The sequence below is a fragment of the Nocardia sp. FBN12 genome (genome assembly GCF_050320175.1).
In the GTDB taxonomy this organism is placed as follows: domain Bacteria; phylum Actinomycetota; class Actinomycetes; order Mycobacteriales; family Mycobacteriaceae; genus Nocardia.
The window spans coordinates 169941-224485 of record NZ_CP190048.1 but is presented as its reverse complement, the minus strand read 5'-3'; the positions used below and the strand labels follow the sequence as shown (position 1 = coordinate 224485).

Here is a 54545-nt window from a genome sequence, read left to right as displayed (position 1 = left end):
CACCCATCCGCGCCGGGCCAGGCCGTTGAGGACGCGCCGGTCTGTCTCGTCGAGCACACCGTCGCCGTCAACCCTGGTGAGGGCGTTGAGCTGGGGCCTGGTCATCGTTGTTAGTTGACGTTTCATTGTCCTAGGCCGCCGCGAACACTTGCTCGCCCTGCACAGCGATCTGCATCGGCACCGTCTCGTGGGTCGAGGTGATCGCCGAGTCGACGGTGTCCAGGTCGATCGAGACCCGCAGTGTTCCTTGTTGATCGACATAGGCGAGAACCAGCACGCCGCCGACCTCCAGCGCCGCCGGATACCCATCCCCGGCGGGGTGTAGCTTCGCGGCCTCGTTCATGCGCCGGTACGCAGCTGCAGGGTCTGGCGTCCACCTGTCAGCTGCGATTCGCGCCTCGTAGAGCATGTAGTCCCGCTCCGCGTCGGTCATGTAGAAGCCCCAGACCGACTCAACCTCGACCTCGTCGGGGTCTTCAACGATCCACCCGCCGCATTCCCCGTCACGCCAGGCGTTGAAGATCGCCATATCGTTCGAGAGGTCCTCGGCGTCGCCTCGGGTGAAGAACAGCACCGACCCGCCGTCCCCGTCGACACGCAGGCCGTACACGACTTCCAGCCAGCGCACCACAATTCGGTAGTCCGTGCGGTGCAGGGCCTCTCGTACCTTCGTGGCGGTCACCGGGATCTCGTCGTCCTTGGACTCGTAGAGGTCATAGCGACCATGCCCGTGGTGGATGACCGCCGACATGTACATGTAGTCGCCGTTGTCGTACGGGGAATCGCAGCTGTCGTCGTGCTCGATATAGATCCGGGTGCCGTTCTCCCTGGTTTCGATCAGCTCTCGCATGGTTTCTGCTCCCGGATAACGTGGTCGGTCATAGATCTGTGCTCCTACTGCTGCTCGGCGCGCAGCTCGAATCGGACACCGTGCAGCACGGTGCTGTCGGGTCGAAGAATGTGGACCTGAGTACCTGCCGTGGAGGCCAACCCGTCAGGGCGGGCTGCCAGGGCTTGTAACCAGGTCAGGCAGTGTTGGGCGCTGCCGCGGATTCCGGTGCGCATCTCGCGCCCCGGTCTGGCCAACACGACACGGTGCTGCACGGGTACCTCCTGGAAATGGGCATAGAAAAGGCCCCCAGGTGCGTTCCTGGGGGCCTTGCCGTCCTGCGGCCGGTCATATTGTTGTTTGTTGCGGCGGTGCACCGTCGGGTGGGAATGCTTCGCGCAGTTCGTCTTCGACGAGCACCGTGCGGGTTGCGGCGATGCCGACCGACCAGCGCAGTACCGAGACGGCCTCGGCCACTGTGCGTTCGGCTGCAGCTGAGGCGACGGACCCGGTCGGTGCGTCGACGACGACCGGCACAACAGCGACGCTGGTGTTGGCGTTGTAGGTGATGGCGGTGTGGCCGAGCAGATCCGCCAACGCGATCAGCCCGTATTCGATTGCGTCCTCGCCGCCGGGCAGCGTCAGCTCCACCAGCTGCACGTCGACCAGCCACGCATTGTCGCTCATCTGCCCATGATGGCACGAAAGCCCATGTAGGAGTCTCATGGTGTCAGGCCTCGAACTCGAAACGCAGGACCTTGCCCGATTCCTTCTGCGGTCGGAGGTCAAGGCGAATCCCGGAGCTGTCGCGGGTCACTGCCAGCGAGACGAACGGCTGGGTGAAGGCGGTGAAGATGAGCAGGTCGATCAGGCCTTCCGGCGACATCAGCATCGGCATGTCGTCGAACCGAACCGACGCTGACTGCAATTGCGGGACGGGCGGGAACTCGTAGAAGGCCAGTCCGTCTGCCATCGGCGTCACCACGATCCAGCCGTTTACGGTCAGCCAGGCCCTTGCTTTGCTGGCGTCGGAATTGCCCTGCGGATAGGTGTTCTCGAGGTCCTCGACCAGATCCCGCAACGCCTGGCCGATGTCGAGTGGATCGGGATCGGCCAGGCCGTGCGTGCCGGTGTACTTCACGTTCACCGTGTTGTTCATGATCACTTCCGTTCACGAAAAGGCCCGGCCATCGGAGGTGACCGGGCGATGTCTATCTGATGGTCAAGCCGATGCCTGTTTGGCTTCGCGGGCCTCGGCGGCGCGCAGCATCGACTTGGCATGGTCGAGCTTGGGTTTGAGCGCGGTGTAGCGCTGGAGTCGGCTGTCCTCGCGGGCTTGGACTCGAGCTGTACGACGTGGGCCCAGCGCCACCCCGCCCGCTGCGGCACGGTCGGTGATGATCGGCTCGGCGAGTGCTTCCATCTGCTTGCTCAGCGCCTCACACCGTTCACGCCAGTACGACGCCGGGCGGTAGTAGCGCGGCTTGGGCTTGGGCCGCGGTGTGGTCTCAGGCAACTCCACGAGTTCCTCATCGCCGTCACGAATGAACCACGTGAGCAGTGGCTCGACCCAGGGCTTCGGCTTCACCCCCTCGCGAGGAGGATTCGCGGCCTGCCATTCAGCCGAACGTGCCGCGAGCAACTCCATGTACTCGTCCAGGCTCATCTTGCTCACGAGCGCTCACCCCGCAGGTCGATTCCCGCCGCACGCAGCGCCGCGAGGAATTCCGCCAACGCCTTCACACCCTCCGGTGTTTCGCCCAGCACCAGATACATTCCCTGCCGGTGCAAGACCCACCGGCCGTCCTTGCGTTGCAACACGGCGAACCCTTGTCGGGCCGCCGCGATGATCACATGATCCATCCAATCGGACATGGCATATTCCTCCAGAGACTTAGAGAGACAACAGAACTCGACAGTTCGGTACGGCCGCCAGGAGTACTCGCTCCTGGCAGCCGAGCCCAACGCTTAGATCCGTGCCAACCCGGCCGGGAGCAGCCAACTCGCCGCATGGGTCAGATTCACCGGCTCCTGATATGCCATGAGCCGAGATCCTTTGAAGACCAGCCCCTTCGGGCGCGGCACGCCCTGCACGGCCAGCCCGCCCCCGGCGTCGACCTGAACGATCGGCGTGCTGCGGAAGTAGCCAGAAACTGCACCGCCGAGCTGCCCGACGGCGGTGAACGTCACGCACATCGGGTCACCGTTGAACTGGTAGTCGGCCGGATTGAATCGGACGCCGAGCTGGTCACACGCACGGCGAAGCGTTGCGGCCTGGCGTGATGTCAATTTGCGGAACTCCACGAAACCCTCCTCATGGGCATGAAAAAGGGACCTGCCGAAAGACAGGTCCCACGAATGAGATTCAGTCGCAGACGCGACAGAGTCGGTGTCAGGTCATGGCTCCACGATCAGCCGGCGACGAAGATCGACGACCTCGCTGCGGCCATACCGAGACAACGTGACCACCACGCCGAGGCGGTCGGCGATCCAGTCGGCCACCTCGACGTCACCGAAGTTCGCCGCCGACGGATCACGTGGAAACTCGGGGTAGCCGTCGCGATGCCCGTAGTTCACCCACCCACCCCAGACAAGCTGGGTGAGGACGTTCTCCGCGTGGTCGGTGACCTCCCACACGCCGAGTCGATCACGCAATGCCCGCTTGGCATCGTCCAGCCCGTAGTCATCCCAGTGCTCACGCAAGGTCTGGTCTTCGGCCTGGCACCAGGCATCGCTGTCGAGGATGACCGAATCCTGTAGCGCCCGAACCACGTCGAGTAGATCCGCCGGTGCGACGTGATCCAGTTCGACCGCAATCTGGTCGAGCCAACCGTAGGACCGCGCCAATTCGCCCCACTGGTCCACCAGGTGCGCGTGGTTGCCACGGTCGATCGGGTCGACGAATCCATCTGCGTCGCGGTCGCCGGTATGGCTGAAAGCCAGGAACTCGCGTTCGTGCATCAGCCAATGCACCGCCCCGTCGTCGTCGACGACCTTGCGGTTCGGTGCCCACATCACCACCTCGCAGACATGCGGCAACGCACGCTGCCAGTCCATTCCGAATTCTTCGACCAGCACATCACGCACGGTCGGCTCGGCCTCAGTGGCCGCGACGACAGGTGCGTGGTCAACCAGCATCGTCATCTCGATCTCCTTGCACAAAAAGGGCGCCCAGGAATCCCTGGGCGCCATATGAACCCGCCAACCTGGCGGGTGAGTCTGTGTGAAATGAGGAAGGGGCACCGCCACTGTTCGGCGGTGCCCCTTCGGGGTTGTGTGTCTGACTACCGTCCGAGGTAGTCCGGCGGCACGCGGACCGTGCCGCCGTCGCGGGTGGTGACCGTCACCGACGGCACCTCACCCTCCTGCACCTGCACGGCCGCGATGACACGGCCCTCAGCGTCAGGAACTGCCTCGTGGGTGTCCTGGCTCGAGGTGACCTGTACTCCGATAGCATCGGCGGCGGTTACCGCTGAGATAACCCACCAATGCTGTTGGCCGGGAAGCGTGGCGCGCTTCCTGGTCAGCAGTTGTATCGGACTGTGCTCGGCGGTGCGGTCGGGTCGCACGATCGGGCGGCGGAAGGTGCCGACTGTTCCCACCGGTGCGCCGAAACCTGCGGCGTCCGTCGGAACGAGCACGATGATCTCGTGCTCGGCCGAGCCGAGCTGCACCACGACGGCCGATCCGCGATCGACGAGGCGTTCGGCGTGCATCGCCAGTTCAGACAGGGCTGCCTCGGCGGCGATGGCGGCAGGGTGCTCGATTGTGGTCACTGGGTGACTCCCTTCTCCTGCCATTGGTGTAGCAGACGGGACCGACATTCGTCAGCAGGCGAGCAGTACGTGGTCAGAGAACACCTGATCAGAGTCGGTGTTTCCATGCTCGGCCATGTGGTTGACCTCCGTCCAGAACTCATACAGGGTCTCGCCCGAGCACTCGGAGAAGAAGGTCTCCTCCATGACCGCGGTGGTCTCGTAGGTACGCCCGAACGCCTGGATCTCGTTGCGGCCGGTGCCGAGGTTCTTGCGGTGCAGCACATACTCGATATGCCGCGAGGTCGGCGCGGTGTTGCAGTTCACCTTGTACCCGAACGAGATCGGCGCGCGGGCAGACGGGCCGCTCTTGCCTGGACCGATTGCCATCGTGAAGCACACCACGTGGTGATCCTGCGTGAACTGCGGCTGTGCATCAGCGTGGCTCACGCCGGTCACAGTGAACAACGAACCGAACGCGATCACGCTCGCCACCTTGATCAGCTTGTTGGTCGACATAGAACAACCTCCTGGGTTGTGGATGGGAAATACTCCCGGCCGATTGACGCGGAAATAAGCGCAAGGAGTCGAAGGAGCACAGGGACTCGGGGCCGTGTGCTCGTGCCGATTGCTCGTGCTCGCAGAGCAGGTCAGAAGATGACGCCGACGACTTCGTTCGTGCCGCGACGTAGCCACACGTCGATACGGCTGCCCGGCTGGGCCACTGACATCACGGCATTGACCGCCGAGCCTTCGGGTGCCTCGTAGGCCACCATGTTCGGGCCGGTCGCCATAGTGATGCGACCGTCTCGGGTCGTCTCGCCAGATCCGCAGACCCACAAGCGCTTTCGGTCGGTGTCGACCAGCCAGCCGGTGCCGACGTAGTTCGGATCATCGGCGATTCCGACGATCTTCCCGTCTTGATTCAGCGCCAGCACAGTGGGTTTGCCCACCAGGTACATGGCGTGCAGCGCCATCGCAAGCCGCGAACGGTCGAATGCGTACGCTGTGCCGAACTGGTCCCACAGTCGAATTCCTCCGGCCGTCATCTGGACGTTGTTCACATCGACCGTGACGAACGATGCTGTACCCGCGACAGTTTCCAAAACCTTCATTGCAACTACTCCATTTCACGTCGAATGGACCGAATAAGTCCGATTGGCGGTCCGGCGCTCACACCACCGGCCGCCCTCGCACTCATCCGACAAGCGGATTACTCGGATACCTTCGCGACGCCGCTACCCGCTACGGCCGTACGTCGCGCTCACGCCCGGATTCCCTACGTGCCGGACAAGTCGACGGCACGCGAAACAGGGAAAGAATCCGGGCGGATAATTTCGCCCACACACTATTGAGTTCTCAAACAACATGCGCCTACAAGCCCGGCAGAATCGCCACCTCACAATCCGAACGGCGTGAACCGAAAGTGCGAGTGTGGGTTTTGATTCGGGATTTTCCGACCTCTCATCCGTCGGTAACCGATCACGTTCGGCCTGCCGCCCCCACGAATTGCGGAGGTTTGTCTTACTGGGTTGAGATTGGGTTTGCCCGATTGGGCGGAATGGCAGGTCACCCCATCACAGGGCCCGTACCGTGGGCGCGATTCGGTCGCACCGTTCGGAACCGACTTCACCTATTGAGCCGTAGCTCTGGCTAATGCCGGGCGGAATTAACGGGTAACTCCGGTGACGCACACTCACACGATGCGAGTGTGCGGCCCGCAATCGACCCCGTTAGGTCACTTGCGCTTAGGCTTGCCAGCGGCCCGCGCCGTATCCACGTCCGCTTGAGTCGCCGCGTGATCGACGACCGCGATTCGTTCGGCCTGCGAACGCTGGGCAATCACGGTGTCGAGCTGCTTACCCGCCTCCACACGGTTGGTCTCATGAATCGACACGATTTGCCATGCAAGGTTGTGCTTGCGATCGGCAATGTCGGTGTTGTCCTGCGCAACGAACCCCGACTTTGCGACGGCCAGTTTTTCGCGCTTATCCTTTGCAGACGCCGCCGCCCTTTCCGCCGCCGTGACCGCCCGCTTATAGCCGTTCTCGGCGACGGTCAACTCACGAGAGAACTTGTAAAAGCGGCGAGTGTGAACAGTGACCAGCGACAACGCGCGTTCCTTCGCGTTCTTGCCCTTGCCCTTTGCGATCATGCTGGCCGCCGCCGCTGCCATCTGCGCAGCAATCAACGCGTCGACAGCGAGCAAATCAGTTTCGTAGTCGGTCGCCATGCCCTCGACAGGAACAGCTAGCCACCGGTCGTTGAACTCGACAATCTGGCCCAGCAACTCACCGGCGCGGTTGACCTTGCGGAACGTCTCGGCGTACTCGACAAAGCATCCGCCGATCGTTTCGCCAAGTGGCGGCGTGTCCACCGCTTCGGTGGTTTCCGCAATGTCGACGGTTTCCACCTCGACAGTTTCGATGACGTCGGACTCGGCAACGGTCATGGTCTCGGACACTTCGGCCTACCTTCCGCCGGTCCCGTGACCGACTGGTGAGAGTTGCGGCGGGGGGAATGTCGCCCCCTGCCTGTCCGGCCTCGCTGGCCGAACAACGACAAAGCTACGCGACGTTTTGCTAACCTGTCAAATGCCCTGGTCGGATAGGGTTTTTGGGCCGAAACTACCCGACTAAACCCACCCTTAGTAAGGTCACCCTCAAAACATCCTGACCTGCATAAATGCCGAATATGTGATCAGCGCCACACTCGAGGCGCTGTCGCAGGCCGGTCGACCTGGGGAATTGGGGAAAAAATGGGCCCTGACCTGCACAAATACCCGACAATCGGACCGAAATCCCCCTGACCAGCAAGGATGCGGAAAACCCGCAGGTCAGAGCCCTGCGCCGAGGCTGTATCAATTATGCGCACACACGGGGGCACGGGCCACGCGGCGCGGCAGGCGCGACCGACCGACCGGCGCGACCGGCGCGGCAGGCGCGGCAGGCGCGACCGACCGACCGGCGCGGCAGGCGCGACCGGCGCGACCGACCGACCGGCGCGGCAGGCGCGACCGGCGCGACCGACCGACCGGCGCGGCAGGCGCGACCGGCGCGGCAGGGGGGCCGGGGGGCCTCCCCCGCAGGTCAACTAGGGCAGCGCAGTGCTCTGCTGTTCGCGGTGCATACGGGTTCCAAGGGGTCTATCGCATCCATTTCGGCCGGCGCGGGGGTTTTCGCGACGAGCCTCCCTATAAGTTCTGCATGAGCAATGAATTCGATAGCCAGCCCATCGTCGACATCCCGGAGTGGCTGCGCGAGGAGCTGGACGCGATGACCGGCGAGATCTACGAACGCACGCTCGTCGCGATGATCCGAGCACTGAGGGAGGGCGACCAGCAGAAGATCGAGCGAGTTCGACGCGCCCTTCGGCGCATAGAATCTCTCGCCCGTTCAAACCGTCACAGTGACAGCGGGTGCCCCGGCGGGCCGATCACCTGCCGGGGGCGCTTCCGCCGCCTAGAAGACCCAGTCTTCGTCCTCAGTCTCGACGGCCTTGCCGATGACGTAGCTGGAGCCCGACCCCGAGAAGAAGTCGTGGTTCTCGTCGGCATTCGGCGACAGGGCTGCCAGGATCGCAGGGTTGACGTCGCAGTCGTCCTTGGGGAACAGGGCGTCGTATCCGAGGTTCATCAGCGCCTTGTTGGCGTTGTAGCGCAGGAACTTCGCGACGTCATCGACCAGGCCGACCTCACCGTACAGCTCGCCGGCGTACTCCAGCTCGTTGTCGTAAAGCTCCAGGAGCAGCTCAATTACCCAGTCGCGCAAGATGTCTCGATCGGCCTGCGGCCAATTCTCTTGGCCGCGTTGGAATTTGTATCCGATGTAGTAGCCGTGGACAGCCTCGTCGCGGATGATAAGCCTGATCATGTCGGCGGTGTTGGTGAGTCGGCCGCGGGATGACCAGTGCATCGGCAGGTAGAAGCCGGAGTAGAACAAGAACGATTCAAGGATCGTTGAGGCCGCCTTGCGCTTCGCCGCGACGAACGTTCGGTCGTCCTGGAGCCACTCGTCACCGCGGCCGTAGTCAGTGCCGGCGCCGTAGTAGGACAGCACGATCTCTGCCTTGCGCTGGAGGTATCGGTTCTCCTCTGACCAGCGGAAAGCTTCGTCGATCTCCTTGGTGGAGCACAGGGTCGAGAAGATGGAGCTGTAGCTCTTGGCGTGTACGGACTCCATGAACGCGATGTTGGTGTACACCGCCTCCTCATGTGGGGTGGCCGCGTCCTGGATCAGGGAGACTGCGCCGACAGTGCCTTGGATGGTGTCAAGCAGCGTCAGGCCGGTGAAAACCCGCATGGTGAGCTGGCGTTCAGCGTCAGTGAGGGCGGTCCAGGATTGGATGTCGTTGGACACCGGGACCTTCTCGGGCAGCCAGAAGTTGCCGGTCAGCCGATCCCATACCTCGGCGTCCTTCTCGTCGAAGACGCGGTTCCAGTTGATGGCGCGAGCGATCGTGGTCATAGCTCCCACTCCCGCGGATCCGCGTCGGCACCTGTTAGCACCGAGGTCACCTTGGCCTGTTTGCCGTGGCGGTGGTCATCGAGTTGCCGGTCGGTGAGGTGTAGTCGGGGCGGGATGTCGCCGTAGCTGACGAGATGAATGTCTGTGATGTCGTCGGTGCTGTACCCGCAGCAGCCGCAGCCGCCGTCGGGGATCTCCACTTCGAGATCGCCGGAGGTCTCGCGGACCTTGTCGAGGTGGACGATCAGTTCGGTGATGTTCACGCGGCAATCTCCCGGCCGGAGCCTGTTGATCCGAATCCGTCTGCGCCGCGGATGGTCTCGTCGAGCTGGTCAACCTCGACGAGTTCAGGTAGTTCCACGGTCTGGACGAGCAGCTGCGCGATGCGGTTGCCGCGCTTAATCATGACCGTTTCCTCGCCGTGGTTGATCAGGCAGACCTTGATCTCGCCGCGGTAGCCCGAGTCGACGGTGCCCGGCGTATTGAGCACGGTGACGCCAGACTGTGCAGCCAGACCTGAACGTGGATGGATCAGGCCAACGGTGCCGAGTGGCAGTGCGATCGCGATGCCGGTGCCGATCAGCGCGCGGCCTCCTGGCGCCAGCAGGACATCGTCAACGCCGTGCAGGTCGATGCCCGCGTCGCCGGTGTGGGCGCGACGCGGGCGGGGCAGCTCGGGATCGAGCTGGATGTAGGGGATGCGGAGCGGGATGATCACCAAGCGAGGCTAAGTCACTGTTCGCGCCGGGGAACGGCAAGTGTAAACGGCACGGCCACTGCTCATCACGATGGTCGCGGCCGGATAGTTCCCAGATCCATCGCCGTGCGACGATCCAGCTGCGCCGCCGGCCTCACACCCCAGATGTACAGTGGCAGCGTGCATTACCTGCGACTGGCGGCGAGAATCATCTCCTCGTCTACAGCGTTCCAGATCGCCTACCTGGCTGTCACCTCATCCATGGCCGCACTCCTGCTCTTTCTGGGCTCGTTCCAGGCGGGCGTGGCTTTTCTGCTCATGGCTGGGCTGTGGTGGTGGTCGATGGTCATCCATGTCGAGCGCCGAAAGCTAGTCCTGCTGCTGGAGCGGCGCAACGAAAGTTGGGCCGCAGATGGGTTGAAGGAGGACATCCCGCTCGAGGAATTGGATCGGTCGCAGACATGGGCCCGGGTGTACCGCGATATCCTTTCGGTAAGTCTGCCGTTGCTGATACTTTTCGTGGCGTGCCTGGTTGGGGTCGTTCTTGGCCCGATTATCGGACTTTCGGCGATGTTCTTCGTGATCGGCGCCGCTGCATCCGTCGAGACGATGACGACCAAAGCACGTCGGAACTTCGTCGTCGCCCGCCTCACGCGCGGGTGCGTGCCTCGGTAAACAAGGTGGTCCAGGCCCGCGCTCAGTTCGGGCATTCGAGAGATGGGGATGGCAATGGCTGTGGCCAGCGTTGAGCGACACAAACTGATCGGTGATGTGCATTTGCTGCTCACTGACGAGCAGGGGCGGATCTTGTTCGGTCGGCGTGCCAACACCGGTTTCGCCGATGGCGCCTACCATCCGCCGTCCGGGCACCTGGAAGCCGATGAATCTGTGGTCGACGCGCTGGTGCGTGAAGCGGCCGAGGAGATCGGTGTCCAGATCGCGCCGGGTGATGTCGAATTCGTCCACGTCATGCACAACGCCTCATCCGGCGGGAGGGTGGCGTTCTTCTTCCGGGCGACTCAGTGGCAGGGCGTGCCGGAGAATCGTGAGCCGGACAAGTGTGACGCGTTGGAGTGGTTCGCGATGGACTCGTTGCCGATCGAGATGATCCCCTACTGCCGAGACGCGCTGGACCGTATCGCTTCCGGGGAAACCATCTCGATGTACGGCTGGTAGGGGGTGCCGACGGCGCCCCCTCTTACGGCCGCCTCGACGCCCCCGCTGGCCAGCTTCCGGTCGAGCCACTCAACTTCTTAGAATCACATACCGGCCGGGGATCTCCTGGAACTCGACGGCAGCCGCGATATCGCCATCACTGGGAATTTCACTTTCAGCTGGAATGACAATGAGCTTGTCATCGTCATCTCCGCTGCGGTGGATCACTGCCACACAGACCCCCGACGCGGCAGCAAGCGGTTCAGGTTCGCCGAGGAAGTAGCCGTCGAGTTCATCACCATCAGGCGCAGTCGTTCCAGGCACGAAGCCGTAGTTTGCTTCGTAGCGGAAGCCGTGGACCGGGTGCCGGCTACCGAGTGGCCGGTCGATCGTCAGTTCCACCGACCGCCCCAGGTAGCCTCGCGCCATTTTCAACGACACAGAGTCGTCGTCGCTGGTAGGCGGTGGTGCAGTGCTGCTCATTGCCCGATCTTAGCTGCGTCGATGGGTAGTGGTTTGCCGATCCACGTGCACAGGTAGTCCATGTGGACAAGCCTCTGGTCGGTGGGCAGGGTCGGGTTCTGTGGGAATACCTCGGTGGGGGCGATGTCGCGGGGGCAGTATGGATCGCGAGCGAACAGGGACCGTTGTCCGGTGGTGTGTGCGTTGTGCAGGTAGGAACGGCCGGCGCAGCCTCCCCGGCACGAGTGCAGTAGCGAGCAGCCTTCGCAGCCTGGAATGACTTCGGGGTGGGCGTTGCGGCGGCGGAAGGTTTTGAACTGGTCGGAGGCGATGATATCGGCGAGGTCGTCGACAACGAGGTCACCGACCTTGTAGTCATGCAGGTACACGCACGGTGAGACCGGTATCCGTCCGTCCGGGGTAATTGAATGGATGCGGAACGAGGTCCGTCCGCACGGGCACCCTTTCGCACCGGCGAATCCGGTCACCGCTGCGATCGGCGGCTCGCCGAGGTCGATGGGTGAGCATCGGGCGAGCAGGCGGGAGAATCCTGCGTAGTACTGGTCGGCGGGTAGCGCTGATTCCATGTGCGCCTTCTCTACCGGTTTGATCGGGTTGATTCGGATGTGGGCTTGGTGGGCTCGCGCGATCTCGACGAGGGCGTCGATGCGGTCGGGGGTGAAGTTCCAGCCCATCGCGCACATGATCACGCTGTGCGGAATCCCCTGTTCCACACAGAGATCCAATGCCGTGATGGCCTGCTTGTAGAGTTTGGCGCCGCGGTTTTTGTTGTGTTCGTCGGGGTAGGGCGAGTCCAGGCTGACGTCGACGTCGTTGAGCTTTTCGAACGCTGATCGGTGATCACGGGCGAGATGGATTAACGTGATTCCCGAGGTCGTGAGCCCGACGGGGATGCCCGCGTCGGTCAGACCGTGGATGATGCGGGGCAGTAGCGTGTCCTTCGGGTTGGGGCCGTTGGTGAACAGCGGCTCGTTCCCGCCCAAATTCACGGTCTCTACCCCGTTGATCGCCAGCTGCTCCACGATCCGGTCGATGATTTCCGGGGTGAAGTCCATGCCCTTGTCACGGGCGGTCATCGAGTAGCAGTGAGTGCACCGGTAGGGGCAGTCGTTTCCGAGTGTCCAGCCGATGTTGCGGATCGTGGTCGGGCATTCGTCGAGTTCGGGGTGTTCAATCGGCCCGACGTCGGTGCGTCGGAAGTGTTCGGTGGCGTCGATCACTGGCAACGCCGTTTGAGTGGGCCGCTCCCACGGGAACGTTTGCGGCACAGGGATTCCGAGGTCTGTCATGGTGTCCTCCTGGGGAGCTCAGCACAGGAACGGGTTGTCCTGGCCGTCGTAGATCAGGCCAGCTGCGCGGTAGGCAGTGGCGGTGCGTTGGGCGAGGCGCTGGTACCAGCCGCGGGTTTCCTCGACCCGGGCGGTGGTGAACTCGGCGGCGTCGGCTTCGCTGGCGCCGCCGGCCGCGAGGTCGAGCGCGGCGCGGAAGAATTCGAGATCTGTGCGGCGCAGCGCGATCGACAGCTCGCCGAAGATCTGCCGATGAATCGGGGCTATGGCCTTGGGTGCCGAGAGGGGGTCGATGGTTTCGTCGTAGACGCGCGAATGACTCTTCTGCCATTGCTTGAGCGCGACTCGCACGATGCGGGCCGCCGGATCTGCGACCTGGTAGGCGTGGTTTCCCAGCCCTGCGGTTCCCGGTGTCGCTGTGTCAGATGCGCCGAGCAAGCCTTGGCGGTCGAGGCGGCGGGTCAGGTTGGTGCCGGTCGCGGCGTACATTTCGGTGAACACGCCTTTGGAGATGGTCCAGTCGTGGGCGCGCATCCCGGCCCAGTTCTGCTCGAGTTCGTCGAGGGTGGTGGCGTGGTCGAACAGAATGTGTCCGGCCTGGACGTATATACCGAGCTGCCGGAATTCGGCGAGGGCGGCGAGGTTGGCGTCGAGGTCTGCGCGTTTTGCCATGCGCGCCAATGCGGTTGGCGCGAAGTTCTCGATCCCGCAGGAGAACGACCAGAACCCCGCGCGCGCGAGTCCGGCGAGCACAGCCGGGGTAGCGCGGTCGGCGCGGATCGACCCGCGCAGCCACATCGCTACTCCGCGGCGCTCGAGTTCGTCGGCGAGCTCCGCGCACCACGATGCGTCTCGTGGGGGTTCGATGAGGCTGTCGTCGATGACTTTCACGTGCCGGACACCGCGGCTGTGGAGTTGTTCGAGTTCGCTGGCGAACCCGGTGATGGAACGTTGCCGCCAGGTTGGCCCCCGTCCGGCGAGTCGCTCGAAAGCGACGATCGAACAGAAAGTGCACGACGCTTGGCATCCGCGTGAGGACTGTACGTGAACCAGGCTTCGCCGGGCAGTGGTCAGGTCGAGGGTGTCGCGCGAGGGGAACGGCAGGCTGTCGAGGTCGGCGATGGTGGGGCGGGCTCGATTATGTTGGGGGCCTTGGCTGGTCGTGAAGCTGATCCCGGCGATGTCTTTCAGATGCTGCTGCCCGTGGACGTAGTGGTCGGCGAGTTCGATGATTGTGTGTTCGCCTTCACCGCGGACGACGACGTCGAATCCTGCGGTCAGGAAATCTTCGGGGTGGAATGACGGCCCGAACCCTCCCGCGATGATCGGCACCTCGCCCAACTGATTGCGGACTTGGGTGGCGGTTTTCAAGGCCGACTCCATATTCGACCGGTAGCAAGCGAATCCCAGTATCGTCGGTCGTGCCTCGATGATCTGTTGAGCCAATTCCTCTGTGTCGAGCCCGGCTAGCCAGCCGTCAATGACCTCGACTCGGTAGCCGGCCTGTCGTAGTGCTGCGGCCAGGTAGCCCAGGCCGAGGTTCTCTTCGGCGGTCCGATGCGTCACTGGTGCCGGGGTCGCCAACACGACCGTCGTACACGCGTTTATGCGGTTAGCCGGGAGTTGGAAGGTGTGCGGCTTCATGGTCCCCCTGTCAGGTTCTATCGCAATTTCGGGCTGATTTCACGGTGCAAGTGGGTGGCAGATCTGAGCTGACCTGCCACCCACTTGCTTAGGCATTAGCCATTCAGCCCGAGGGGTGGCTGATTGGCGGGAGCCTATTCGCCGGAGTGGTTTGTCAATGCTCAGTTGAGAAGTATGAAAACGTGGCCGATGGTTCGTTGATTGGCTGATCTGGCGGAACATATGCCGCCATACCCTCCGCAATTCGACGAATGAACTCGATACTGAACTCAGGGCCCGCAGTTCCCGTTCGTTTTGGAACCTTCGTCGCGTTCGGAATACGTTTGGGTAGCACAGTTTTCTCCTGCTGTTCGGACTAATACTCGCCCATGTCAGAGGATTGATCGGCGACGCAGTGAACGTCGGTTTTTGGACTCGAGCAATTCGATAGCGGCGTTTTTCCTCGGGCACAGCCATGGTGGGCACATGGCGTGTAATTGCGATTCTCGGTGTGCCCGCTCAAGCGTCATCGGTTCCTCCGGTGCCGTGTGGTCGAGCAGGTCGAGCAGTTCGTAGTAATAGAACGGCTGGTGTCGTCGACGGGTCACGATCTTGGGCTCGAGGTCGCCGTAATCCGAAGGGGTGAGGCAAACGATCAACACGCCGATGGCAACGACAGATCCGAAAGCGGTGAGGAGTCCCAAGACCATGGTCATCCTCCTTCGATCAAATGCGGCGTGTCCGTGACGAGTCCCCAGTCGATGAGGTCTTGGATGCAGGTCTGCACCTCGTGGCAGAGTGCGAGGGCACGGTCCTCGTCGGTGCCGGTCTCGTCGGTCACGCTGGTCGCTTCCATCGCGGATGGTTGGTTCGTCAGGGGTTCAGGTGGGTTCACGTCGAGCTAGCTTCCGACGGCCACGTTCGCTTCGAGGTGATCGAGGTTCACGGTTCCCGGAATCGGTAGAACGCTCGGCGATTGTTCGAGCAGCCACCGCAGTGCGATCCGCGGGATGAGGGACTGATGGCCGGCGCCGAGCGGGGCGTAGGGCACGAATGCGATCTGGTTCTGTTCGCAGTAGGCCAGCACGTCGCGATCACCGCCGACAGCGAGGTTGAATCGGTTCTGCACTGCGGCGATCGGGGTGATCTTCTCAGCCGCTTGGATCTGGGGAACGGTCACCTTCGAGAGGCCGATGTGGCGGATCTTGCCCTGCTCACGCATCAGTTCAAGGGCCCCGATCTGGTCGTCGAATGGCACTTCCGGGTCGACGCGGTGCAGGTAGTACAGGTCCACGGCGTCGACGCCGAGTCGGCGCAAGCTCATCTCGAGGCACTGCCTCAGATACGGTGGCCGACCAACAGGTGACCATCGGTTCGGTCCCTGCCGGGTCAGCCCGCCCTTAGTCGCGATGACGAGTTCTCCGCGGTACGGATGGATCGCTTTGCGGATGATGGTCTCGACGGTTGCAGGCCCATAGGCGTCGGCGGTATCGAAGTGGTTGACACCGAGTTCGACTGCGCGCCGCAGTACCCGGATTGCGTTGTCGATGTCGGCTGGCTCTCCCCAGTGACCGGGGCCGGTGAGTTGCATAGTGCCGAAGCCGATCCGGTGGACCGGCAGGTCTCCGCCGATGCAGAACGTGCCGCTCGTCGCGGCGGGTAGGGTGCTGATAGTCATCTGGAACCTTCCGCGTCGTGTTCGACACCGTCGAGACGGCCCTTTATGAAGGCCAGGGTTTCGACAATCGCTCGGCTGTGCCCGTCGGCCGGCAAGGTGTCGTGCTCAATGCCGAGCCGTTCGTGTACCTTCGCGACGTGCCGGTCAGCGAGCGCACGGAACGCCAAGTCGGTGCCGCGGGGTTTGGTGAGATCGAGCGGGATCGTCGGGTCGAGGATTGTCCGCAGCACCAGGTCGTAATGGCGCGAGTGGTGGAGGACCATCTGTTCGAGTTGGTGCATGTTCGTCGGATCGGGCTGCTCACCGCGGAATTCGAGGGCCGCTTCGTAGTAGCCGAGGGCATCGGACACGGGCCGGTCGATCAGAACGACGTCGGCTTCGGCCCAGGCCTGGGCTTCCAGGGACATGCCGCGGGAGATGAACCACAGCGTGGATGCCGCGGTGTGCTTGTCGAGAATCGGCAACCCGAGCTCGACCGCTTCGGCACCGAGGTCCTGGACGAACGCGACTTCGATGCGGTCACGATGCAGCTGCTCAGCCAGCCGCTGCAAGGTCGTGCTCTTGCCGGTGGAGTGCGTGCCCGTCACTGCGACAGTGACGGGACGCCCGAAGTTTCCGGTCACCACAGCCGCCCTTCGGGCTCTCTCGGCGGAACGTATTCGGCGGGCGCCGCGGCCTCGACCAGCTCATCCCAACTGAACTTGCTTTCCTCGACCAGGCGCACGAGCAGCTGCCAGGCCGCCCAGGTATCCCATCCGGCGCGATGGTGCCCATGGTCGGCGATCGCGGTGTCGTCGAGTTCTGCGTGGGCAACCAGCTTTTCCAGCGAGTAGCCGCCGACCAGACCCGGCCAGACTGCCTTCGCCAGTCGCAGCGTGTCGAGCACCATCGGCGGTGTCCATTCAGGCAAGTGCTCAGCCAACACTCGACGCTCTACATTCGCGTTGTGGGCGACCAGAATCCGATCGTTCAAGGCCGTGCTGATCACGTCGGAGACGTCCTGCCATGTCGGGCAGTCTTTGACGTCGGCGTTGGTGATGCCGTGGACCTTGCGGGTGACGATGGGTGTGATCGGGCGGGCTGGTCGGATCAGCCACGAGCGCATTTCATCGACGACGACGGTCTCCCCTGACGCGGGAAGGATCGCGATTTCGATGATCTCTGGCGGTGTCTGGCCGTTCCCTTCGACATCGACCGCGGCGAAGTCTTTGCCACGCAGGGTGTTCGGGATGATCATCGCATTGCCTCCTGGGTGTCCGTCCAGCCGATGTCGGCGCGACCGTGCCGGCCGATGTGGTGTGGACGTCGGATGTCGTTGACCTGGTAGTGGAGATTGTGTTGCAGGAAGTTTCGTCTGCCCTCGGGCAAGCCCTTCACCAGGACTGCGCGATCGGTGACCGTCACCATCTCGCCGCCGAGGCGACCGACCCAGGCTGCGATCGTCGACTCGTCCGGGCGCTGCCAATCGTCGGCACACCGTTGGATCTGAGCGACAGGGCAGATGTCGCAGAGTTCGCGCACGCCGTAGTGGCCGTTGTAGTCGGCGACCCCGTGTGCGTATGTCACGCCGCATGAGGTCTTGCGAAATAGCGGGGAGCCGAAACCGGCGCGATTGGCCAGGATGCGCTGCTCGAGCAGTTCAGGGAAGATCTTGCGGCTTGGCCCGTCCTCGTAAAGTTCGGGCAAGCCATTCGCCTGGTAGTACTCACGGATTTCGTCTTTGAAGAACAGACCGGTGAATACCGTGGCATGGGCATGGTGGCTGAGTTCGCGAGCTCGCTCAAGGTGTTCGTCGGAGTCGTTGAGGCCTGGAACGATGGGCCGCCAGTACAGAATGGTCCGGTATTTTTCGGCGTGCTCGTAGGCGGTGCGCAGCGAAGCGGCAGCGATGCTGGATTTGACCGGCTCGATCCGGTTGTCGTCAATGCCAGAGTGGGTGACCAGGATCGTCAGTCGAATGTTGTTGAAGCTGTTGAATATCTCGCAGTCTTCGGGGTCGATCCTCCACCGCGTGATCACCAAGACGTGATTGTTGATTCCCTGCTCGTCGAGCAAGCGGAGCATGTTGAGCGTATGCGGCTTGACGATGGGCAACATCGGGTCGGTTGCCCTGTTGAGCAGCTGAATCGGGGTGACGAACGGACGAAAGTGCTTGTTCCTCAGCAGCATTCGCACGGCAGTTTCCTCGTCCATCAGCCGCTTGGGTACCTTCATCTCATAATTTCCGAAGGTATGGCGCACGCAATACGTGCAGTCGAGGGGGCATCCGACGATCCAGTTGAGCGACAATCCGCTCTTTCGGTAGTCGATGACTCGCTGCAACTTCGGATCGAGCTGCGCTTGTTCCTCTGGGGTCATGATTCGCAATGGCCCCCGGGGCTGCGCGACTTCCAGTGGGAGGACGAGCGAACTTCGGGAATTACTCACTGAGGCACCCTTCTTGCACGGTAGAGATCTCATAGCAGTGGTCCGGTTCGACGGTGAAAACAGACACCTTGGCCCGCAACCGAGGCAGCGCGCCTTGGGGAAGGTGCTCGATGCGAGGCAGGTAGACCCTGCTGGCCTTGTGCAGCGCACAGGCAGACAGGATCAAGTGGACTGGGTCTTCGACTGAGTTCGTCCAATCGACCACGGCCGGTACCGTCCAGCCATCCAGTTCAGCCCGCGTCGTCATCAGGAGCCGTTCCCACACCTGCCAGCTCGACACCCGATCGGTATTGAGCGCGCAGATCGCGCGCAGTGCTCGCTGTGTCATTTGGCAACGCCCCTCTCGATGCTGATCCCTTGATGTTGCGGACCACCGCTACGGTGGTTTGCGCTCGGGACCTGCTATCCGAGAACCAGAGGCTTTGTCCCGGGCGCATTTTCAGTCTGTGCTGGATGTACATGCCGGGGTAGCGTTCTGGGGGGTGGCAGAGGGTGGCATTTTCCATGAGGCAGGAGTGGCATGACTAGTGGCATCTCTCCCGCAGGAGCGACATCGGGGCAGGGTGAGGGTATGAAGACAGGCGAGCTCGTGCGCGAACTGCGGTTAGCCCGCGGATGGTCGCAAAACCGTTTGGCTTTCGAGCTGACCAAGGAATCTGGCACCAAGATCCGCCGTGAATACATCTCGCGCCGTTGGGAATCCGGCGAGGTGGAGCCGTCTCCTTTCTGGCTGCGCCACCTGAGTGCCGTTTTCGGTGTGCCACTAGCAGTGGGAGACCCGGACGTGAATCGTCGACAGCTGCTTGCCAGCCTGGCAGCGACAGCTATCACGTCTACTACGGCGAGCGACACGCTGTTAGGCGCGGCACCGGGGCCGGACGCACCGCTGACGAACGTCGACGAATTCTCTGCCAGCGTTCCTGACATCGAAACCGCGCTGTGGACGGCAGGCAACGTCGACGACGGCAGTCCCGTCCGCGAGGTCGCGGAGTTGGTCGTCCTCGCAAAACGCATCACCAAACTCCAAATGGACTGTGAGTACACAACACTCGGCCCGTTGTTGGCCCCGCTGATCACCGATTTGTATCGACAGGCGCTCAATGGGAGGCCGGCTGATCGAGGTGTTGCGTGGGACGCCCTGACGCAGGTCGCATCTGAAACCTCGGTTGCGATGCGTGGTCGTGGCCATCTCGCGGTTGCATGGTCGGCGGCTCAGGCCGCCGAGTCGGCCGCGAAGAAAATCGACAGCCGACAAGGGTTGGCTGCGGGAGCGTATGTGCGCAGCCAGGTGTTGTTGGCGCGCCCCGGTTCGTTGAAGGCGGCCCTGGATTCCGCGGTTCGCACCGCCATGCTTGTCGGGCCCGATGCCAGCACTGCGCCCGAGATCCAAACGGTCGGGATGCTTCATCTGCAAGCCTCGTTGGTGACTGCGACTATGGGAGGCAGCCCGCACGACCACCTGGGTCAAGCTGCCGAGTATGCGGCCCGTCTCGATCGAACGAGCGCTGAGGATCCGGGCACGCTCGTCGGGAACGTCTCGTTCGGTTCGGCGAACGTCGCGTTGTGGAATATGACTGTGGCAATGGAGGAGGCCGACCCGGAGAGGGTGCTCGACCTTGCGCGCGAACTCGATCCCAGGTCATTGCCCACCGTCGGCCGCGCCGCACAGTATTTCGTCGAGGTAGGACGCGCCGCCTCGGCCCGCGATGACCACACCACCTCGGTCGATGCGCTGTTGCGCGCCGAGGAGATTGCCCCCCACCTGGTGCGCAAAATGCCAACCGTGCAAGAGCTGGTGGGGCACATGATGGAGAAGGCACGGCGCGAGCTGACCACTGGCGATCTGGGAGACCTCGCCTCACGGGTCGGGGTTGTGGCTCCGTAGGCAAAGACGCGCCTGAGATTGCCTGCCATGATGGGCGTATGGAAGAGCGCACTAAGGTTCTGTACGCGATGGTGACGGGTGCCGGTGGCGCGGAGGACATCGGGAAGCTGGTGGCGTTGGCGCAGGCGGATGGTTGGATCGTGTGCGTGCTCGCGTCTCCCAATGGCACACGGTTCATCGACGCCGAGGCACTAGCGGCGCAGACCGGGTACCCCGTTCGCTCGACCTTCAAGGTACCGGGTGCCGTCGACCTGCTTCCGAAGCCTGATGCGGTGATTGTTGCGCCGCTGACAACCAACAGTTTGGCGAAATGGGCTGCGGGAATCGGCGATACGTTGCCGCTCTCGCTGCTAGTCGAAACAGTCGGCGCCGGACTGCCTGTGGTGGCGGTGCCCCACGCTCGGGAGACCCAATTCAAGTTTCCCGCAGTCGCTGCCGCGCTCACCAGCCTCAGCGAGTGGGGTGTGCGCTTCATTCGGATCGCCGAGGGTGATCCCGTCCCGTGGGCCGCTGCGCTGAAGGCGCTCGACTGATTGCGGGAGCAAGCTCTGCGATCGGGTCGCGCAGCCGGCGATATTGTCGAATCGCCCTCCGCCGCGCGCCGAACCGGCGTCGTCCATACGACGTCGGCGACCTGTCAACCCTTAGATGCGGTGGCGATTACCACGAGTGGCATGACCAGTGGCATCTCCTCCGCAGCTGCGACAACCGGGGCATGATGGGGGTATGAAGACAGGCGAGCTCATCCGCGAACTGCGGAATGCCCGTGGCTGGTCACAGGCCCGCTTGGCGGATGAGCTGACCAAGGTGTCTGGGGCGAACATCACCCGCGAATACATCTCGCGACGATGGGAATCCGGCAAGTGCAAGCCATCCGCTTTCTGGCTTCGCCACCTGGTCACCGTCCTGGATGTGCCGCTAGCAGTGTGGGAGTCAGAGGTGAACCGTCGACAGTTGCTTGCCAGTGTGGCCGCGACAACCATCGCGCCCGTTGTTGCAAACGATTTACTCGCCGAAGGCTTCGCAGCGCGCCTTGCCGGCCGGGGCCCGAGTGTCGACTCGTGGGAGAACCGGCTGGTCGGCTATGGCGCCGACTACATGTCAATGGGAGCTGCGGAAATCCAACGCCGATTGGCCGTTGACCTGGCGGTTATCCAACAGCAGTGCGACCAGCCGAGAATGTGGGCCGCCGCCGCCAAGCTGATGACCCTCTACGCCAAGACTTTCCCTGGCAGCGACGGCACAAAGGCAGTGACCTGGTACCAGATGGCTACCGACGCCGCTGACGCGTCCGGTGACGTCACGACCAGAGTGTGGGTTCGGGGCCGGGCTGCTATCGCGTTGGGCTATGAAGGTGCGGCGCTGCCAGTGGCGGACCGCTTCGCCGACGAGGCGCTGGCGATCAGCGAACGCCCCAGCCTGGGCCGATTGAACGCGATTTACGGCAAGGCCCACACCGCAGCACTGCGTGGAGACGTCAGCACAGCCCGCGCCCTTGACCTGGAAGGTCGGCGCATGTTCGACCAGGCAGGCTCTGACGAGCAGACCTCCGACTACGCAGTGCCGTGGTGGCGACTCGGGGTATTCAGGTCGCTGCTAGCAGCGCGTCTAGGCGATGAGGCGAGTGCTGTTGACGCCCAAGACTCTTCGCGACGTGAACTCCCCGCCACGTTGCCACGGTTTGCCACTCACCTCGAGATGCACCGCGGCTTGATGCTTGTCCGCGCCGGGGACCGCGATGGCGGCATCGCCTATGCCCAGGCCGCGCTCGACGCTCTCCCGCCGGAAAAGCATTCGTTGACTTTGCGGATGCTGATGCAGGAGATCACCGCATAGAGGGCCCGCCCCTAATCAATATCCGGCTCTTGGCTGTCGTCCCATTCGCCGAAGTCGTACTGGCTCGTGGCGGGGTAGACAACCGCGGCGACTTCGCCGGTGGTCAGTCCGAGCTTGCGCGCGATCCGCTTCACCGGTGAGGGGTCGCTGTCGTCGATGGCGTTCCACTCTGCCCAGATGATCTCTTCGACCGGGGTCATGCCGGTGCCGTCGTTAGGGTGACGTCGAGGCCGAACTTACGAGCGAACTCGATGAGCTTGTCGAGGCGGAAGTAATCGGTGTGCTGGTTCCGCAGCCTCGACACCGTCGGGATGATCACGCCGGTCGCTTCGACGAGGTCGTTCTGGGTGCCGTCAAACGCCGCAATCTTGCTCGCGATCGCGGCGATGAGTTCCTCGCGCATCGGGAAGACGATGGAGCCATCGGGTGTCGACTTACGGCCCTGGGCTTTGGGATTGGTGCGCGTGGCCGGCACGCCAGCGACTGCCATCGACACGTTGATCCCGATCTTGGCGCACACCTCGATGAGGTTGTCCACGGTCCAGGACTTGACGTTGCCGCTGGCGATCGCCCACAGGCTGTTCTGGGGGACGCCGATCTGCTCGGCGATGAACGGCACGCCCTCGCCGGATCGCTCGATCGCATCGGCGATGGCCGCGGCCAGCTGCTGGCGGTCGTCGATCGTTTCGCGGGGCATGAGGCCGAGGTTAGCAGAACGCCGAGCGATCGCCCCATAGGCGGGGTCAAAGTCGCGCCGAGGCCGCCGTCGCGTGCTACCTTCACTCATACACCGCGTAAAACCCGGTCTATCGCGGTCTATGACCGTCCTCTTCGCCCGTAGGTTCCACGGGTGGGCCGCCTCACCGAGCGGTGCCGTCGCGGGTCAGAGCCGCATCTGCAACCGTACCCATACGCCGCCCTGCGGCTACTGGTACGGATCCGAGAGGTCTGCGTCCACCCCGATTAATTGAAGGAACGCCCGGCGGGGGACAGCGTGGTTGTTGTAGCGGCGCGACCTCGTATCCCGGCCGTTGGGCAAGCGAGTAATACCCGCAGCCCGTTCTTACCTGAGCAACCATACGCATGACCGTCTGACCGGCGGAAGCGCTTGCGCTCGGGGCGATCTCGTACTTTCGCGGTACGGGGTACTCCCAGCCGCTGCCCGCCGCACCCCGCCGTTCCCAGCGGGATCAGGGATTGAGAGCCAAATCAATTCCGTATTCAACGCTGCGAATTGAATGTCATATCAGCGCCTTTCACTGATAGGTCGAGCCAATCAACCAGCTACCGGTGCGCGACATCCAGTTACCCCCGACGGAGATAGATGATCTGGAATACACCGATTGAGCTGGGATAATTCGGATAATGGCATGGGGAACGGGTGGCACGCGGCAAGTCAGCGCCGAATTCCGCCGCAATAGACCGATCGCCTTGGCCCGTGATGAATTCCGGTGCCAGCTGCGGTGGCGCGGCTGCACCACCACCGCGGTCGAGGTCGATCACCGGCGCAACTTCTCGCGTGGGGGCACTGATGACCTGGGCAACCTCCAGGCTGTGTGCAGCTCCTGCCACAAACGCAAGACCGCGTCGGAATCAGCTGCGGCGCGCGCTAAATTGCGCCGCGATGCACGCCATCCCGACTCGCTGAGAAAACACCCTGGATATGTGTGAGGTCAAAATGAATGCGGATGACATCGTGACAATTGGCGAAGCAGTCGCCACCATCGCTGGCGCTGTGCTCAAGATCCTCCCGATCCTGGTGGCACTCCTGGGATGATCTTGCACATCCACGTGGCCTGGATACCGTGGATGTGCATCGGCCCGCCGCTTTCGGGCGCGCGGGCTTCCATGGGGTGTAGCTCAATCCGGTAGAGCAACGGTCTCCAAAGCCGTGCGTCGCAGGTTCAAATCCTGTCGCCCCAGCTCCATTTATGCCCGGCAGGGGCGCGTCTGCCAGCCCGAGTGTGAAAACGGGTCAAATCAACGCGTAGTCACTTTCGATCATGAATTCAATTGCCCGACATGGGCACACGAATTTCCGATCGAGAAATACACCCGACATGGGAGACAACTGAATATGGCTGGACGCAGAAGCGGCCCGCCTCCGAAAAATCCCGAAGACAGGGCGCGGCGCAATGCCGACCCGTTGACCGGTGCGGATGGCTGGACCGAAATCGACCCGACGCCGCACGACGGCGAAATCCCTGAGATCCCCGACTGGATCACCGTGGGCGCGATCGGGCGCGCCGTCTACGCCGAGCTGGCCGCGCTCCCCCAGGCCCGCCTCTACGGCATGGGCACGTGGGTGCAGCTGTGGATGACGTTGCCGCTGGTCGAGCGCTATTTGTCGCGCCCCGGCAGCGAGAACTACAAGGCGATTACGTCCACGCTCGGTGCGGCGCTGCGCCTGACCGAAGACGACCTCCAGCGTGCCCGCGTGCGCATCAAGCCGGTCATCGACGAGCTGGACGACGAAGTCGAAACCACCAGCTCGCCGGTGGTCGACTTCGCCGAGGAACGCCGCGCCCGCCTGCTCAAGCCCGCGTAACCGCCTGTGCCACACGACATCATCACCCATCCCGACCACGATCGGGAACGGTCGTTGGGCTGGCTGGCGACCGCGTGGCTCGAATACATGGCCGTGCACGGTCCCGGCGATCTCGGTGGCGAGCCGATCGGGCAGATCATCGACGAGTACGTCGGGTTCCTGGTCGATACCTACGCCCTCGAGGAGAGCGGTCGGCGCATCTATGATCACGTCTTCTTGAGCCGCCCGAAGGGCTGCGCGAAGTCTGAGATCGCTGCGTTCATCGGCCTTTTCGAGGCACTCGGCCCGTGCCGGTTCGCTGGATATGCCCGCGGTGGCGAGGTCTTCACCGACGAGTGGGGCATCGGCTTCCGCTACGTCTACCGGCCCGGCGAACCCATGGGCCAGAGACTCAAGACGCCCTACATCCGTTGCGTGGCAACCGAAGAGGGCCAGGCAGGGCTGATCTACGACACGATTCACCTCAACGTCAGCGAGGGTCCGCTGCGGCATGCACTGCCGCGCCGCGACGACGCCGGCCTGACCCGGATCCTGATTCCTGGTGGCGGCGAGATCATTCCGTCGACGTCGAGCGCCGCATCCAAGGACGGCGGCAAGGACACCTTGGTCCTGTTCGACGAGACACATCTGTACAACAAAGCCGAACTGCGCGCGACGTACCGGACTCTCACCCGCAACCTGCGTAAACGTCGCCGCACCGCGCAGACCTTCGCAGTCGAGACAACCACGATGTACGCGCCCGGCGAGGACAGCATCGCCGAACAGACCTACAAGCTGATCCAGGACGTGCTCCAGGGCAAGCTCAAGACCCACCCGAGGCAGCTTTTCGACCACAGATTCGGCGCCATCACGCCGGAGGAACTCGACGACGAGGACAAGGTCCGCGCCGCGTTGGTCGATGCCTACGGCGACTGCACCTGGAATGACATCGACGGCTACGTCGAAGCCATCGCGGACCCTCGCAACGATGTGACCAGCTCGTTCAGGTACTGGTTCAATTCCCCGACCAGCGCCGAAAATGCCTGGCTGGCAGCGTATGAGTGGGATGGCATCGGTCCGGAGTACCACGACTCCGAGCCGCTGTCGCCCGGCGATTCGATCGTGCTCGGCTTCGACGGCAGCCGACGACGACGACGCGGTGTCACCGACGCGACCGCGCTGATCGCCTGCCGCCTCACGGATGGACTGATCTCTCCGATCAAGATCTGGGAACAACCACCTGGCGTGCACGCCGACGGTTGGGAAGTGCCCGAGCACGACGTCAATGCCACGATCGCCGGAGCGTTCAAGACCTATCGGGTGCTCGGGATGTTCGCCGACCCCGCCAGGTGGGAGGCGAACGTCGCGGCCTGGGAAGCCAGGTACGGGGCCCGATTGAAGCTGAAATCTACTGCGGCGCACCCGATTGAGTGGTGGATGACCGGCGATCGCGGATACAAGACCGTGCAGGCCCTGCGCGAGTTCGTCGACGCCGTTCTCGACCGCAAGCTGCGCCACGACGGTGACCTGACGCTGCGCGCCCACGTGCTCAATGCCAGGCGGTTCGAGACGACCAAGGGCGTGCAGATCCGCAAGGAAAATCCGGACTCTCCGAACAAGATCGACGCCGCGGTGGCCTCGGTACTGGCGTGGCAGGCCTACCTGGATGCGGTGTCGAAGGGCTTGGCGGTCAAGCCGCGCAAGCGGATCGTGCGCCGACTGCGATAGATGACGAGGACAACTGAATATGGCTGAACAGCAACCGACTCAGCAGCCGCCGGAGTGGTGGTTCGAGTTCCTGATGAAGCGCTTCGACGAGGACCTCGAACGGGAACCTCGGTCACAAACCGCGAACTCCCCGGCTACCCGACGTGAACGGCTCGACCTGTTGTGGAGCTACTACCTGGGCGACCCGCCACTGCCGAGCATCAATGAGCGGTATCGGGAGACGTTCCGGGAGATGCTGCGCAAGGCCCGCCCGAACTACGCAATTATGTCGATTGACTCGATGTGTGATCGTTCGGTGCTGCGCGGGATCTACACCGCGGCCGATGCCGATCTCGACGGCGACGATCTGGCCCGTCAGGTGCAGGAGATCTCCGGGTTCGCCGCGCTACAGCGCGACATGCAGACCTGGCTGTACACCCTCGGCGAGGCCTACGCGATGGTCGTTCCGCCGGTGCAGGGCGCGCCGGAGGGTTCGGTGCCGATGCTGCTCGCTGAGGATCCGCGGTTCTGTGTCGGCGAGCCTGACCCGCTGAACCCTCGCCGGTTGATCGCGTTCATCAAGGTCTTCGCTGATCGGATCGCGAACTGCCAGAAGGCGATTCTATTTCTGCCCGGCACACGGATCGAATGGGTCCGCGAGGAAGGGCAGTTCGATCCGGAGTTCAACCTCAAGCAGTGGACGGCGGGCCCGTCGACGGCGATGCCGGGGTTGGAGATGTTGGGCGGGATCCCGGTGGTGCGGTTCACCAACAAGATGGGACTCGGTGAGTTCGAGCCGCATATCGACCTGCTCGACCGGATCACCGACGGCATCTTGCATCGGATGGTCATCACCGCCTACCAGTCGTTTAGGCAGAGGGCTATCAAGGGCGATGTCGACGGTGGCGCGGACTTCTCTGATGGCGACACCGAGTCGCTCATCCGGCCGCTGGATGACGCCACGATCGCCGACGTTTTCGCCAATGACCCGGGCGTTCTCTGGGCGGTGCCGGAGGGGGTCGATTTCTGGGAGAGCCAGTCGACGGACCTCACGCCCCTGCTCGTCGCCACCCGCGACGACGTCAAGGAATTTGGGGTCTGCACGAGAATCCCGATGCACATGCTCACCCCCGACGGCGTCAATCAATCCGCGGAGGGTGCGACGACGATGCGCGAGGGGCTGATCGACAAGATCAGCGACCGGCAGGCCCGCCAGGAACCGCAATGGATCCTGTTGTGGCAGATGGCTTTCACCCTCGCGGGGAAGGCGAACTCCGTCACCGGGATCCGGTTGCAGTGGGGCAAGCCCGAGCGCACCAGCCTGAACTCCCGGGCGGATGCGGCGCAGAAGACGCGCGGGATCCTCTCGCGCAAGCGCCAGATCGTCGAGCTGCTCGAGATGGATCCGGTGATTGCGAAGCTCTCGGAGTCCGAGCTGCTCGAGGAGGCGATGGCCACCGAACAGAACAGCGGCGGCCTAGGCGGAATCACCGGTGCCGCGGCGGCCGTAGCTCCTGCGGCCGAGTCGAGTTCGGCGGCGGCCGGTGACGAGCTGCTGGCGGCCTGATGGTGATCGACATGCTGGCCAAGATCCTGTTGGCAAGGGCAGCTCGGCGTCAGTTGTTGCTGCTCAACGCCCAGGATCGAGTCCACGCGATGTTCCGTATGACCGACCCCGCTGACGGGCGCTCGGTCAACGAGTTCGCGGGCGCGGCTGCTGAGGTGTCGGCGGCGGCGCAGCGGCGCGCGGTGTCGCTGACGTTGGCCGCCCAGCGCCGCTATCTCGACGAGATGGGCACCGACATCAAGGATTTCGTCACCGAGGTCCCTGACGAGGTCAGGATGTTCGCCCGGGATCGCGAGTACCGGTATGCCACGGCCCGCAAGGTCAAAGCCGCCGGGGTAGTCACTGACCGGTTGCCAGTCGAGGAAGTCTTCAACCGGCCGGCGCGGATGTATCGGCGGCTTCTCGCTGAGGGCCGTGACCCTGGTGATGCTCTGGACGTGGCCGCTAATCGTGTGAAAATGGAGCTGGCCACCAATATTTCGCTGGCTGAGCGCGAAGCAGAATCGCAGGTCCTGGCACATGCTGGGATCGTCGATCTGGACGTGATCGGCTGGCGGCGGGTGGTTCGCCCGGAGCTGTCTGTGGGCGGAACGTGCGGGCTGTGTCTGGCTGCGTCGGACCGGAAGTATCACACCGGTGATCTGAAACCGATCCATGCGGGCTGCAAGTGCGAGGTCATGCCCATCAAGGCCGACGCCGACCCTGGCCGTCGTCTCAATGACGAGGACCTGGGCAAGCTCTACGACGACGCCGGCGGCACCGCCGGTCGACTGCTCAAGCGCACCCGCTACCGGGTCGACGAGCACGGCGAACTCCAGGCCGTGTTGGTGCCCGATCGCCGCGGCGAAGCCGTACCGCGCTACCGGGATCCATCGTCGACACCGCTGGTAGACCTGGACCAGAGCACCGAGGCGTTCGCTGCACGTCAGCTGCCGCTGATGCGGCAGATGCTCACCAAGTCCCGCTCCGAAGGACTCGGCGAGGACCACCCGAAGGTGGTGTGGCAGACCGCGCAGGTCGCGCGGTACGAGCGCCTGCTGTCCGTGAACTGATTCTTGCCCGACATGGGCTCCACCAAAATCCACTACCCGACAAGGGATCACAACTAAATATGCCTGCTGAGACGACTGCTGCCGCCACCGAGACCAACCCGGAAGGCGGCGATCCGGCCGTCATCGCCGAGACCTCCGAGACGACCGACAACGAACGCGTCGTCAACGACAACGGTTTCCCCGATGCCACTCCACTGGCCGAGATGAGCGTTGCCGAGCAGGCCGCTTACTGGAAGCACAAGGCCCGCCAGCACGAAGGCCGCGCGAAAGCCAAGAACACCGGCGGCCTCAGCGCTGAGGAGGCGCAGGCACTGCGCGATGAGATCGAGCAGTTGCGCACCGCCGCGATGAGCGACACCGAGCGCGCCCAGTCCGAAGCGATCACCTCGGCGACCGAGCAGGCGCGGGTCGAAGCCCGCAACGAGCTTCTGCCGCTTCTGCACGAGGCACAGGTCAGGGGCTATGCGAGCACGGTGATTTCGGGCGAGCGACTCGACGGCTGGGTCGATTCGGTCTCAGTCGACAAGTTCCTCGATGCCGAGGGCGGCGTCGACGGCGCGAAGGTCGTCGCACATCTGACCGCCCTATTCGGCGAGCCCGAGAAGTCTCCGGCCGCGCCGACCTCCACCTACCCCAATGTCGGGCAGGCCTCCTCGGGTGCGGGCTTCACCAAGGCGCCCGCGTTTCAGGCCGGTCTGGCCGAGGCCGCGCGCCGCTTCGGCGCCAAGGCCGAGAAGTAACCCAGGAAAGAGCACCTGATGAGCAATATCGCGATCCGTAAGACCGGCGTTTTCTACGGCGACAGCCGCACATTCGCGCTCGGCGACATCTCCGGCCAGCCCGGCCGTCTCTCGATCACCCTCGACATGACCAAGTTCGTCGCCGCGACCCATGCGCCGAAGGGCTATCTCCCGTCCGGCCTGATCCTGGGCAAGGTCACCGCCAGCGGCCTGTTCGGCATCCACGATTCGACCGCCAACGACGGCCGCGAGGTCGCTGCTGGGTTCCTCTGGGACGCCTTCGCACCGACCGACTGGGCAGGCAAGGAAGCCGCGCCGCTGTGGGTGGGTCCGGGTCTGGTCAAGGAGAACAAGCTGCCCCCGGCTTCCGGTGTGGGCACCAAGGCGAAGACAGACCTCGGCGCGTGGTTCAAGTTCGTCTGACGAACTGAATTTTCCAGCGCCACAACAACATACATAACTGAATAGCGGAGAGGCCTGTCATGGCTCTTGTTTTCGATGCGGCGGTCCACCCCGATGCCGCGACGGCGTTCGCGCGGGAGATCCCGAACCCGTCCGACCACATTCTGAATGCGTATCTGCCTGACCAGCTGGTGCAGGAACAGACGATCCGACTGCTGAACTCGACGCGAGTCAACCGCACCGCGCAGTTCCGAAGCTTCGATGGTTCGATCCCGCAGCTTGAGCGAGACTACGTGGAGACGCGCGAGGTCGACCTGCTGCCGATCTCCATCGCGGGCATGAAGGGCGAGCTTGAGCGGCTCCAGCTCGAGCGTGCGCGCCAGAACGGTGGCTCGCTGTCGGCGATCACCCAGGCGATCTACAACGACATCGAGATCGCGGTCAGGAGCATCCGAAATCGCATCGAGCTGGCACGCGGTGAGCTTTTGTCCACCGGCAAGATCCAGCTGACCGGCGAAAACGGTCTGACACTGACCGCGGACTTCGAGGTGCCCGTCGATCACTTCGTCACCGCGGGCACCGTGTGGTCCCAGACCGCTACGGCCACCGTGGTCGGCGATCTGTCGACCTGGACTGAAAAGTACATCGCCGACAACGGCTTCGCGCCGGCGGGCATGATCATCAGTCGCAAGACCGCATCGTTCCTCCAGCGCAACGCCGAGTTCCGGGCCTACACCTCGGCACTGGCGGGTGGCCCGGCGATCGTGTCGAAGTCGGTGGTCAACAACGTCTTGGACGACTTCAATCTTCCGCCGATCAGCGCGGTCTACGACACCAGCGTGAATGTCGGTGGTGTCGACACTCGTGTGATTCCGGAGAACAAGATCATCTTTGTCCCTCCGGCTGGTCGCCTGGGTGCGGTGAAGTGGGGCGTGACCGCTACTGCCCTGGAGCTGGTCGGTGCCGCGCAGTCCGACATGACTTTCCAGGATGCGCCGGGCTTGACCGGTGTGGTGGTCAAGTCGGGTCCTCCGTTCAAGGAGACCACGGTGGTCGACGGCCTGGTGCTGCCGGTCCTCGAGGATCCCAAGTCGCTGATGGTCGCGACCGTATTCTGATCGGGAGTTCCTGTGGCACAACTGAATACGTTCGTCGCTGTCCGTAACCCGGACAGCGGAATTGATCATTGGTTCGGTCCCGGCGTGGATCTGCCGGAGTGGGCGATCGCCAAGATCACCAACCCTGCGGCCTACGCCGTGGGCGGACCGGTGGATGTGGAACCGACCCGGGAACCGGCCGTCGAGCCGATCACCGAGGCGGAACCTGCGGAACCGGCCGAGAAGCCGGTGCGGCGCACCCGCAAGGCGGCGGGGGCCTGATCGGTGGGTGTGTTCGCTGGTCGTGATGACCTGATCGCTCGATTCGAGGGTGAGCTGACCGATCGTCAGCTCACCTTCGGCGAGGCGAAGATCGTCGACGCCGAAGCGCTGCTGATGAGTCTCGTGCCATCCCTGGCCGCCGGACCGTCTGGCGTGTCGGAGTTGGTGCGCGCCAATGCTGTTCGCGCTGTGTGCGCGGCGGTGCTGCGGGTAATCCGCAATCCTGCCGGTGTCAGCTATGAGGTCATCGGGTCCTACACCACTCGCTACGGCGACGGTGCGGCCCGCGGTGACCTGCATTTCACCGACGACGAGCTGGCCGCAGTGCGCACTCGTCCGCGCCGGGTCGGTGTGATCGGCCTGTCTGGTCCGAGGTGGGTGTCGTGAGCTACGCCTACGGGGCAACCATCACCATCCTGCGTCGACCGTCACGTGACAGGTTCGGTGACACCTCCTACGTCGCCCATCACGACATCGAAGGGGTCGCCATCGACGACACCGGCAGCGGCGAACCCAACCCGAACGGCGCACCGACACTGGACCGACCGATGGCACGATACGACTCAATCGTGTTCTGCCCCACCGGATCTGACGTGTTGGCCTCCGACATCGCCGAGCTTCCCGACGGGCTGCAATATCACGTTGTCGGTCGACCGGAACGCCCCCGCCATCCCCGCACCGGTACCACCCCCGGTGTGATCGTGCGACTTCGCCGGATCGAGGGCTGATGGCCAAGAAAGATCCGACGCCGCAGATCGAATGGTACGAGACGCGCAAGACCCCGACCGGATGGCCGGTTAATCCCGCCATCGACGGCGTCTTGCACTCGCCGAAGTACGGCAAGATCCTGCGCTCGATCGCCCAGGAAGCCAAGGCGCTGTTCGAGCAGCGTGCACGTCGGCGCACCGGACGCTACGCCGGGTCCGGCAAAGTCCACCGAGATCTGTTGCGTACCAGCAATTCCGATCCTGGTCGCTGGGCCGGGGTGCTCACCATCCGCGCGCCCTACTCCGCGGCGGTCGAGTTCGGGCAGGTCAACCTCGCTCGCGACAACGAACGCAACCGCGGCCGGCGCAGAGTTCTGCCCGGCTCGATGCCAGACCGTTGGGCTGGTGATCACACCCTCGGCGGCGACAACCGCCGGATCCGGTCAGTGGTCGCCGACATCGAACGCCGGCACGGGCGGACACGATGAGCGAGGCCGAATTCCCCGACGCCGAGCTGGTCGCGATGGACCTGCTCGACGATCTCGGTTGGTGCTGCACCGCACTGCCCGACCCCGAACAGTGGCCGAGCCTGGCGCCGATCATCGCGGTCAATCGCACCGGCGGCGGCGTCGATGCCTCCGGGATCACCGACCGGGCACTGGTCGCGGTCGTGGTTGTCGATTCGACCAGGCCACGAGCCTGGACGACCGCCCGCGCGGTACGCAAACGGATCCTCAACGCCGGATGCACCGAGGTCAACGGGGTTCTCATCGACACCACCGACGAGGAGACCGGCACCGCGCAAGACCCAAACCTGGCCAGCGACAACCGATTCGTCGAGCTGACCTTCTGGATGAGCTTCCGCGCCCAGTGATCTGCAAACGCTGCGGCCGAGACCGCACCCCCGACCAGTTCCACCGCAACACCACTCGCGCCCGCGGCCTGGATACCCAATGCCGCGACTGCGCCGCAGAGCGAAAACTGCTGCGCCGCTATGGCATCGGGCACCGCGACTACCAGCGGATGCTCACCGATCAGGGTGGGCGGTGCGCGATCTGCGAGCACGTGCCCGAACCGGGCGAGGTGCTGGCAGTGGATCACTCCCACCGCGACGGCCGGGTAAGGGCCCTGCTGTGTCGCAGCTGCAACGTCGGCATCGGCCAGCTGCGAGATGACCCCGAACTCCTACTCCGAGCAGCGGCCTACCTGCACTCCCACGCCGCGGCCTGAACAACACCACAACTGAATAGAGGAGCCGAAGATGGCTGATTTCTCCGCGCTGCGCGATCTCAAGCAGTCGCTGATCCGCAAGCCGCTCGCCGGTGCGGTCCTGCTGGCACCGCTGTCGACCGATGTGCCGGAAAAGTTCACCGACACCGCCGGTGCGCTGATCGACCTCAAGACCGCCGGGTTCGAGTCGCTGGGCCACATCTCCAAGGAAGGCGCGCCGACTTTTACGCCGGAGACCGAGACCAGCGAGGTCGAGGCGTGGGGTCTTCTGGAGTCGGCCCGCACTGACATCGTGAGCCGCAATACCACGATCAAGTGGAAGGGCCAGGAAACTCACAAGAAGAATTTGGAGTTGTACCACGGCCGCGATCTGTCGGCGGTCAAGTTCGATTCCGCCAGCGGTGAGACGGAGTTCACCGACCCGACCGACCCGTCGATCACTTACCACCGCGCGGTGTTCCTGTCTGTGGACGGTGCGGGTGCCAACGCGATCTACATCATCAAGTTCGCGCCCAAGCTGGTGGTGACCGAGGTCGATGAGCAGGGCTGGTCGCAGGAGAACGCCGTCGAGTACGGCATCACCGCCCGCGCCAAGATCGACGAAGCCGAGGGCTATGCCCTCAAGACGATCTTCGCCGGTCCGGGCTGGAAGGCCCTGGCCCTCAAGGCAGGTTTCGTCGCTTCGACCCCGTAGTCGCTGGACGGGATCTGACCGGGCCGCCGCTGGTGTGACGCTCCACCACCGGCGGCGGCCCTTCGCATTTTCATTCTCGGAGCGCCCGACTTACCAGGAGTCCCCATGCCTTTCACCCCTGTCACGATGGTGTCCCCCGCCGGCGTCGAGGTCCGTGTGGCCACCGCTGTTGAGGCCAATAATCTTGCATGCTCGGGATACCGGACGAAGATTGAACCCAAGCCCGCCGCCTCCATCGAGGCCGCTGCGGCAGTTCAACCGGCCGCTGAGTCCGTAGAGGACCGCAAGCCCGCCAAGCCCGTGCGCGTACCCGCAGTCAAGTAGTCGCGCGCGAAACAGCTTCACCCACAACTGAATATCGAATCGGGAGTTCCCATACCCATGGCCGCCACCAAGCGTGCACGCAAGTCCCCCGCCACCGAATCGCGCTGGTCCCAGCTGGTTCGCGAGGCCAAGAAGGACCTTCCCGTCCACGAGCCCTACGTCTTCGACGCGGTCGACCCGCCGCTGCTGATCGACGCTCCCGACGGTCTGGAGCGCTCGCTGGCGCTGGCCCGACTGCTCGAGGCCAGCGAGGATTCGGCCATCGAGAACCTGATTCCGATGCTCGAGGCCCTCGTCGGTGAGGGTGCGTTCGCTCTCGTGTGGAGCGCGCTGCGCAACGAACCGATCGAGGTCGCCCTGGCGCTGATCGACGACATCGGCGAGCACTTCAACGGCAAGGCCGATGAAGGCGCGGAGGAATTCCCGGGGGGCGAGCAGGCCTCGTAGCGCTACTGGAGCGCCACTACGAGGCCGTCGAGTGGGACCTGCACGCCTATTGGGCGGTGGACTTGCTCGATTTCTTCCGGGGGGAGTTGCCCTGGGCCAAGTTGGCCCGATTTCTGCGGCAGCTCCCTCCGGGCTCGCGGTATCAGGCCGCGATCGACGCCGACTTCGACATCGCCGAATACACCTACGCCCGCCAGCAACTCGACGCTGACGGCGACGGCCGCGATGAAGGCGAATCAGGGCCGCAGGTCAGTACCTCTGCTGGCTATGACCTTTCGGTTCAGACGCTGATGACGATCGCCGACCTGATCCAGCAGCTCCAAGCAACCCTCGTCGCGGTCAATCTGCCCGAGGGCAAAGCCCCACCCAAACCGCGGTTCCTGCCCCGACCGGTGACCGCGCTCGACGTCGTGCGTGCCCGTCATGCCGTCGACGAAGAGGTCGACCAGGTCGGAGACGCGCTGAGCGCATTCGGATTCTGATCCCCAACCCCGCCGCGAGGACCCCATGAGCAACGTCGCTGGCCACATCAAGATCACGGTGTCGCCCGACCTTCGCCGCTTCCGCAAGGAAGTCCAGGAGGAGGCCTCGCGTCTTGGTGCCGACAAACGAACCCTGGTCGAGCTGTACCCCGAGGTCGACAAAGCTCGTGCCGAGCGCGCCGGACAGGAGATGGGGTCCGCGGTCGAAAAGGGCCGTGCCCGTGCAGCTGCGGCGGCCCGCAAGAAGGCTCTGTCGGAGGGCAAGGCGACCTCGGTCCGCCACGCGCAGGGCACCGCCAACGAGGTCGCCCGTGTAGAGAAGGTCGCCGCGGCCAAGCTCAAGGCTCAGCGCGACCGGGCCGATCAGGCGATGGCGGCGCGTCGGCGTTCGCGCCAGGACTCCACCGAGGCACGGGAGAAGACCCACCAGGAAACTCTGCGCCGGATCACCGAGAAGAGTCGGGCGCGGATCGACCAAATCGAGACCGAGGGCGTGGCGAGGGCGCTGGCTCGGCTCGATCGACTCGAAGTCGACGCCCAGGACCGCGCACGGCGTGAGACCGAGCGCAACGACGCTCGCCTGCGCGAGGCCGCGCGGCGCACTGCGGCCGAACTCAGGCTCGACCGTGCCACCGCTACCGAGCGGGCGCGCCTCGACGAGGCCGAGTCCCGGCGCACCAGGAAGACGCCCCAGCCGTGGCGGCACACCGACCGCGCGCAGGATGTGCTGCGCCGCACCGACGTCAACAACGGTGTGGCCCGCAAGCTCGGCGATGACTGGGCGCGGATCTCGAACAACGTCGACAAGGCCGGGCAGTCGCTGCGGCGGCTGTATCAGGACCTCGGCGACGCCAACCGACGCCACGACCAGAACCTCGACGCCCTTGCCGCCGCGATCGCCGACCCCAACGGCAACGGCCGCACCCGCAACCGGCTCGGCAACCGTGCACAGGGCTCGTCTGATCAGCTCGACGCGTTGCACACCGCGATCGCGCGGGCCAAGGGTGTGATCGACAGCCGCCACGCCGAGATGAAGCGTGCGCGTGAACTGTTCGCGATCGCCAACTCCAACTTCGACTCCACCTACATGTCCGAGCTGCGTGAGCGTGCCAACAACATGGCCCGCTCACGCGCCGGCCAGACACAGTACGCCGAGTTCCCGGCCGTCGAGCGTTCGCAGGCCATGATCGCCAAGCTGGCCGAACGGTCCGGCGTGGCGCGCCGTGTGCTGCCCGGCGACCAAGAGGCCATGGCGAAGCTGACCAAGGCCGCGGTGGAACAGGATCGCGCCGAAGCTGCCTACCAGCAGGTTCTTTCGCGCCGCGACGGCATCTACACCAAGCTCACCGAGAGCGCGATCGAGCTGGAGCATGCGCGTCTGAGGGAGGCTGACACCTCCGAGATCGACGCGCTCAATGACTCCTACACCCGCCTGTACCAAACTCACCAGTCCCTTGAGCGGCAGGAACGGGTCGCTGCGATCCGAATGAGTTCGGCCCGAGAGCGTTTCGTGGGTGCCGAGCGAAACATCGGCAACCGCACCGGAGTGAGCCGGGTCGTGCGTGCGTTCGAACGGGTGGACCTGCACGTCGGCGACAACATCCGCGAGGTGATGTCGCGGGTGATCCTGCTGGGGCGCGCGCTGGCCTCGATCACCCAGATCGCCACCACGGTCACCATGGCCATGGCCGCACTCGGCGCCGTGCGCCTGGTGCCGTTGATCTCCTCGGCATCGCAGGCGCTGACCGTCTTCGCTGCCCTGCCAGCGGTATTGGCTGGTGCCGCAACCGGTATCGCGTCGCTGGTGACCGGCATGGGCGGGATCGGTGCGGCGATCAAGGCAGCCAGTCAGGCTGGGGACCAGTCCGATGAGGACCGGACTGCCTCACGTCGCCGGGCCCGCGACGCCGAGCAGTCCTACGAGCGTGCCCGCGAATCCGCCGACCGCACCTACGCCTCGGGTCAGCGCCAGATCGCCTCGGCCGAGAAGTCGGTGCAGTCGGCCCTCAAGTCCAGCCAGACCGCCCAGGAAAACCTGACCAAGGCACGCCAGTCGGCGATCGAGAAGATCCGCGGCCTCGGCGACGCCCTACGTGGCAGCGCGCTGGATGAACGCTCGGCGGTACTGGCACAAAAGCGGGCACGGCAGAACATGTCGGACCTGCTCAAGACCGGTAACGGCGTCACCGCGCTCGATATCGAAGAAGCCCAGCTGGCCATCGACCAGGCGGACTACAACCTTGACACCACCCGCAAGCAGAACCGTGACAATCACGACGACGCTGCAGCGACCCGGGCAAAGGGGGTCGAAGGTTCCGACGAGGTCGTCGCGGCCAAGGAGGCGTTGGCTGAGGCCCAGTCGCGGGTCGAGGAAGCTCGATCGAACGTCACCGACACGATCGCCTCGGTCGCCCAAGCCAACTCCGACGCACAGCGTTCGATCGCCGACTCCTGGGAGCGGATGACCGACGCCTGGACCGACCTCCAGTCCAGCACCAAGGACGACAAGCTCGCCAAGGCGATGGCCAAGCTCTCGCCGAACGCGCAGAAGCTGGTCAACGACATCCTGTCGATCAAGCCCGCGTGGCAGGAAGTGAAGTGGGCCGCCCAGGACGCGCTGACCAACGGTGCCGGCGCGGCGGTCCGCAACTTCACCACCGCGCAACTGCCGAACATGAAGGCCGGGTTCTCCGCGATCAACGCCGAGATCGGGCGCGGATTCCGTGACTCGTTGTCGGTGCTGTCGAGCGGCAAGTCCCAGGCCGACTACAACAAGTTCCTCACCAACACGCGCAACGGCTTTCGTGGACTGGCCGATGCCGCTGCACCGCTGACCCGCACGTTCGTCGACCTGGCGACCGCGGGTTCCTCCGTGCTACCCCAGCTCGGTGACGCGCTGGCCGCTGCCTCGGCCCGTTGGTCGGAAAAGATCTCGCTCAAGCGCGAGACCGGCGAGCTGAACCAGTCGATCAACAACGGCATCGAGAAGATGGGTCAGCTCGGCCAGATCATCTCCAACACTTTCGGCGGGATCTCCGGGGTCTTCAAAGCCATGCGCGGCGAAGGCGATTCGATGATCGAGCGGATGACGGTGGCCACCGCCAAGTTCGAAGCGTGGGCCAAGTCCGCAGCGGGTGCGAGCAAGATCCAGGCCGTCTTCGCCAAGATCAACTCCGTTGCCACCCAGCTGAGCAACATCATCTCCTCGCTGGGTTCGGCGGTCGTCGACGTGCTGGGCCCGGTGTCGGAGAACTTCGGCATCACCCTGAGCGTGGTCGAGACTCTCGCCGAGAGCCTGGCCAGCATCGTCGGCGCGCTGATGTCGTTCGGGCCGACCGCTGCCCTGATCGAAGGCGTGGCCACCGCATTCGTGGCCATGTATGCGCTGCGGTCGCTGTCGGGCATGTTCGACAACATCCGCAACGCGGCATCCACCGCCTACCGCGGCATGGCCACCGAAGCGACCCGGGCACAGTCCAGGCTCGCCGGTCCGATGAACGCGCTGTCGCGCAACATGCCGTTCGTCCTGACCAACCCGGTCGTGGCCGCGCGTGAGCAGTTCACCAACCTCCGTGACACTGCCACCGCCCGCCTGACCGAGATCCGCCAGGCCGCCGTCGACCGTTTCCCGGGCGTGGCCTCGGCCGCATCCTCGGCGATGGACCGGGTCCAGTCGGTCGCCAACACAACCCGCGATCGGGTCTCGACGGTGTTCTCGCGGATCAGAGACGCCGCCTCTGGCCGTCTGCCTGGGACGCGCCTGGCAGCTGAAACCGCGTTCAACGGAATACAGCGCGCGGCCAGCACCACCTACAGCTCCATCTCCCGCGGAGCCAACGTCATGGCCAATGCCATGGGCGGCTGGTTCAACGTCGCCATGATCGCAGCGGTGCTGGCGATCACCGCCATCACCAAGAAGGCCGACGAATTCAAGGCCGCGTGGCAGTCGCACCAGAAGGCGATCACCGACTGGAAGACCACCGGCTTCGAGTTCTCCTTCGACCTGACCAAGGCGCTGAACAACAGCAACGGTTTCGTCGACGACAACGTCCGCGGCCTCATGCGTCAGCGTGCCCAGGACGTGATGGACGAGTGGAAAAAGGCGATCGAGGACCAGAAGAACTCTTCGCAGTTCGGTGAGGCCGTCGAGACGTTCCGCTTCTACAACCCTGCCACGTGGTTCGACTGGACCCAGAAGCTGGACGCGCCGAAGAACTTCCAGATCGACCAGACCGGTGATGCCGCGACCGCGGCGATGGACAAGCTCAAGGCGCTCAAGATCTCCACCGGGGAACTGACGTCGGCGCTCACCGGCGGCGCGGCGGAATGGGACAAGTTCAAGGCCAAGCTGCTCGACGGCACCGAGGGCGGGCGGATCGCTGCCGAGCAGTACCAGAAGCTGCGCGACAACTTCACCCAGACCCAGAACTCGGCGTCCAAGCTCGTCGATGCCCTCGCTGATGTGCGCGCGGGTTATCTCGATGCGGCCGATGCTGCCGACAAGCTGACCTCGGCGATGAACCGGCAGACCCAGAACCGGCTCACCGTCGCCGAAGCCAAGGCCCAGGCCACCCAGACCCTGACCAGCTTCAACGGCTTCACCACCGGTGAGTCCACCGGGTCGGTCAACGTCGACGGCAAGGTCGACGTCAACAGCCAGGCCGGCGCGGCTTTCCACGAGCAGCTCTACAGCCTGGCCCAGGCCTACAACAGCGTCGCCGGCGCGGTCTATGCCACGACATACGAGCAGACCAAGAGCGACGAAGCCGCGCGCGCGGCGGTGGTGCAGGCCACTGCGAATATCACCGATGCCGCGCGGGCGAAGGCGGGCCAGTACTTCTCGGGCGCGGACTTGGACAACGTGCTCGGCGAGTACGGCATCGCGCCCGACAGCTTCACCCGCGCTCAGGCACCCCGCACCCAGTCACCGGGCCAGGTGGTACCTGGACCGACCGCGCCGGTCACCGCGGCACCAGCGACCGTCCCCGCCGACAGCAGCGCACCCACCAAAGCGATCCCCGGTGTCCTCGGCATGATGCTTCCCGGAGCGCCGAGTGTCGCTGCACCCGCAGCCGCCGCACCAGCACCCGCCGCTGCGGCAACCTCCTCGGCCGCGGTGACGGTGCCGGACTACACCGGTGCGATCAAGGCCTACGACGACTACGCCAAGGCTGTCGAGGCCGGGTACAGGGATCGGATTGTGCCGTCCTTCGACGGCGCGCTGGACAAGGCGACCAAGCTCAGCACCGCGCTGGTCGACGGGATCGGTGCAGCCAAGCCGAAACTCGATGAGTTCGTCGCCGCGATCACCAACCTGCATGCGGTGTTCAAGGCCGACATCACCGAAGGCGCATTGGTCGAGTGGGCCAAGCTGCGCCCAGCCATGGACGCGGACCTTGTGGTGCTGGTCGACTACGGTCTTCCCAACTTGGTGCGTGGTCTCGACGAGCTGAACGCCAAGTTCAAGTCCGTTGCGACGGATTCGACCGCCTCGTTCGCCGGGATCAAGAAGGCCGTCGCGGAGCCGATCAACTGGCTGATCACCAACGTCTTCAACACCGCGCTCAAGAACGCCTGGAACGAGGTCCGCAAGACGCTGCCGTCGTTGCCGGAGTGGACCGCGGTGATCCCCACCATCTCCGGGTATCACCGTGGTGGCATCATCCCGGGCTACCAGCCGGGCGTGGACGACCGGATCGTCGCCGTCGGGCGCGGCGAAGCCATCATGCGCCCAGAGTTTGTGCGCGCCTTCGGATCTGACTGGGTTCACCAGATGAACGCCGCCGCGCGCAGCGGCGGCGTGTCGGCGGTGCAGCGGATTCAGGGTGCGTACGCAGGCGGCGGCATCGTCGACTCGATGGAATCGGCGGTCAAGGAACGCTGGCCGAGCATGCAGCTCACCAGCGGGCTGCGGTTCACCGACAACGGCTACCACAGCACCGGCCAAGCCGCGGACTTCTCCGACGGCAGCGACTCGACACCGACCATGCGCCAGCTGGCCGCCTGGTTTGCGTCGAACTTCCAGTCGAGCACCCTCGAGCTGATCCACTCCCCGTTCAACCACAATTTGAAGAACGGGCGGGACGTCGGCGACGGCATGGGCTTCTACGGGCCCGCCACCATGGCCGAGCACCGCAACCACGTTCATGTGGCTTTGGCGAAGGCCTTGGGCGACATGTCGAATGTGGTCATGCCCGCCCTGGGCGGGAACATGTTCGGCGCGGCGGGCGCTCGGGTGCAGGAGCTGTTGACCGGGCCGATGGCCGCGCTGGCCAAGCAGGTCCCTACTGGCGCGAGCAATCTGGAGAAGCTGCCGAGGGCGATCTTCGACGCGGTCACCGGTGCTGCCACCGCGGCGGCCGGTTCGTCGGTGGATGCCGGGAATGTGGCCTTCGACATCAGTGCGGGCGCGGCCCAGTGGCGCGACAACGTCATCGCTGCGCTGCTGCGCGAGGGGTTTGAGGCGAACGAGCGCAACATCAACCTGACCCTGGCCCAGATCCAGTCCGAGTCCGGCGGCGATCCGAACATCGTCCAGCAAGTCCAGGATGTGAACAGCGGCGGCAACGAGGGTGTCGGGCTGTTGCAGGTGATCCCTGGTACTTTCGCTCGCTGGCGCAACCCCGCCCTGCCCAACGACCGCACCGACCCTGACGCCAACATCAGTGCGGCGCTGCGCTATTACCGGGCGAAGTGGGGCGAAGACCTCGGCGCGATGTGGGGCCAGGCCCACGGCTACGACCAGGGTGGCTGGCTTGAGCACGGGTCGATTGGCTACAACCTCAGCGGGAAGCCGGAGCCTGTCTTCACCAACGACCAGTGGGTGACGATGAGCGGTCTGCTCAAGTCGCTGTCGAAGCTGGCGCCGGGGATGACCGCGCTCACCGCGCCGTCCGGGCCTGCGCAGTTCGTCGAGCAGTTCACCAAGGTTGTCGAGGCGGTGGTGAGCCGGATCAAGTCGCTGACCGCCAAGGAATCCGGCAGCGGTGAGAGCGATTCGACTACCGCCGGGGCCGACAGCTCAACTTCGGGAACCGATACGACAGATTCCGGGGACACTGCCGCCACCGACGGCAGTGGCACCGGCACCGATACCTCGTCGTTGACCGACGGCAGTACCGAGACCGGCGATCTTAGCGCGGTCGAGGGCGGCGACACCCAGCCCAAGGACACCACCGAGACCGACCCGTATCTGACTGCGGCGATGGAGATCCGCAAGCCGGAGTACTACGCCAACAAGTGGAAAGACATCCCGTCAAACTTCGCTGAGACGACGTGGAATCAGTTCACCTCCGACCTCGGGATCACCGGTGAGGGCACCTTGTCGCAGCTGGTGAAGCTGCACAAGAACGAGGACAAGAACATCGGCGTCGAGTACATCCAGAAAAAGGCGACCGAGGCGTTCACCGGGGCGCAGAAAACAGTCGAACAGCACGTGCACTACCACGTGACAAACATCGACGAAGCGCTGCGCAAAAACGCTATCCGTCAGCGGCAGGATGCCTCCGGCTTCATGCGCTGACCTGCGAAAACAACTGAACAACAACTGAATAGAGGACCTGTGGCGAGCAATCGCACACTCGTGCAGCTCGAGGGCGTGAACGGAGATTGGTTCACGCTCTCGGGCCCGGGAATGGGCGCTGAGGGAGTGATCCTTGGCACCGACGTCGAGGGCATCTTCGACGCGCCGGTGAAAACGATCTGGACCGAGCACGCGCACCAGATCGGCGCCAGCTACGCCGGCATGCGGCATCTGCGCCGCGACATCGTCTTCGGCGTCTGGATCGGAAAAGAAGCCGCAGATTCCTGGCAGGCCAACGACTCTCGTTGGCGCAAGGCATGGGCCTACGACCGCGACTGCAAGTTATGGGTCGAGACCGAGGAATCGGGCCGCCGATACCTCAAGGTCCGCCTGGGCGAGCAGCCGCAATTCAAGCCGGAGAAGGACCCCAACATCCTCCAGTCCGGCCGGGTGCTGATGACGGCGATCGCGGGTGACCCGTGGTGGTACGAGGAGGCCGACCAGACCGACACCTGGATTCTCGAATCCGGCACGGCGGGAACTGGTTTCGTCACCGTCTCCAATCCGACCGACCAGGAGATGTGGCTGCGCTGGATCCTCCAGGGCGGCGCGCGCTGGACCCTGCCCGACTACAGCCACGGCGACAACCGGTTTCGGCGCGCCGAGGTCGATGCGGCGCGACGGGTCCAGATGCCGTTGCAGAACCCCGGTCAGACGTTCCTGGTCAACACCGACCCTCACGAAGACCAGCTGCGCGACGCGAACGGATCGCAGGTCTGGTCGCTGATGAACGGGGTCACCTACAACTACCCGATCCCGGCCTACACCTCCGCGATGCAGCTGCCGGTGTCGGTGACCAACGCGACCGCCGGTGTCGGGGCGCAGGTGTTGTGCAAGCGGACTTGGTCGCGGCCGTGGGGGCTGGAATGAGCGTTCCCACACTCGATTTCGCGGCGGCCCTTGCTGAGTTCGAGCGTGACATCGCCGAGGAGAGGTTCTGGCGCCTACAACCGCCGCTGGTGCGGTTGTGGGACGGCGCGTGGAACTTGCGCGGCAAGGTCACCCAGATCATTTCCGCCGAGATCACGGAATTGAACAACGAAACCGGCATGGCGCACCTGGAATTGCCGCTGGACTATTGGATCTCGGAATGGGTCGTCGATATCGACAGCCGTCTCGACAATATCCACCTCACTGTCGACAAGGACGGTGTGCGCTGGTCAGGGCGCATGTCGATGTTCGAGGTACGCAAACAGGAGGACGGTACTGGCGTTCTCGCGATGAGTTTCAGGCACGATTACGAAGAACTGAAACATATCATTTGCTATCCAAATCCAGCGCTACCTCCCGAGATACAATTTCCGCGCCATTTTTTCCTTTTCGGCAGCGCGTCTTGGGGGCTCAAACTCTGCGCTTTTCTGAATATCGCCAGACTGGAAAGTTCGGCCTGGACTCTGCCCGACGATCCGCTCGATGCGTCGAGTTGGTTCAACCTTGATCAGAGCCGTTGGTGGATTGTCGTAGCACCGGGTTCTCTGGCGTCGGATACCTCGATGCCCGCGTTGGTGCATTCACGGATGAAGTCGCTGCACGAGGTCGGCAAGAAGATTGTCGCCGACGCTCAGCTGACGTGGACTTTCCGGCGGTGGCTCCAGGGTGATCCGCCGCCGTGGCCGGGCGCTGTGGTGCGTCACGGATGCCTGGTTATCGACCTGGTGAATAAGGGCGCGTCCGGAATGGTGACGAGCTATTTCGGCAATCTGTTCACCGGTTTGGTCAAGGCCGTTATCGGGATGGATGAGAACGGTCTCGAAGAGGGCATCGACATCGCCGATGATCCCAACATCGACCCGCCGCCCCAGTACGGCGACCCGGACTACTTGGGCACCGTACCTACCGCGCCGTGGGTGATCTACCGCGACGGTCCGGGCACAGGCATCCAAACCAGCGCGTTCAGCGTCCATCCAGCTACCGACGTCGGTGTGGTAGCCGGGGGTAAGTCCGCACCCTACGTGAACGAGCTGATCTCAGCCGCGGTGCAGACCGCCGGCGATCTGATTGCCGCCGCTATTGTCGTGCCGCCAATAGGCGGAGCGCTCGACGCTTTGCTAAAACCCCTGTACACGGACACCATTCTGGCGTTCGGTAAGTGGAAGAACATCGCTCGTGCGCAGCGGCTAGGCCCCAGCAGATACCATGAGTCGTTCAGCGAGGGAGCCGACCGGGCCTACACCCTGGGCTGGCTGCTGGCCATGCGCGCGGGCATGTGGGCAACCCGTGAGCAAATCTCTCATGAGATCGTCGTGGCCGATGGCGCGCCGTACCGGATCGGCGCGCAGGGGCACGGTCACTTCTACCTCGGCGACCGGATCGGCAGCACGGTTCGCGGGATGAAGCCGGGCCGGATCTTCATCGACCAGGTCTCGGAAGTCTCGCTTTCCTGGGACCGTGAGCGCGCTCCAGGGTGGAAGATCACCATCGGCAAGCGAGAACATAAGGACCCCGTCGTAAAGGCGTGGGAAGCTCTACAGGATGTGCTCGGTCTCATTCAGGACCTGGGCGTTCTCTAAAGGACAACTGAATAATGGCACTAAAAACTCTCCAGACGTCGAATCTCGATAATCCGGCAGAGCATTTCTCCTGGGCGCTACGCAATGTTCCCGGCGTCGGAACCGGCCCCTCGGGCACCTCCCTACCCGCTGCGTGGGCTGACGCGATCTCGACTCACCTGACCGAAATCGGATTCGTGTGGGCCCCGCATCTGGCAGCGAAAGCTAACGCCGACGGGTACATCCATGTCAGCGATCTGCCGCAGCAGACCAAGAAGTTCATGCGGCCCCAGCGCGGCGACCAGTCCCATTTCAACCCGGGGTGCCAGTGGGTGCCGATGGACACTCCCGAACCGGCAGTGATCAGCCTTCCCGACCCCGACTATCTCACCCCACAAGAGCGGGACGCGATGGTCGCGATGTGGCGCGCCAAGGGATATATCGCCGATCCTGAGCCGCCGCCGAATTACGCGCAGGTCGTCTGAATTCAGATGATCTTCCACCGGCCCCCGCGGCGTCAGATAATGAGGACGCCCCGGGATTGTTCGGCCATAGCCCAGCCCCCGGGAGGAATTTCGTTCGCCCCCGGGATCAACGCGTCATCGCGGCCGGTGTGGGCGGTTTGTGACGCCGTGACCATCCCCGTGCTGTGGGCCATGTCCGGCAGGGATGGAGAAACCCATGGCGTGGAGCGGTGACCCGATCTGGCTGGCCGACGTGCTGCGTGAGGCCGGACTGAACGTGATCGAACACGAGGGCTGGCGCGAGCGCGGCCACGGCGACTTCGCCGACATCCGCGGCGTGCTCTGCCATCACACCGCCGGCGGCGGCACCAACGATTGGCGCATCGTCCAGTACGGCCGCAGCGATCTGCCCGGCCCACTGGCGCAGCTAGTCCTCGAACGCGACGGGACCTACCGGGTCATCGCCGCCGGGGTGTGCTGGCACGCCGGGCGCGGGTCGTGGCCGGGCTGGCCGACCAACAACGCCAACTACCACGTCATCGGCATCGAGGCTGTCTCGCGCGGCTACGGCGACGACTGGACCGACGTGCAGCTCGACGCCTACAAGCGCGGCGTCGCCGCGATCTTGGCCCGCATCGGGCGCAGCGCGGACCAGGGCTGTGTGGCCCACCGCGAGTACAGCTCCGAAGGCAAGGTCGACCCCGCGGGGATCGACATGGATGCCTTCCGAGCCGATGTGCAGCACTTCATCGACAACGGAGAGGACGACGCTGAATTGAGCGCCGCAGAAGTCAACCAGATCACCTCGTTCATCGCCGCGTTCTGCGGCCCGATCGGTTCCGACGTCAAAGACATCCGCCAGGAGCTGACCGGCGGTCGCGACGCGGGCGAAAACCCAGGCCTGGCATCGGTGTATGACCTGCGCTCCGGCAAGCCCGAAGACCAGATCTTCCATGCGTCGCTGGCCCGCTACGTCCTCGAAATCGACGCCAAGCTCGAAACGCTACTCAAGGCGCTCGGCGAGGTCGACACCCAGCGCACCGGCCGTCGGTGCGCGGATTGCCCACTCCCCCAGGAGGAAACCCATGCTGCCTGATGTCTTCACCACCGCCGGTCTTCTCGACGCCGGTAAGCGCTCGCTCAAGACCTTCGCCCTGCACCTCGCGGGCTCGCTCGCGGTCTTCACCGGCCTGCTCGATGTCGACTGGCGCGCCAGCCTGTCGGCGGCCGGTCTGATCGCGCTGGTCGAGCTGCTGTCCACCGTCGGCGGCATCACGAAGGCCACCAAGGAGTAGCCATGCCGGACAACCACCCGTGGGTGGTGTGGGCGACGGTGATCGCTGCGGTGATCACCGTCGCCGCGGCGACCGTGCCTCGCGTCCGTGAGCTGATCTCACCGATCTTCGGGTTCGTCAGCACCCGCGAGGTCCGCAAGATCGAGCGGCAAGCACGCATCGAAGCCGCCGCCGCCACCCTGCACGACGAACGTAACCGCCTGCTGTCGATCCAACTCTCCGGCGTATCAGCGCAACTGGATGCTGTACTTCGCCAGTCGCGCGAAGACGCCGACCGCTACCAAGACCAGCTCGACGAGCTGCTGCGTCAGCGCCGCGAGGACTCCGAGCGCCACCAAGCCCAGCTCGACGATCTCCGCGATCGACTGTCGAGCACCTCTGACGAGTTGGCCGCCACCACCGCGCAGCTGTCGGCCGCGATGGTCGAAATCGCCGCTCTGCGTGCCGAATTGGCCGAGTACCGCAAGGCCCCGCGGTGACCTATCCCGTCGGTAACCCCCCTGATGGCGCGTACCGGTTCGGCTCGAGATACGGCTACGACCTCAACGAGGACTCCGCGCTCACCGCCATGACCGGCGGCATCCGGCTCGCCTACGGCGCAGCGCGGCAGAAGTTCGTCGACCAGGTCGAGTCGCCACTGGACTCCAAGCCCGGCCTGACACAGATCCCGATCGGTTCGCCGATGTGGCAGTCGATCATCGCCTCGGAGGAGAGCACGTTTCCGCGCTCGCAGCTGACCTACGGGGCGGCGGGCACGACATCGAGCGGCGGCAACGGCGACAATTCACATTCGCACCGAATGGGAGTGACGCCACAATACAAGCCTGCCGGAAATGGTGGAAGAAGCATCGAAATCGGGTATATCACCTGCACTCGCGACCGCACTTACACCGAGGCCGGATTCATTACCGGGGACGCGGTGACGTTCCTGGGAATCGAGAAGTTCCACCTGGGCGTTTACTCCGTTGATGTGGCCAATGGAGATCTCCATCTATTGAACCCGATCTCGGCAGCGATGGATTTCAAGGGCTCCATGGGTGCGACGAACACAGAATACCGATTCAATCTGGGTACGGTCATCACAGCAAAACAGGGCGATATCTTCGCTGTTGCAACCTTGCAGGTCACAGGCGCTTTCCAGACGACCTCATCATTGATGGCGACCACCCTGACGGATTTGAATCCACCCGGAGTCATCTTCCCCCGAAAAAATTATGGGTGGTGCGGGCCAACCGATGTCATGCACGCTGCCATTCATGACCAACACATCTCCTACGCCAACTCCGACAAACTGCCGTTCTATGTTCTGAGGTGACATGCCCGACCAGCTGAAACACATCAAGGAATTCCTTGTTGCGCGCGCCTACGACGGATTCGGCGCGCGCAAATACATCGGGCATACACACCTCGATAGTGCACGCACATACATTCACGAATGGGCTGTTCCTCAGCTGTATATCGCGGTCAAGGCTGATGACCCGCATTACGACCCCGTCGGCCCGGCAACCTCGGCGCGCTCCGCGACCGCCGTGATCGCCTACATGCGAGAGATGCAGCGCGATATGCAGGCACTCCAACGCATCGACCCCTACGGCGACCTCTACCTGATGATGTGCAAATCCGGCCAGGAAGGTGCCTACATGGACGAGCTGGCCGAAGCTCTGGACCTGGACGACCCGGATTGGCGATCCAAGTGAGCTTTGACATCGGCCAGGCCCCACCCAAGGGCATCATGCACATCCGCAACCACTCCGGACTGGAGTGGCAGTTCCGCTGGGGCGACGGCACCGTTCCGTTCCCCGCAGGCAGCCAGCTCTACCTCCTCGTCGGTCCCGAGAACGCGCCCGACCGCTGGGACTTCGAGATCCTCGGCGCGCGGGCCACTTTGATCGTCACCGTCGCCGAGCTGACCAGCATCGCCGACCGGGCACCGTTCTATCTGATGTGGAAGCAGGCCGCCGCCGCGGAGCCGGTCGCGCTCGGCATGGGCCGCGTGCGCCGCTGGAAGGCAAGCTGATGAGCGACTTCATCATCGGACTACCACCCACCGCGAACCCGGACATCGGCGGCAACGTCGCCACCCCCATCGGGGTACTCGTGCCGGTCGCCGGCCGTGACGGCTCCGGGCTCCAGCTGGCTGGCGTCTTGTCGACCTACGCCGAGCTGCCCACCAATCTGGACCCCGCCGACTCCGGCGTCGGCTACCTGGTGCTCGCCGACAACCGCGCGTACCTGTGGAACGGCTACCAATGGCCAGCCGAGGGCGCGGGTGCACCACTCAAGGGTGATAAGGGCGATCCTGGCCGCGGCGTGGTGTCGATCTCGACGACCGCCGACGGCCTGCGATTCACAATGACCGAGGCCCCGACGCCGGTTGACGTTTCCGTTCCTGCGCTGGCTGCCGCGACGGCCGCCGCGTCGCAGGCCACGACCGCGGCCAACGATGCGGTCGCAGCCGCCGATATCGCCACTGCGGCAGCAGGTTCGGCAACCACGTCTGCCGCGTCGGCAACCGACGCCACCGAGGACGCCACCGCCGCGCGCGACATCGCACAAGCCGCCGCGTCGACAGCGACCAGCAAGGCGGCCTCGGCAACGAACTCGGCCACCGCTGCGGCGAGCGACGCGACGAGCGCGGGCACCCACCGCACGCAGGCGGCAGCCTCGGCATCAGCCGCAGCGGCCTCGGCTGCCGACGCCAGCGCCGCGCGTGATGCCACCACCACCGCCCGCGACACCGCCGTTTCGGCAGCCAGCGACGCCAACACCGCCAAGATCGCCGCCGCGGCCTCGGCCGACGACGCTCAGCATTGGGCCGAATCCGCTGCCGAGACCGTCGGAAGTGGCATCCCCAATGCCGATGTCGGCATCAAGGGCGGCATCATGCTGCCCGGCGGCACCCCCGGCGAGCTGGGCGGCACCTTCGAGCACCCCGTAGTCGCGGGATGGTCGAGTAAGGCCGACGTCTCAGCGGTGAATGCCAAATACACCAGGCCTACCGACGGAATCCCGCGCACCGACCTGGAATCGGCGGTGCAGGCATCCCTGGGCAAGGCCGACCTGTCCTACACCAGGCCTGGCGTCGGGATCCCGAAGGCCGATCTGGAATCGGCGGTACAGACCTCCCTCGGCAAGGCCGACAGTGCTGTGCAGGTCGACGGATCCGGCAAGCTTCCCGCCGCGATCATCCCTGCGGTCGCGTTGGCCGAGTTTCTCGGCGCAGTCGGTTCTCAGTCCGCGATGCTCGCGCTGACCGGCCAGCGCGGTGACTGGTGCACACGCACCGACACCGGCACCGATTGGCAAGTCATCGCCGAACCGTCGACGGCGCTGGCGAATTGGCGTGAGCGTACCTACCCGGCCTCCCCGGTATCGACTGTGAATGGGCGCACGGGTGCGGTCACCACCGCAGCGGTCGACATCACCGACTCCACCACCATCGGGCGATCGGTCCTGACGGCAGCTTCTGCCTCGGCTGCGCGCTCCTCGCTGGGAGCGGGCACATCGAGCCTGGCCCTTGGCACCGCTGCGGGAACCGCCGCCGCCGGTGATGATGCACGGCTGTCCGATCCGCGCACCCCGCTCGACGGGTCGGTCACCAACGCCAAGATCGCGGCAGGCGCTGCGATCGCGTTGTCGAAGCTGGCCACCGGCTACGTCTCTGGCGCCGACAACTCCGGACCGCGCACGTTCACCATCTGGGTGGGCACCGAGGCTCAGTTCATGGCGATCGCTACCAAGGACACCAACACGATCTATCTCAGGTCGGCGTAGATGGCCGGATCTGCTGGCACCACACCAATCGTCAAAGCCTCGATCGGCACCACGCCGCTTCTTCGGATCAGCCTCGGCACCACGCTGCTCTGGGACGGACAGCCGTTCACCCCAGCCAGCGCCAAGCTCACCACCGCCCATCAGACCACCACGTCGTGGGCGCAGGTGCTGGGCTTCACTGCCGATGCCGCCTATCCCGGCTCGGCAGTCTCCTCTAACAGTCTGGTGATCCCGAACGCCGGAGAGAACGTCACGCTGTCGGCGTCGATACCGTTCAGCTCGGGCACCAGCTACGCGTTCAATCTGACGCTCCAGCTCTACCTCAACGGAGTCTCGGTCCAGACCGGCGTCCAGGCCAGCGCCCCGGCGTTCGGCAGCGGCACGGCCACCGTCAGCATCTCCGGGATGAGTGTGCCGGCCGGAAGCGTGCTGATGCTCCATGCCCGCGGCGGTTCCCAGTTCAGCAGCGGGCCCAACATCGCGGCCAACGCGAACGCCTACCTGCGCGCGCACATCCCCTGACGCGAGCCGAGGCGGCTGAATGCGCCTCTACCTGTGCGTTTACACCTTCCGTTCCGAGGTTTTACGCGGTTTATAGGCTTCGGTCATGGTTGTGTTCGCCCCACTGAGCGTCGAGCTGATCGCGGAAACCGACTTCGTCGTCCCCGCCAGCGTCGACTACACCCTCAACGCCGATGCCGCAGACAACGGCGAGGAACTGGCCGTGTTCGCCGGGCGCGTGTGCTACCAGAGCTTCGGACGCCCCAACACCCGAACTGCCACCGCCGCAGGCTATCTGGCCAACATCCTCGACCACCGACACCTGTCGGTCCTCGAACACGCGACGGCCACCTTCTACATCCAAGGCGTGACCCGCGCGCTCACCCACGAACTGGTACGCCACCGCCACCTTTCGCCCTCCCAGGTGTCGCAGCGCTTCGTCGACGACCGCAACCTCGCCTTCGTCGTCCCACCGCTCTATGACGCTGACCAGGAGGCGCTCGCGGACCTGAACCGGCACGCAGAGGATGCGATCAGCCGGTACCGCAACCACGTACAGCGCTACCTCGATCGTGGCGTCGACCGCAAGCAGGCCCGAGAGGCCGCCCGAGCGTTCTTGCCGGAATTCACCGAAACCAGAATCACGATCTCCGGCAACTATCGCTCCTGGATCGAATACCTGCTCAAGCGAGACTCCCCCCACGCCGATGCTGAACATCGACGTCTCGCCGCCGAGATCGGTCACCAGCTGGCAGCCAAGGCTCCCAACGTTTTCGGGCCCGCTGCGCGCGCCAACTGGGTGCCTGCGCTCTCGGCCTCCGAACAGGTCACCAAGGTCCGTGAGTCGCTAGCTGGCTATCTGAGCACCTTCTCCTCGATCACGATGTCCAGCGAATCCGGCACAGGCGGGGCATGGATCGAATCGCCACGCGGTGCTGAGGTCTTAGACCTGCATGAATTGGCGCATCTCATCGTCGCCGACCTGCGAGCCGCGTGATGCTGCCCTCTCAGCGTTATCCCCAACGGTGGGACGTCGACGTCGACATCAGCATCGGCCAGTTCGAGGCCGCCCGGACCAAGGGATCTGCGATCGGCCGCGATGCCTGCGCGACCGTGCCCGACGAAGTGCTCGTCGAGGAGCTGGCCCACATGACCGGATTCGGCATGCCCACCGATCGGATCTCCTCACGCCTGGGCATGTCGGTTGACGCGCTGGAGCGTCGCCTCCTGCGCGATCACTCCCTGGCTCCCGGTGCGTGATGGGCCTTCTGCTCTGGCTTGTCGTGCTCTCCGTGGCCTTGATCTACCTCAATTCCCAACCTCCCCATCCCCCGTTTTGAGAAAGCAGTCATGCCTTTCCTTTTCGTCACCAGCGTGATCCTCGCGCTGATCGCGTTCGCCGCCCTGGTCTTCTACAAGCTGGCCGGCCACCGCGACCGCCCCACCGCAGCGGTCGTGTTCGTCGCCACGGGCCTGCTGGCAGTTCTCGGTCTCGGCGCGGCCTCGACCACGATCGTCGGCACCCGCAACATCGGCGTGGTCACCTCCTTCGGCAAACCGGTCTCAACGCTGAGCAACGGCCTGCACTTCATCGCCCCATGGCAGCGAGTTCCCGAGCTGTCGGGAACTATCCACACCGATTCACAGGTTGGCGGCTGGCGCGAAGGACGCTGCGACGGCGGCACCTCGGTCCGCCTGGCAAACGGCTCGACCGCCTGTGTGGACAACACCATCAGGTGGCGACTGGTTCCGACCGCCGCCGACGAACTGTTCAGGGACTACCAGAGCGACGAGCGGATCCGCGAATCGCTGGTCACCCGCGAACTCAACGCGGCACTCAGCGAAGTCTTCGCCGGATACAACCCCCTCGACGCCAACGCCCCCAAACTGCCTGATCTCTCGGCCGCGGTAACCAGCAAGATCCAGGCCAAGATCAAGGCCCAGGTCGACGTTCAGAACGTCATCATCGCCCTGCTTCATTTCGACAACCAGACCCAGGACCGCATCAACGCAGTTCAAGCCCAGCTGGCGAGCACCCGCATCGCCGAGGAGTCCCAGCGCACCGCCGCCGCCCAGGCGCAGGCCAACCGCGTGATGGCCGACTCGGTGAGCCGTGACCCGAATGTGCTCGTCGCCCGCTGCCTGGAGCTAGTCGCCTCCGGTCACCAGCTGCCCATCGGCTTCCAGTGCTGGCCCGGAACCAACATGCCCGTGACCATCCCCGCGCGATGAACCCGCACCACCCGTCGATCCCGCTGAGCAAGGCCGCCGATATCCCTGATGTCGTGCTGCTGACCATCATCCAGCTCATCAACGGGCGCAACGGCAGCTGGGCCACGCTCGGCGAGGTCGTCTCCGATCTCACCCATTACGGCTTCGACGCTGTCGCCCGACCGGATGAGCAGCGCCCCTACCCGGTGCCGCACAAGCTCGCGTTGGCCAAGCTGCGCCGACTCCACACCAAGGGGTGGATCGACGGGTGCACCTGCGGCTGCTACGGAGGTTTCTACCTCACCAAATACGGTGTCGCACGCATGCACCCGCAGCCTGCAGTCACACGCACACCGCAGCGGCGCAACAGCAAGCCACCAGCCGGGTACCTGCTCGGCTTCCATGACGCACTCGGCCGCCAGTTCATGGAGCAGCTCCCCGCCCCCTTCCTGACGCGCACCGAAATCGGACTCGAAGCCCAGATCGCCCGCGAAACCATGCCCGAAATCAACTGGGACGGCTACGCCCTCTACCCCGTCAAGGACCTGTGATGGCTGAACAAACCCTGCCCGACATCGTCGTCATCGACCACACCGCGCGCACCTTGCACGTCGACGGTGAGGAATTCCCCTGGCACATCACCGATTCGGGGCCCAACTTCGAGATCGACGACGCATCCGGCATCGCACTGATCACCGTGACCTTCATGGCCGACAGCGTCACCGAAGTCGGAACACCTGCGCCCACCGAGTCCTAGCGGTGGCGCAGTCATGGGTGCACGCCCAAGCCAGCGCCCGCCACTTCGGCGGCGCACCGGAGGACTACATCGCCATCCACGAATGGATCGA

68 protein-coding genes and 1 tRNA gene (2 of these 69 cut by a window edge) are annotated in these 54545 nt (G+C 64.4%); 41 read left to right on the top strand and 28 right to left on the bottom strand.

Features of this window, described 5'->3' with window-relative positions:
* The 16 genes from ACQHI0_RS01190 to dut form a co-directional block, all read right to left on the bottom strand.
* A protein-coding gene (locus ACQHI0_RS01190; RefSeq protein WP_427906091.1) for a hypothetical protein crosses the window boundary here: on the bottom strand, positions 1-105 show its start. Its footprint begins 369 nt before the window's first position; only the first 105 of its 474 coding nucleotides appear in the window; it begins with the start codon at positions 103-105; the stop codon falls past the left edge of the window.
* Between the two features lie 25 nt (positions 106-130).
* Positions 131-850, bottom strand: a complete 720-nt coding sequence (locus ACQHI0_RS01185; RefSeq protein WP_427906090.1) for a hypothetical protein — start codon at positions 848-850, stop codon at positions 131-133.
* A gap of 44 nt (positions 851-894) precedes the next feature.
* Positions 895-1104: a hypothetical protein gene (locus tag ACQHI0_RS01180; RefSeq protein WP_427906089.1), complete on the bottom strand. Its 210-nt coding sequence runs from the start codon at positions 1102-1104 to the stop codon at positions 895-897.
* Positions 1105-1177: 73 nt separating this feature from the next.
* On the bottom strand, positions 1178-1516 hold the full coding sequence (locus ACQHI0_RS01175) for a hypothetical protein (RefSeq protein WP_427906088.1): 339 nt from the start codon (positions 1514-1516) through the stop codon (positions 1178-1180).
* Between the two features lie 43 nt (positions 1517-1559).
* Positions 1560-1988 (bottom strand): hypothetical protein, encoded by a 429-nt coding sequence (locus ACQHI0_RS01170; protein WP_427906087.1) that lies wholly within the window; start codon positions 1986-1988, stop codon positions 1560-1562.
* Positions 1989-2051: 63 nt separating this feature from the next.
* Positions 2052-2504: a hypothetical protein gene (locus ACQHI0_RS01165; protein WP_427906086.1), complete on the bottom strand. Its 453-nt coding sequence runs from the start codon at positions 2502-2504 to the stop codon at positions 2052-2054.
* Entirely contained in the window at positions 2501-2704 is a 204-nt protein-coding gene (locus tag ACQHI0_RS01160) for a hypothetical protein (protein ID WP_427906085.1), read from the bottom strand. The genes ACQHI0_RS01165 and ACQHI0_RS01160 overlap by 4 nt, the downstream gene beginning before the upstream one ends.
* 93 nt (positions 2705-2797) lie before the next feature.
* Complete coding sequence (locus ACQHI0_RS01155) at positions 2798-3133, bottom strand: hypothetical protein (RefSeq protein WP_427906084.1); 336 nt, start codon at positions 3131-3133, stop codon at positions 2798-2800.
* Between the two features lie 93 nt (positions 3134-3226).
* Positions 3227-3973, bottom strand: a complete 747-nt coding sequence (locus ACQHI0_RS01150) for a hypothetical protein (RefSeq protein ID WP_427906083.1) — start codon at positions 3971-3973, stop codon at positions 3227-3229.
* 140 nt (positions 3974-4113) lie between these two features.
* On the bottom strand, positions 4114-4605 hold the full coding sequence (locus ACQHI0_RS01145; RefSeq protein ID WP_427906082.1) for a hypothetical protein: 492 nt from the start codon (positions 4603-4605) through the stop codon (positions 4114-4116).
* A 51-nt stretch (positions 4606-4656) separates the two neighbouring features.
* Positions 4657-5103 (bottom strand): hypothetical protein, encoded by a 447-nt coding sequence (locus ACQHI0_RS01140; RefSeq protein ID WP_427906081.1) that lies wholly within the window; start codon positions 5101-5103, stop codon positions 4657-4659.
* Between the two features lie 131 nt (positions 5104-5234).
* Complete coding sequence (locus ACQHI0_RS01135; RefSeq protein ID WP_427906080.1) at positions 5235-5699, bottom strand: hypothetical protein; 465 nt, start codon at positions 5697-5699, stop codon at positions 5235-5237.
* 623 nt (positions 5700-6322) lie between these two features.
* Complete coding sequence (locus ACQHI0_RS01130; RefSeq protein ID WP_427906079.1) at positions 6323-7048, bottom strand: hypothetical protein; 726 nt, start codon at positions 7046-7048, stop codon at positions 6323-6325.
* Between the two features lie 997 nt (positions 7049-8045).
* Positions 8046-9050, bottom strand: a complete 1005-nt coding sequence (nrdF, locus tag ACQHI0_RS01125; RefSeq protein ID WP_427906078.1) for a class 1b ribonucleoside-diphosphate reductase subunit beta — start codon at positions 9048-9050, stop codon at positions 8046-8048.
* Positions 9047-9313 carry a hypothetical protein gene (locus ACQHI0_RS01120; protein WP_427906077.1) on the bottom strand — a complete coding sequence of 89 codons (267 nt, stop codon included), beginning with the start codon at positions 9311-9313 and terminating at the stop codon, positions 9047-9049. The genes nrdF and ACQHI0_RS01120 overlap by 4 nt, the downstream gene beginning before the upstream one ends.
* The gene (dut, locus tag ACQHI0_RS01115) at positions 9310-9768 is read right to left on the bottom strand and encodes a dUTP diphosphatase (RefSeq protein ID WP_427906076.1); all 459 of its coding nucleotides are present in this window, start codon (positions 9766-9768) and stop codon (positions 9310-9312) included. Before dut ends, ACQHI0_RS01120 begins: the two co-directional genes overlap by 4 nt.
* Positions 9769-9927: 159 nt before the next feature.
* Between dut and ACQHI0_RS01110 the strand changes: the two genes are divergently transcribed.
* The gene (locus ACQHI0_RS01110; RefSeq protein WP_427906075.1) at positions 9928-10422 is read left to right on the top strand and encodes a hypothetical protein; all 495 of its coding nucleotides are present in this window, start codon (positions 9928-9930) and stop codon (positions 10420-10422) included.
* A gap of 54 nt (positions 10423-10476) precedes the next feature.
* Positions 10477-10923 (top strand): NUDIX hydrolase, encoded by a 447-nt coding sequence (locus ACQHI0_RS01105; protein WP_427906074.1) that lies wholly within the window; start codon positions 10477-10479, stop codon positions 10921-10923.
* 69 nt (positions 10924-10992) lie between these two features.
* Here ACQHI0_RS01105 and ACQHI0_RS01100 read toward each other — a convergent pair whose 3' ends face one another.
* The 10 genes from ACQHI0_RS01100 to ACQHI0_RS01055 all read right to left on the bottom strand — a co-directional run bounded on the left by ACQHI0_RS01100 (position 10993) and on the right by ACQHI0_RS01055 (position 18730).
* Positions 10993-11385: an inorganic diphosphatase gene (locus ACQHI0_RS01100; RefSeq protein ID WP_427906073.1), complete on the bottom strand. Its 393-nt coding sequence runs from the start codon at positions 11383-11385 to the stop codon at positions 10993-10995.
* On the bottom strand, positions 11382-12674 hold the full coding sequence (locus tag ACQHI0_RS01095) for a radical SAM protein (protein ID WP_427906072.1): 1293 nt from the start codon (positions 12672-12674) through the stop codon (positions 11382-11384). Before ACQHI0_RS01095 ends, ACQHI0_RS01100 begins: the two co-directional genes overlap by 4 nt.
* A gap of 18 nt (positions 12675-12692) precedes the next feature.
* A complete protein-coding gene (locus tag ACQHI0_RS01090) occupies positions 12693-14240 on the bottom strand; it encodes a B12-binding domain-containing radical SAM protein (RefSeq protein ID WP_427906071.1) in 1548 nt (515 codons plus the stop codon).
* 449 nt (positions 14241-14689) lie between these two features.
* A complete protein-coding gene (locus ACQHI0_RS01085) occupies positions 14690-15007 on the bottom strand; it encodes a hypothetical protein (RefSeq protein ID WP_427906070.1) in 318 nt (105 codons plus the stop codon).
* A 2-nt stretch (positions 15008-15009) separates the two neighbouring features.
* Positions 15010-15153 (bottom strand): hypothetical protein, encoded by a 144-nt coding sequence (locus tag ACQHI0_RS01080; protein WP_427906069.1) that lies wholly within the window; start codon positions 15151-15153, stop codon positions 15010-15012.
* A gap of 45 nt (positions 15154-15198) precedes the next feature.
* Positions 15199-15975 (bottom strand): aldo/keto reductase, encoded by a 777-nt coding sequence (locus tag ACQHI0_RS01075; RefSeq protein ID WP_427906068.1) that lies wholly within the window; start codon positions 15973-15975, stop codon positions 15199-15201.
* Entirely contained in the window at positions 15972-16562 is a 591-nt protein-coding gene (locus tag ACQHI0_RS01070) for an AAA family ATPase (RefSeq protein ID WP_427906067.1), read from the bottom strand. Before ACQHI0_RS01070 ends, ACQHI0_RS01075 begins: the two co-directional genes overlap by 4 nt.
* A gap of 32 nt (positions 16563-16594) precedes the next feature.
* Entirely contained in the window at positions 16595-17212 is a 618-nt protein-coding gene (locus tag ACQHI0_RS01065) for an exonuclease domain-containing protein (RefSeq protein WP_427906066.1), read from the bottom strand.
* The gene (locus ACQHI0_RS01060; protein WP_427906065.1) at positions 17209-18333 is read right to left on the bottom strand and encodes a radical SAM protein; all 1125 of its coding nucleotides are present in this window, start codon (positions 18331-18333) and stop codon (positions 17209-17211) included. Before ACQHI0_RS01060 ends, ACQHI0_RS01065 begins: the two co-directional genes overlap by 4 nt.
* A 61-nt stretch (positions 18334-18394) precedes the next feature.
* A complete protein-coding gene (locus tag ACQHI0_RS01055; RefSeq protein WP_427906064.1) occupies positions 18395-18730 on the bottom strand; it encodes a hypothetical protein in 336 nt (111 codons plus the stop codon).
* 243 nt (positions 18731-18973) lie between these two features.
* On the opposite strand from ACQHI0_RS01055, the gene ACQHI0_RS01050 reads away from it, so the two are divergent.
* The 3 genes from ACQHI0_RS01050 (at position 18974) to ACQHI0_RS01040 (ending at position 22123) form a co-directional block, all read left to right on the top strand.
* On the top strand, positions 18974-20287 hold the full coding sequence (locus ACQHI0_RS01050; protein ID WP_427906063.1) for a helix-turn-helix domain-containing protein: 1314 nt from the start codon (positions 18974-18976) through the stop codon (positions 20285-20287).
* 38 nt (positions 20288-20325) lie between these two features.
* Positions 20326-20820, top strand: a complete 495-nt coding sequence (locus tag ACQHI0_RS01045) for a flavoprotein (RefSeq protein ID WP_427906062.1) — start codon at positions 20326-20328, stop codon at positions 20818-20820.
* Positions 20821-21013: 193 nt separating this feature from the next.
* Complete coding sequence (locus ACQHI0_RS01040) at positions 21014-22123, top strand: helix-turn-helix domain-containing protein (RefSeq protein ID WP_427906061.1); 1110 nt, start codon at positions 21014-21016, stop codon at positions 22121-22123.
* Positions 22124-22134: 11 nt separating this feature from the next.
* Here ACQHI0_RS01040 and ACQHI0_RS01035 read toward each other — a convergent pair whose 3' ends face one another.
* On the bottom strand, positions 22135-22323 hold the full coding sequence (locus ACQHI0_RS01035) for a hypothetical protein (protein WP_427906060.1): 189 nt from the start codon (positions 22321-22323) through the stop codon (positions 22135-22137).
* A complete protein-coding gene (locus ACQHI0_RS01030) occupies positions 22320-22820 on the bottom strand; it encodes an XRE family transcriptional regulator (protein ID WP_427906059.1) in 501 nt (166 codons plus the stop codon). Before ACQHI0_RS01030 ends, ACQHI0_RS01035 begins: the two co-directional genes overlap by 4 nt.
* A 668-nt stretch (positions 22821-23488) precedes the next feature.
* On the opposite strand from ACQHI0_RS01030, the gene ACQHI0_RS01025 reads away from it, so the two are divergent.
* From ACQHI0_RS01025 to ACQHI0_RS00850, 36 genes are all read left to right on the top strand, one after another.
* Positions 23489-23794: an HNH endonuclease gene (locus tag ACQHI0_RS01025; RefSeq protein WP_427906058.1), complete on the top strand. Its 306-nt coding sequence runs from the start codon at positions 23489-23491 to the stop codon at positions 23792-23794.
* A gap of 178 nt (positions 23795-23972) precedes the next feature.
* Positions 23973-24046: transfer RNA gene (locus ACQHI0_RS01020), tRNA-Trp, on the top strand.
* A gap of 154 nt (positions 24047-24200) precedes the next feature.
* Entirely contained in the window at positions 24201-24671 is a 471-nt protein-coding gene (locus ACQHI0_RS01015) for a hypothetical protein (RefSeq protein WP_427906057.1), read from the top strand.
* 6 nt (positions 24672-24677) lie between these two features.
* Complete coding sequence (locus ACQHI0_RS01010) at positions 24678-26378, top strand: hypothetical protein (RefSeq protein ID WP_427906056.1); 1701 nt, start codon at positions 24678-24680, stop codon at positions 26376-26378.
* A gap of 19 nt (positions 26379-26397) precedes the next feature.
* Positions 26398-27924 (top strand): phage portal protein, encoded by a 1527-nt coding sequence (locus ACQHI0_RS01005; protein WP_427906055.1) that lies wholly within the window; start codon positions 26398-26400, stop codon positions 27922-27924.
* Complete coding sequence (locus ACQHI0_RS01000) at positions 27924-28976, top strand: hypothetical protein (RefSeq protein ID WP_427906054.1); 1053 nt, start codon at positions 27924-27926, stop codon at positions 28974-28976. The genes ACQHI0_RS01005 and ACQHI0_RS01000 overlap by 1 nt, the downstream gene beginning before the upstream one ends.
* A 59-nt stretch (positions 28977-29035) precedes the next feature.
* Positions 29036-29716, top strand: coding sequence for a hypothetical protein (locus ACQHI0_RS00995; RefSeq protein WP_427906053.1), 681 nt, complete (start codon positions 29036-29038; stop codon positions 29714-29716).
* A gap of 18 nt (positions 29717-29734) precedes the next feature.
* The gene (locus tag ACQHI0_RS00990) at positions 29735-30139 is read left to right on the top strand and encodes a head decoration protein (RefSeq protein ID WP_427906052.1); all 405 of its coding nucleotides are present in this window, start codon (positions 29735-29737) and stop codon (positions 30137-30139) included.
* A 59-nt stretch (positions 30140-30198) separates the two neighbouring features.
* Positions 30199-31236: a major capsid protein gene (locus ACQHI0_RS00985; protein WP_427906051.1), complete on the top strand. Its 1038-nt coding sequence runs from the start codon at positions 30199-30201 to the stop codon at positions 31234-31236.
* 12 nt (positions 31237-31248) lie between these two features.
* On the top strand, positions 31249-31497 hold the full coding sequence (locus ACQHI0_RS00980) for a hypothetical protein (RefSeq protein WP_427906050.1): 249 nt from the start codon (positions 31249-31251) through the stop codon (positions 31495-31497).
* 3 nt (positions 31498-31500) lie between these two features.
* Positions 31501-31884 (top strand): hypothetical protein, encoded by a 384-nt coding sequence (locus ACQHI0_RS00975; RefSeq protein WP_427906049.1) that lies wholly within the window; start codon positions 31501-31503, stop codon positions 31882-31884.
* Positions 31881-32225: a hypothetical protein gene (locus ACQHI0_RS00970; protein ID WP_427906048.1), complete on the top strand. Its 345-nt coding sequence runs from the start codon at positions 31881-31883 to the stop codon at positions 32223-32225. The genes ACQHI0_RS00975 and ACQHI0_RS00970 overlap by 4 nt, the downstream gene beginning before the upstream one ends.
* Positions 32225-32692, top strand: coding sequence for a hypothetical protein (locus tag ACQHI0_RS00965; RefSeq protein WP_427906047.1), 468 nt, complete (start codon positions 32225-32227; stop codon positions 32690-32692). Before ACQHI0_RS00970 ends, ACQHI0_RS00965 begins: the two co-directional genes overlap by 1 nt.
* Positions 32689-33078, top strand: coding sequence for a hypothetical protein (locus tag ACQHI0_RS00960; RefSeq protein ID WP_427906046.1), 390 nt, complete (start codon positions 32689-32691; stop codon positions 33076-33078). The genes ACQHI0_RS00965 and ACQHI0_RS00960 overlap by 4 nt, the downstream gene beginning before the upstream one ends.
* Positions 33075-33434: an endonuclease VII domain-containing protein gene (locus ACQHI0_RS00955; protein ID WP_427906045.1), complete on the top strand. Its 360-nt coding sequence runs from the start codon at positions 33075-33077 to the stop codon at positions 33432-33434. The genes ACQHI0_RS00960 and ACQHI0_RS00955 overlap by 4 nt, the downstream gene beginning before the upstream one ends.
* 31 nt (positions 33435-33465) lie before the next feature.
* Complete coding sequence (locus ACQHI0_RS00950; protein WP_427906044.1) at positions 33466-34128, top strand: hypothetical protein; 663 nt, start codon at positions 33466-33468, stop codon at positions 34126-34128.
* A 381-nt stretch (positions 34129-34509) separates the two neighbouring features.
* Positions 34510-34899 (top strand): hypothetical protein, encoded by a 390-nt coding sequence (locus tag ACQHI0_RS00945; RefSeq protein WP_427906043.1) that lies wholly within the window; start codon positions 34510-34512, stop codon positions 34897-34899.
* Positions 34900-34955: 56 nt separating this feature from the next.
* Positions 34956-35381, top strand: a complete 426-nt coding sequence (locus ACQHI0_RS00940) for a hypothetical protein (protein ID WP_427906042.1) — start codon at positions 34956-34958, stop codon at positions 35379-35381.
* A 25-nt stretch (positions 35382-35406) separates the two neighbouring features.
* Positions 35407-42903: a transglycosylase SLT domain-containing protein gene (locus ACQHI0_RS00935; RefSeq protein WP_427906041.1), complete on the top strand. Its 7497-nt coding sequence runs from the start codon at positions 35407-35409 to the stop codon at positions 42901-42903.
* A gap of 39 nt (positions 42904-42942) precedes the next feature.
* A complete protein-coding gene (locus ACQHI0_RS00930; protein ID WP_427906040.1) occupies positions 42943-43833 on the top strand; it encodes a phage tail protein in 891 nt (296 codons plus the stop codon).
* Positions 43830-45473: a phage tail protein gene (locus ACQHI0_RS00925; protein ID WP_427906039.1), complete on the top strand. Its 1644-nt coding sequence runs from the start codon at positions 43830-43832 to the stop codon at positions 45471-45473. Before ACQHI0_RS00930 ends, ACQHI0_RS00925 begins: the two co-directional genes overlap by 4 nt.
* Positions 45474-45487: 14 nt before the next feature.
* Positions 45488-45937, top strand: a complete 450-nt coding sequence (locus ACQHI0_RS00920) for a phage gene 29 protein family protein (RefSeq protein WP_427906038.1) — start codon at positions 45488-45490, stop codon at positions 45935-45937.
* A gap of 196 nt (positions 45938-46133) precedes the next feature.
* A complete protein-coding gene (locus ACQHI0_RS00915) occupies positions 46134-47012 on the top strand; it encodes a peptidoglycan recognition protein family protein (protein WP_427906037.1) in 879 nt (292 codons plus the stop codon).
* Complete coding sequence (locus ACQHI0_RS00910) at positions 47002-47211, top strand: holin (protein ID WP_427906036.1); 210 nt, start codon at positions 47002-47004, stop codon at positions 47209-47211. The genes ACQHI0_RS00915 and ACQHI0_RS00910 overlap by 11 nt, the downstream gene beginning before the upstream one ends.
* Before the next feature lie 2 nt (positions 47212-47213).
* Complete coding sequence (locus tag ACQHI0_RS00905; protein ID WP_427906035.1) at positions 47214-47690, top strand: hypothetical protein; 477 nt, start codon at positions 47214-47216, stop codon at positions 47688-47690.
* Positions 47687-48526 (top strand): hypothetical protein, encoded by an 840-nt coding sequence (locus tag ACQHI0_RS00900; protein WP_427906034.1) that lies wholly within the window; start codon positions 47687-47689, stop codon positions 48524-48526. Before ACQHI0_RS00905 ends, ACQHI0_RS00900 begins: the two co-directional genes overlap by 4 nt.
* 1 nt (position 48527) lies before the next feature.
* Complete coding sequence (locus tag ACQHI0_RS00895) at positions 48528-48908, top strand: hypothetical protein (protein ID WP_427906033.1); 381 nt, start codon at positions 48528-48530, stop codon at positions 48906-48908.
* Complete coding sequence (locus ACQHI0_RS00890) at positions 48905-49228, top strand: DUF7264 domain-containing protein (protein WP_427906032.1); 324 nt, start codon at positions 48905-48907, stop codon at positions 49226-49228. Before ACQHI0_RS00895 ends, ACQHI0_RS00890 begins: the two co-directional genes overlap by 4 nt.
* A complete protein-coding gene (locus tag ACQHI0_RS00885; protein WP_427906031.1) occupies positions 49228-50985 on the top strand; it encodes a phage upper tail fiber protein in 1758 nt (585 codons plus the stop codon). The genes ACQHI0_RS00890 and ACQHI0_RS00885 overlap by 1 nt, the downstream gene beginning before the upstream one ends.
* Positions 50986-51507: a hypothetical protein gene (locus tag ACQHI0_RS00880; protein WP_427906030.1), complete on the top strand. Its 522-nt coding sequence runs from the start codon at positions 50986-50988 to the stop codon at positions 51505-51507.
* 85 nt (positions 51508-51592) lie between these two features.
* On the top strand, positions 51593-52483 hold the full coding sequence (gene thyX / locus ACQHI0_RS00875) for an FAD-dependent thymidylate synthase (protein WP_427906029.1): 891 nt from the start codon (positions 51593-51595) through the stop codon (positions 52481-52483).
* Positions 52483-52746, top strand: coding sequence for a hypothetical protein (locus tag ACQHI0_RS00870; RefSeq protein WP_427906028.1), 264 nt, complete (start codon positions 52483-52485; stop codon positions 52744-52746). Before thyX ends, ACQHI0_RS00870 begins: the two co-directional genes overlap by 1 nt.
* A gap of 90 nt (positions 52747-52836) precedes the next feature.
* Complete coding sequence (locus tag ACQHI0_RS00865; protein ID WP_427906027.1) at positions 52837-53718, top strand: SPFH domain-containing protein; 882 nt, start codon at positions 52837-52839, stop codon at positions 53716-53718.
* A complete protein-coding gene (locus ACQHI0_RS00860; RefSeq protein ID WP_427906026.1) occupies positions 53715-54248 on the top strand; it encodes a hypothetical protein in 534 nt (177 codons plus the stop codon). The genes ACQHI0_RS00865 and ACQHI0_RS00860 overlap by 4 nt, the downstream gene beginning before the upstream one ends.
* Complete coding sequence (locus tag ACQHI0_RS00855; protein ID WP_427906025.1) at positions 54248-54454, top strand: hypothetical protein; 207 nt, start codon at positions 54248-54250, stop codon at positions 54452-54454. The genes ACQHI0_RS00860 and ACQHI0_RS00855 overlap by 1 nt, the downstream gene beginning before the upstream one ends.
* Positions 54455-54456: 2 nt before the next feature.
* Positions 54457-54545 carry the 5' end (the start) of a DUF6915 family protein gene (locus ACQHI0_RS00850; protein WP_427906024.1) on the top strand. The gene runs 310 nt beyond the window's last position, so 89 of the gene's 399 nt are visible here — the first part of the coding sequence; its start codon is at positions 54457-54459; its stop codon lies off the right edge, out of view.

What these genes read in the sequence shown, in the direction of transcription:
- ACQHI0_RS01175 (WP_427906088.1), bottom strand. Translation starts at nt 1,516, where the DNA reads ATGAGCGACAATGCGTGGCTGGTCGACGTGCAGCTGGTGGAGCTGACG.
- ACQHI0_RS00910 (WP_427906036.1), top strand. Translation starts at nt 47,002, where the DNA reads ATGCTGCCTGATGTCTTCACCACCGCCGGTCTTCTCGACGCCGGTAAG.
- ACQHI0_RS00965 (WP_427906047.1), top strand. Translation starts at nt 32,225, where the DNA reads ATGGCCAAGAAAGATCCGACGCCGCAGATCGAATGGTACGAGACGCGC.
- ACQHI0_RS01080 (WP_427906069.1), bottom strand. Translation starts at nt 15,153, where the DNA reads ATGGAAGCGACCAGCGTGACCGACGAGACCGGCACCGACGAGGACCGT.
- ACQHI0_RS01170 (WP_427906087.1), bottom strand. Translation starts at nt 1,988, where the DNA reads ATGAACAACACGGTGAACGTGAAGTACACCGGCACGCACGGCCTGGCC.
- ACQHI0_RS01045 (WP_427906062.1), top strand. Translation starts at nt 20,326, where the DNA reads ATGGAAGAGCGCACTAAGGTTCTGTACGCGATGGTGACGGGTGCCGGT.
- ACQHI0_RS00950 (WP_427906044.1), top strand. Translation starts at nt 33,466, where the DNA reads ATGGCTGATTTCTCCGCGCTGCGCGATCTCAAGCAGTCGCTGATCCGC.
- ACQHI0_RS01040 (WP_427906061.1), top strand. Translation starts at nt 21,014, where the DNA reads ATGAAGACAGGCGAGCTCATCCGCGAACTGCGGAATGCCCGTGGCTGG.
- ACQHI0_RS01095 (WP_427906072.1), bottom strand. Translation starts at nt 12,674, where the DNA reads ATGACAGACCTCGGAATCCCTGTGCCGCAAACGTTCCCGTGGGAGCGG.
- ACQHI0_RS01065 (WP_427906066.1), bottom strand. Translation starts at nt 17,212, where the DNA reads ATGATCATCCCGAACACCCTGCGTGGCAAAGACTTCGCCGCGGTCGAT.
- ACQHI0_RS00925 (WP_427906039.1), top strand. Translation starts at nt 43,830, where the DNA reads ATGAGCGTTCCCACACTCGATTTCGCGGCGGCCCTTGCTGAGTTCGAG.
- ACQHI0_RS01060 (WP_427906065.1), bottom strand. Translation starts at nt 18,333, where the DNA reads ATGACCCCAGAGGAACAAGCGCAGCTCGATCCGAAGTTGCAGCGAGTC.
- ACQHI0_RS01160 (WP_427906085.1), bottom strand. Translation starts at nt 2,704, where the DNA reads ATGTCCGATTGGATGGATCATGTGATCATCGCGGCGGCCCGACAAGGG.
- ACQHI0_RS00880 (WP_427906030.1), top strand. Translation starts at nt 50,986, where the DNA reads ATGGCCGGATCTGCTGGCACCACACCAATCGTCAAAGCCTCGATCGGC.
- ACQHI0_RS01085 (WP_427906070.1), bottom strand. Translation starts at nt 15,007, where the DNA reads ATGGTCTTGGGACTCCTCACCGCTTTCGGATCTGTCGTTGCCATCGGC.
- thyX (WP_427906029.1), top strand. Translation starts at nt 51,593, where the DNA reads ATGGTTGTGTTCGCCCCACTGAGCGTCGAGCTGATCGCGGAAACCGAC.
- ACQHI0_RS01150 (WP_427906083.1), bottom strand. Translation starts at nt 3,973, where the DNA reads ATGACGATGCTGGTTGACCACGCACCTGTCGTCGCGGCCACTGAGGCC.
- ACQHI0_RS00920 (WP_427906038.1), top strand. Translation starts at nt 45,488, where the DNA reads ATGGCACTAAAAACTCTCCAGACGTCGAATCTCGATAATCCGGCAGAG.
- ACQHI0_RS01015 (WP_427906057.1), top strand. Translation starts at nt 24,201, where the DNA reads ATGGCTGGACGCAGAAGCGGCCCGCCTCCGAAAAATCCCGAAGACAGG.
- ACQHI0_RS00870 (WP_427906028.1), top strand. Translation starts at nt 52,483, where the DNA reads ATGCTGCCCTCTCAGCGTTATCCCCAACGGTGGGACGTCGACGTCGAC.
- ACQHI0_RS01135 (WP_427906080.1), bottom strand. Translation starts at nt 5,699, where the DNA reads ATGAAGGTTTTGGAAACTGTCGCGGGTACAGCATCGTTCGTCACGGTC.
- ACQHI0_RS01000 (WP_427906054.1), top strand. Translation starts at nt 27,924, where the DNA reads ATGGTGATCGACATGCTGGCCAAGATCCTGTTGGCAAGGGCAGCTCGG.
- ACQHI0_RS00915 (WP_427906037.1), top strand. Translation starts at nt 46,134, where the DNA reads ATGGCGTGGAGCGGTGACCCGATCTGGCTGGCCGACGTGCTGCGTGAG.
- nrdF (WP_427906078.1), bottom strand. Translation starts at nt 9,050, where the DNA reads ATGACCACGATCGCTCGCGCCATCAACTGGAACCGCGTCTTCGACGAG.
- ACQHI0_RS00865 (WP_427906027.1), top strand. Translation starts at nt 52,837, where the DNA reads ATGCCTTTCCTTTTCGTCACCAGCGTGATCCTCGCGCTGATCGCGTTC.
- ACQHI0_RS01030 (WP_427906059.1), bottom strand. Translation starts at nt 22,820, where the DNA reads ATGCCCCGCGAAACGATCGACGACCGCCAGCAGCTGGCCGCGGCCATC.
- ACQHI0_RS00935 (WP_427906041.1), top strand. Translation starts at nt 35,407, where the DNA reads ATGAGCAACGTCGCTGGCCACATCAAGATCACGGTGTCGCCCGACCTT.
- ACQHI0_RS01050 (WP_427906063.1), top strand. Translation starts at nt 18,974, where the DNA reads ATGAAGACAGGCGAGCTCGTGCGCGAACTGCGGTTAGCCCGCGGATGG.
- ACQHI0_RS00905 (WP_427906035.1), top strand. Translation starts at nt 47,214, where the DNA reads ATGCCGGACAACCACCCGTGGGTGGTGTGGGCGACGGTGATCGCTGCG.
- ACQHI0_RS00990 (WP_427906052.1), top strand. Translation starts at nt 29,735, where the DNA reads ATGAGCAATATCGCGATCCGTAAGACCGGCGTTTTCTACGGCGACAGC.
- ACQHI0_RS01075 (WP_427906068.1), bottom strand. Translation starts at nt 15,975, where the DNA reads ATGACTATCAGCACCCTACCCGCCGCGACGAGCGGCACGTTCTGCATC.
- ACQHI0_RS01055 (WP_427906064.1), bottom strand. Translation starts at nt 18,730, where the DNA reads ATGACACAGCGAGCACTGCGCGCGATCTGCGCGCTCAATACCGATCGG.
- ACQHI0_RS01100 (WP_427906073.1), bottom strand. Translation starts at nt 11,385, where the DNA reads ATGAGCAGCACTGCACCACCGCCTACCAGCGACGACGACTCTGTGTCG.
- ACQHI0_RS00995 (WP_427906053.1), top strand. Translation starts at nt 29,036, where the DNA reads ATGCCTGCTGAGACGACTGCTGCCGCCACCGAGACCAACCCGGAAGGC.
- ACQHI0_RS00945 (WP_427906043.1), top strand. Translation starts at nt 34,510, where the DNA reads ATGGCCGCCACCAAGCGTGCACGCAAGTCCCCCGCCACCGAATCGCGC.
- ACQHI0_RS01005 (WP_427906055.1), top strand. Translation starts at nt 26,398, where the DNA reads ATGGCTGAACAGCAACCGACTCAGCAGCCGCCGGAGTGGTGGTTCGAG.
- ACQHI0_RS00960 (WP_427906046.1), top strand. Translation starts at nt 32,689, where the DNA reads ATGAGCGAGGCCGAATTCCCCGACGCCGAGCTGGTCGCGATGGACCTG.
- ACQHI0_RS00985 (WP_427906051.1), top strand. Translation starts at nt 30,199, where the DNA reads ATGGCTCTTGTTTTCGATGCGGCGGTCCACCCCGATGCCGCGACGGCG.
- ACQHI0_RS00855 (WP_427906025.1), top strand. Translation starts at nt 54,248, where the DNA reads ATGGCTGAACAAACCCTGCCCGACATCGTCGTCATCGACCACACCGCG.
- ACQHI0_RS01035 (WP_427906060.1), bottom strand. Translation starts at nt 22,323, where the DNA reads ATGACCCCGGTCGAAGAGATCATCTGGGCAGAGTGGAACGCCATCGAC.
- ACQHI0_RS01105 (WP_427906074.1), top strand. Translation starts at nt 10,477, where the DNA reads ATGGCTGTGGCCAGCGTTGAGCGACACAAACTGATCGGTGATGTGCAT.
- ACQHI0_RS01185 (WP_427906090.1), bottom strand. Translation starts at nt 850, where the DNA reads ATGCGAGAGCTGATCGAAACCAGGGAGAACGGCACCCGGATCTATATC.
- ACQHI0_RS00860 (WP_427906026.1), top strand. Translation starts at nt 53,715, where the DNA reads ATGAACCCGCACCACCCGTCGATCCCGCTGAGCAAGGCCGCCGATATC.
- ACQHI0_RS00895 (WP_427906033.1), top strand. Translation starts at nt 48,528, where the DNA reads ATGCCCGACCAGCTGAAACACATCAAGGAATTCCTTGTTGCGCGCGCC.
- ACQHI0_RS00885 (WP_427906031.1), top strand. Translation starts at nt 49,228, where the DNA reads ATGAGCGACTTCATCATCGGACTACCACCCACCGCGAACCCGGACATC.
- ACQHI0_RS01140 (WP_427906081.1), bottom strand. Translation starts at nt 5,103, where the DNA reads ATGTCGACCAACAAGCTGATCAAGGTGGCGAGCGTGATCGCGTTCGGT.
- ACQHI0_RS01025 (WP_427906058.1), top strand. Translation starts at nt 23,489, where the DNA reads ATGGCATGGGGAACGGGTGGCACGCGGCAAGTCAGCGCCGAATTCCGC.